Below are 55,344 nucleotides of genomic sequence, written 5' to 3' on the forward strand. Positions count from 1 at the left end.
AGATCCACCACCACCGCGACTGGCCCGACTACCAGGGCACCTACCGGCAGCTCGGTGAGCCGTGGCCGGTGGCGGAGCACCGCCGTCCGTGACCGGGGGTTCCTCGGTGCCGCAGAAACCTGGGGGAGGCGCGATGGAGTTCGGTCTACTGGGCTCGCTGTATGTGCGGGTGAACGGGGAGACGAGCGCCCCGAGCGCCCCGAAGCTGCGGAACGTGCTGGCGATGCTGCTCGTCCACGCGGGGCAGGTGGTGCCCGTGTCCTCGCTGGTGCGGGACCTGTGGGACGACGACCCGCCGGTCAGCGGTCTGACCACGTTGCAGACGTACATTCTGAACCTGCGCAAGATGTTCTCCGCGATCACCGGTGCGCCCACCGGCGAGGTGGCCCGCGACGTCCTGGTGACCAGGGCCGGCGGGTACTCGCTGGTGGCCGAGGCGGGCGCGCTCGACCTGCACCGCTACCGGCGCCTGGTGACCTCCGGGCGCGAGGCCCTGGCCCGCGGCGACGACGCCGCCGGGATGCGGGACCTCAACGAGGCACTTCTGCTCTGGCGGGGTCCCGCCCTGGTCGACGTACCGGCCGGCCGGGTGCTGGAGAGCAGGCGCAGGCAGCTCGAGGAGTCCCGGCTGGCCGCCTTCGAGTACCTCGTCGACGTGGAGCTGCGGCTCGGCATGTACCGGGAGGTGCTCGCCGAGCTGGCCGCCCTCACGGTGGAGAACCCGCTGCACGAGGGGCTGCACGGCCAGTACATGTGGGCCCTTCATCTCAGCGGGCGCAGGGCGCAGGCGTTGCAGGTCTTCCACCGGCTGCGCGGTGCGCTGGTCGCCGGGCTCGGCCTGGAGCCCGGCCCCCAGGTGCAGCGGCTGCACCAGGCGGTGCTCAAGGCGGACACCGACTTCGAGCCGCGCTTCACCGCGGTCCGGGCTCCGGCCGCGGTGCCCGCCACGGCCTTCGGCGGCGGGCGCCTCTACTGACGCCTCGGCAATCAAGTTTGATTGCACCCCCGGCCGCCATGTGACTAGGCTGAGCTGCTAGACAAATTTGATTAGACCGGGAGGTCTCATGCCGGACGAGGCTGGACAGCGGGAGCCGGAGCCGCGGGGCGGGCAGCAGGACGGGCAGGACTGGCGCGAGCAGGCGCCGGTCGACAGTCCGGAGGGCTGGGTCGCGGCGCACATACGCCGCTACGACCGCAGCGGCGGCAAGGAGGGGCAGAAGTGGTACGGGCTCGACACCCTGCTCCTCACCACCCGCGGCCGCACCTCGGGAAAGGCGCGTCGCACCGCGGTGATCTACGGCCGGCACGGTGACCGTGTCATCGTCGTCGGATCGAACGCGGGAAAGCCCGAGCACCCCCTTTGGTATCTCAATCTGGTCGCCTGTCCCGAGGCCCATGTCCAGATCGGGGAGGAGCATCTCGACGTGCGCGCCCGCACGGCGACCCCCGAGGAGAAGCCGGAACTGTGGGCGCTGATGACGGGGATCTTCCCGCAGTACAAGAGTTACCAGAAGAAGACCACCAGGGAAATTCCCGTGGTGATCCTCGAGCCCGTCACGGCCTGAGGAACGACCAGAATTCACGGCAGGGAAAGGGAAGGTGTCTTTCTTGAACGAGTACACGCGCCGCAGATTCCTCGGCAGCGCGGCGGCGGTCGGCTCGGTCACGGCGGTGGCCACGGTCGTCCCGGACGCCCCGACCGCCGGGGCGGCCGTACCTCAGGCGGGGAGAGGCGGCGCGTGCGGCCCCGCGACCGGACTCGTCCAGGTGGGCCGGACGGACCGGCGCTACCGGGACCTGGTCTCCCGGGGCTTCAACGGGCGGTTCCGCGGCGAGCCCGACACGGTCTACGTCGTGCACACCGCGGACCAGGTCGTCGACGCCGTCGACCGGGCCCTGAAGGCGGGGCGGCGGATCGCGGTACGCAGCGGCGGGCACTGCTTCGAGGGCTTCGTCGACGACCCGGCCGTCCAGGCCGTCATCGACATGTCCGAGATGCGCGAGGTCTGCTACGACCCGGCCAGGCGCGCGTTCGCGGTGGAGCCGGGGGCCACCCTGGGAGAGGCCTACCGCACCCTGTACCTCGACTGGGGCGTGACCATTCCGGCGGGCGTCTGCCCCCAGGTGGGCGTCGGCGGCCATGTCCTCGGCGGAGGCTACGGCCCGCTCTCCCGGCGCGACGGAGTGGTCGCCGACCACCTGTACGCGGTCGAGGTCGTCGTGGTGGACGCCTCGGGACGGGCCCGCAAGGTCGTGGCCACCCGGGACGAAGGGGACCCCAACCGCGAACTGTGGTGGGCCCACACCGGTGGCGGCGGGGGCAATTTCGGCATCGTCACCCGGTACTGGTTCCGCACCCCCGGGGCCGGCGGCAAGGACCCGTCCGCGCTGCTGCCCAAGGCCCCCGAATCCACCGTGCGGCACATCGTGACCTGGGACTGGTCCGCCCTCACCGAGGAGGCGTTCACCCGGATCATCGACAACCACGGTGCCTGGCACCAGCGCAACAGCGAGGCGGACACGCCCTACGCCAGTCTGCACAGCGTCTTCTACCTCAACAGCCGGGCGGCCGGGAACATCCTCCTGGACACCCAGATCGACGGCGGACTCGACGGGGCCGAGGACCTGCTGAACGACTTCGTCGCGGCCGTCAACGAGGGCACGGGCGTGGAGCCCGCCGTCCAGCGGAGCACGGAACCGTGGCTGAAGGGCACGCTGGCCAACAAGTTCGACACGGGGGGCTTCGACCGGACCAAGTCGAAGGGCGCGTACCTGCGCAAGCCGTGGACGGCGGACCAGACGGCCACCCTCTACCGCTACCTGAGCGCCGACTCCCAGGTGTGGGGCGAGGTCTCGCTCTACTCCTACGGCGCCAAGGTCAACTCCGTGGCGGAGACGGCCACCGCCACCGCCCAGCGCGACTCCATCATCAAGGTGTGGATGTCCGCGACATGGATGGACCCCGCCCAGGACGACGCCAACGTCGCCTGGATCCGCGAGATCTACCGTGACGTCTTCGCCGGCACCGGAGGCGTTCCCGTGCCCGACGACCGTACCGAGGGCACCTTCATCAACTACCCCGACGTCGATCTGGCCGACCCGGAGTGGAACACCTCCGGCGTGCCCTGGCACACCCTCTACTACAAGGGGAACTACCCCCGCCTGCAACGGGTCAAGGCCCGCTGGGACCCCACCGACGTCTTCCGGCACGCTCTTTCCGTGCGACTGCCCGGCTGACGGCAGCAGACCGGGGGGCGGTGGCCGCGTGGTGCGGGCCCCCCCCCCCCCCGGCCCGCCGGCGAACGCCCCCCCCCCCCCCCTGCCCCCCCCCCCCGTCCGTTCAGCCGCGCCCGGCCGGGAGCCGGTCCGCGAGGAACAGGCCCCGGCCCGACTGGATCTCCCCGACGTAGGTGACCCGCAGGCCGGCCCGTGCGAAGGCCTCCTCGTACTCGGCCCGCGTGAAGAGGGTCAGCGCGTGCCGCTCCGCGAAGTGCTGCACCCCGACGCCCGGTTCGGCGACCACGTAGTGCACGACCATGTGCGAGGTGCTGCCCTCGCGCTCCGTGCAGGAGACGCGGGTCATCGTGCGCCGGCCCACCGTCACCGTGTCCCCGCTCACATGGTGGTCGAGCGATGTCTCCAGGAACCACCAGGGATCGACCGCCACGACACCGCCCGGTGCCAGGTGGTCCGCGAACGAGCGCAGCGTCGACGTCAGTTCCGCGACGTCCTTCAGATAGGCGATCGAGCCGAACATGCAGGTGATCACGTCGTAGGAGCGGTTCAGGGCGAGGTCGCGCATGTCCCCGCCGTGCAGGACGGCGGCCGGCACCGCGGTGCGGGCCATCGCCAGCATGGCCTCGGACAGCTCCAGTCCCTCGACCTTGTCGAAGAGGTCGGCGAAGTGACGCAGGTGCGCGCCGGTGCCGCAGGCGACGTCCAGCAGCGAGGCCGCCTGCGTGTTGCGCGCCCGCACCAGCCCCGCGACGACGGCGGCCTCCGCCCGGTAGTCCTTGCCGCGGGCCTCGTGGAGCAACTGGTAGATCTCTGCCATCCCTGGTCCGTACATGGGCGTGCCTCCCTCAGACGGTGCTGCTGAAATCGCCGGCGTGCTCCGCGGCCCAGCTCGCGAAGGTCCGTGCCGGACGGCCCGTGACCCTGCCTACCGCGTCACTCACCGGGCCCGGCGTGACGGCCGACTCGGCGAGGTAGTCGAGCAGCATCTCGACGACCTCGGGCGGCATGGCGGCGCTCATCGCCGCCCGCCCGGCCTCGCGGTCGAGTTCCTCGAAGCGGATCTCCCGGCCGGTCGCCCGCGCCACCGCGCGCACCTGCTCCACCTGCGTCAGCGCCTGCGGTCCGGTCACCAGGTAACTCTGGCCCGCGTGCCCCTCCTCCAGCAGCGCGGCCACTATCACGGCCGCGATGTCGGCCTCGTGGACGACCGCGCGGGCGGCCTGGCCGTAGGGAGCGCGCACCACGCCCTCCGTACGGATGGAGTCCCCCCACTTCCACAGGGCGTTGCCGGCGAACTCGTCGGGGCGTACGAAGGTCCAGTCCGCGCCGCTGTCCTCGACGGCCCGCTCGACCGCCCGGTGGTGCCGGTGGCTGGGGTTGCTCTCGTCCTCCAGCACCGAGCTGGACGACAGGACGACGATCCGCCCGACCCCCGCCTTCCGGGCCAGCGCGGCCACCTCGTGGGCGGTCCCGGGCACCGGGAAGAGGTACAGCCGGTCGATGCCCTCCAGCGCCGCCTGCACGGTCTGCGGATGCTCCAGGTCGCCGCGGACGACCTCTACGCCGGCCGGCAGCGCGGCGTTCTCCGGGGCCCGGGTCAGCGCCCGCACGTGATGGCCCGAGGCCACCAGGCCCTCCGTGACATGACGGCCCACCTTGCCCGTGGCGCCGGTCAGCAGGATGTTCAAGGCCCCTCCTCGGAGAACGAAGCGGTGCTCCCCGGCCGACTGCCGGAGGCGATCGCGGAACGCGCCCAGCCTGTCCCGCCGGGCTAGAGGACCCGGTGAGCCCCGCTGGATCCGGCGCCGCTCCAGGCGGAGTCGAGCGATCCTGCAGCCGTTCTCATGCGGGACGGGGGCAGTCTGGCGGGACATCGTCCGCGAGACTGCGAGGGGTTCGCCATGTCAATGGCCGAGCGCAAGGCGCTGTGTCTGGAAATGGTCGCCGCCTGGAACCGGTGGGACCTGAACGGCATCATCAAGCACTGGTCGCCGGACATCGTGCACTACTCCGAGGACAACGAGGTCGGTTCGGCCGACATGATCAAGCTCATGGAGGGCGGGCTCCAGGCGTTCCCCGACCTCCAGCTCGAGGTCAAGAGCATCATGGCCGAGGAGGACCGGGTGATCCTGCGGATCACCGTGACCGCCACCCACCAGGCCGAGTTCATGGGAGTGCCGCCCACCGGGAAGCCCGTCAGCTGGCACCTGGTGGAGGAGCTGCGCTTCGCCGACGGCAAGGTCGTCGAGCACTGGGACGTCATCAACATGCGTCCGCTGCTGGTGCAGCTGGGCAAGCTGCCGGACGTGCCCAAGGTCGACATGGAGGGCGCCGGCGCCTGAGCCGCCGCCGCGCTCCGCGCCGGCCGCGTCGCTCCGTCGGCGAAGGCCCGGGGTCCGGGACCGTCCGGCACCCCGGGCCGGCCTTTCCGCGTCCGGTCGCTCTCCGCCGGGCGGGCTGCGGCTCACTATGCTGACGCCCCGGGCGGGTGGCGGGAGGCGCACCGCCGCACGAGACGAACGGGGTGACGATGTCGGCGACGCAGTTGCTGGTCCTCGGAGTGGTACGCGGCTTCGGCAGGACGCACGGCTACCGGGTGCGGGCCGAGCTGCTGTCCTGGGGGATCGACGACTGGGCCAACGTCAAGCCCGGATCCATCTACCACGCGCTGCGGCAGCTGGCGAAGGCCGGGCTGCTGACGGCCAGCGAGATCGGGGACTGGCCGGGGCGGGTGGACTACAGCGTGACCCCCGCCGGGAACGAGGAGTTCTTCCGCCTGCTCGTGGACGCCCTGGAACGCCCCGAGCACCGTGCCGACATGCTCAGCGCCGGCCTCGCCCTGATGCCCGCCCTCTCCCGCGGCCGCGCGGTGGAGGTACTCTCCGCCCGCCTCGAGGCACTGGAGGCCCAGCGCGCGGCGCTGCGGAAGAACTCGGCCGCGTCACAGGCGGCCGGCCTGCCCCCGCACCTCGGCGAGCTGCGGGCGATGCGCACGCGGTACGCGGAACTCGGCGTGGACTGGACCCGGGACCTGCTGGAACGGGTCCGGGCGGGGGAGTACGAGATGGCGGACGAGGGCGCGGAGGGCTTCGGAACGCCGGGGTCCTGGCGCGCTCCGGTCGCCCCGCCCCTGTCCTGACGGCCCCGCGCTCCGCCGGCCGGATCTGGCCGCGGCCCACTGATCGGACCCTGCTATTCAAACTTGCATAGTGGGCCGTCCGTGCTCTAGCTTGGTGGGGTGGTCAAGTTTGAATAGTGACCGGATGCCGTTCTCTCCAGGCCCCGCACCCTCGGGCCCCTCCCGCGTACCGCTCTCACGGCGCACGGCTCCCGTGACGCATCAGGACCAAGGAGTCATAGATTGAGTTCACAATCCACCCCGGCCGTCGAGACGGTGGGTCTCGCCAAGGTCTTCGGTGAAACCCGCGCCGTGGACGGCGTCGACCTGGTCATCCCCCAGGGAGTCGTCTACGGCGTGCTGGGCCCCAACGGCGCGGGCAAGACGACGACGATCCGGATGCTGTCCACCCTGCTCACCCCCGACGGCGGAACGGCCCGGGTACTCGGCCACGACGTGGTCAAGGAGGCCGAGGCGGTGCGCAGCCGCGTCAGCCTCACCGGTCAGTTCGCCTCGGTCGACGAGGACCTCACCGCCGCCGAGAACCTGGAGCTGCTCGCCCGGCTCCTGGGCTTCTCCCGTACCCAGGCCGCCCAACGGGCCGAGGAACTTCTCGCGGCCTTCGACCTGAGCAAGGCGGCCGGCCGGCAGTCCAAGACCTTCTCCGGAGGCATGCGACGCCGCCTCGACATCGCCGCGAGCCTCGTCATCACCCCCGACCTGCTCTTCCTGGACGAGCCCACCACGGGGCTCGACCCGCGCAGCCGCAACCAGGTGTGGGACAGCGTCCGGGCCATGGTCGCCCTGGGCACCACCATCCTGCTCACCACCCAGTACCTGGACGAGGCCGACCAGCTGGCCGACCGGATCGCCGTCATCGACCACGGCAAGGTCATCGCGGAAGGCACCACGGGCGAGCTGAAGTCGTCGGTCGGCACCGGAGCGGTGCACGTGCGGCTCGTCAAGGCCGAGACCCGCCCCGAGGCGTCCCAGCTGCTCACCCGCGTCCTGGCCGCGCCCGTCTTCCAGGAGGCCGACCCCTTCGCGCTCTCCGTACGGACCGACGACAGCGAGCGGATCGCGCGGGCACTGGGCGAACTCGCCCGTGCCGGGATCGCCGTCTCCGACTTCGCCTTCGGCCGCCCCAGCCTCGACGAGGTCTTCCTGGCCCTGACCGGCCGCCCCGCCGACGACACCACCGCAGACCAGGAAGAGGACGCGGCATGACCGTCACCTCCGAGACGACGCCCACCCAGAGTGCGCCGAACGACGCCCTGCGCAAGGCCCTCACCAGTCAGATCCGCCCCTCCCGCCCCAACCCGCTGACGGCCGTGCGGGTCTCGGCCTGGCGGACGATGCGGAAGATGAAGCACTACGGCGTGGCCGTGCTGTTCGACGTCACCCTGATGCCGATCATCTTCCTGCTGACCTTCACCTACCTCTTCGGCGGCGCCTTCGCCGGCTCGACCAAGGAGTACCTCCAGTACTTCCTGCCCGGCGTCCTCGTGCAGACCGTGGTGATGCCCACGGTCTACACCGGGACGGCCCTCAACATGGACATCACCCGGGGCATCTACGACCGCTTCCGCACCCTGCCGTTCTGGCAGCCGGCCACGATCGTGGGAAGTCTCCTCGGCGACCTCGTCCGCTACGTGCTGGCGCTGACCACGACGATGGCGGTCGGACTCGCGCTGGGCTTCCGGCCCGACGGCGGAGTGGGTGGGGTGCTGACCGCGATGCTGCTGCTCCTGGTCTTCGCGGTGAGCGTCAGCTGGATCTTCGCCGCCCTCGGCGTGGTCGCCAAGGCACCGGAGACGGTGTCCGGCACCAGCATGCTGGTGATGTTCCCGCTGGTCTTCACGAGCAACATCTTCGTGAAGCCGGACACGATGCCCGGCTGGATGGAGGCGATCGTGAACGTCAACCCGGTCAGCAACGCCGCCACGGCCGCCCGCGGGCTGATCCACGGGAACGCCGACGGGTCGGACATCGGCTGGGTCCTGCTGGCCTGCGCGATCATCACCGCGATCTTCGCTCCGCTGACCATGTACCTCTACCGAGCGAAGAGCCGGAGCTAGCGGAACCGCCCTGCTCGCCGGGATGCGGGCAGGGCCCCCGAACGCCACGGCAGCCAGGACCGGTTGTTCTCCCCCGTCGGCCGCTCCTGCGCTGTCGTGGCCCCCTTCGTCACCGCGTGCGCGTCACCTCACGCGTCCCCGCCGGCCGCCCCCGGGTCCGCCGCCGTCACGTCGAGCAGCCGGTACCGGTCGATCGCCTGCTTCAGCACCGACCGGTCGACCTTCCCCTCCCGCGCCAGCTCGCTCAGCACGCCCACCACGATCGACTCCGCGTCGATGTGGAAGAAGCGCCGGGCCGCCCCGCGGGTGTCCGCGAAGCCCCAGCCGTCCGCGCCCAGCGACTGGTACGTCCCGGGCACCCACCGCGCGATCTGGTCCGGCACCGACCGCATCCAGTCGGACACCGCCACGAACGGCCCCTGCGCGCCCGCCAGCTTGCGGGTCACGTAGGGCACCTGCTGCTCCTCCTCGGGGTGCAGCAGGTTGTGCTCCTCGCAGGCCACGGCCTCGCGCCGCAGCTCGTTCCAGGACGTCGCCGACCAGACGTCGGCGCGCACGTTCCACTCGTCGGCGAGGATCCGCTGCGCCTCGACCGCCCACGGCACCGCGACGCCCGAGGCCATGATCTGCGCCGGGATGGAGCCGCCGGTTCCCTCGCTGAAGCGGTACACGCCCTTGAGGATGCCCTCGACGTCCACGTTCTCGGGCTCGGCCGGGTGCCGGATGGGCTCGTTGTAGACGGTGAGGTAGTAGAAGACGTCCTCGCCGTGCGGGTGCTGCTCGTCCCCGCCGTACATCCGGCGCAGCCCGTCCTTGACGATGTGCGCGATCTCGAACCCGAAGGCGGGGTCGTACGCCACGCACGCCGGGTTGGTCGAGGCGAGCAACTGCGAGTGGCCGTCCGCGTGCTGGAGCCCCTCGCCGGTCAGTGTCGTACGGCCCGCGGTCGCTCCCAGTACGAAACCGCGCGCCAACTGGTCGCCCATCTGCCAGAACTGGTCGCCGGTGCGCTGGAAACCGAACATCGAGTAGAAGACGTACACGGGGATGAGCGGCTCGCCGTGCGTGGCGTACGCCGATCCCGCCGCGATCAGCGAGGCCGTGCAGCCCGCTTCGGAGATGCCGTCGTGCAGCATCTGCCCGTTCGGCGCCTCCTTGTAGGCGAGCAGCAGATCGCGGTCCACGGACTCGTACTGCTGCCCGAGCGGGTTGTAGATCTTCGCGCTCGGGAAGAACGAGTCCATGCCGAACGTGCGGTACTCGTCCGGCGCGATCAGTACGAACCGCTTGCCGATCTCCTTGTCCCGCATGAGGTCCTTCAGCAGCCGCACAAAGGCCATCGTCGTCGCGATGGACTGCTGGCCGGACCCCTTCTTCACGGTCGCGTACGTCTTGTCGTCCGGCAGTGGGAGCGGCTTCGACCGGACGACCCGGGTCGGCACGTACCCGCCGCAGCCCAGGCGCCGGTCGTGCATGTACTGCATCTCCTCGGTGTCCCGGCCCGGGTGGTAGTACGGCGGCGGGCCGGACTCCAGCTCCTTGTCGGAGATGGGCAGGTGCAGCCGGTCGCGGAAGCGCTTGAGGTCGTCGACCGTCAGCTTCTTCATCTGGTGCGTGGCGTTGCGGCCCTCGAAGTTGGGGCCCAGCGTCCAGCCCTTGATCGTCTTGGCCAGGACGACCGTCGGCTGGCCCTTGTGCTCCAGCGCCGCCTTGTACGCCGCGTAGATCTTGCGGTGGTCGTGCCCGCCGCGGCCCAGGTGCAGGATCTGGTCGTCGGTCATGTTCTCGACCATCGCGCGCAGCCGGTGGTCGTCGCCGAAGAAGTGCTCGCGGATGTAGGCGCCGGACTCGGTGGCGTAGGTCTGGAACTGGCCGTCCGGGGTCGTGTTCATGCGGTTGACCAGGACGCCGTCGCGGTCCTGGGCCAGCAGCGGGTCCCAGGTGCGGTCCCAGACCAGCTTGATCACGTTCCAGCCGGCGCCCCGGAAGATCGACTCCAGCTCCTGGATGATCTTGCCGTTGCCGCGCACCGGGCCGTCCAGGCGCTGGAGGTTGCAGTTGACCACGAAGGTCAGGTTGTCCAGGCCCTCCCGGGCCGCGATGGACAACTGGCCCAGCGACTCCGGCTCGTCCATCTCGCCGTCGCCCAGGAAGGCCCACACGTGCGACTTGGAGGTGTCCGCGATCCCGCGCGCGTGCATGTAGCGGTTCATCCGGGCCTGGAAGATCGCGCCGATCGGGCCGAGGCCCATGGAGACCGTCGGGAACTCCCAGAAGTCCGGCATCGACCGCGGATGGGGGTACGAGGACAGCGCGTGCGGTGCCTTGGACTTCTCCTGGCGGAAGCCGTCGAGGTGCTCCTCGCTGAGCCGGTCCAGCAGGTACGCGCGCGCGTAGATGCCCGGTGAGGCGTGTCCCTGGAAGAAGACCTGGTCGCCGCCGTCGCCCTCGTCCTTGCCCCGGAAGAAGTGGTTGAAGCCCACGTCGTACAGCGAGGCGGAGGAGGCGAAGGTCGCGATGTGGCCGCCGACGCCGATACCGGGCCGCTGCGCGCGCGAGACCATCACCGCCGCGTTCCAGCGGGTGGCGTTGAGGATCTTGCGCTCGATCTCCTCGTTGCCGGGGAAGAACGGCTCGCTCTTGGTCGGGATGGTGTTGACGTAGTCCGTGCTGCGCATCTCGGGCACGGCCACGCGCTTCTCGCGGGCCCGCTCGATCAGCCGCAGCATCAGGTACCGGGCCCGCTCCCGGCCGCGCTCGTCGACGGCGGCGTCCAGCGAGTCGAGCCACTCCTGGGTCTCCTCGGGATCGAAGTCAGGAACCTGACTCGGGAGGCCGCCAATGATGATCGGACTGCGATCACTGCGATCGGATGCGGAAGCCACGCTGTTCCTTCGCTGTCAGAGGGCCGTTTTTCCGGGTTTCTTCCCGTTTGTCTGCGCCGATTCCCCCGCCGGTTCCCCATCGTCTACCTCGCGGGGGCAATCGTCATCTGTACCGTGGGGTAACCGGTCTTCCCATGAGGATCGGGGGCACGTTCATTCGAGTCTCGTACCCACACATGGTTCCCAAATACGCAAACGGGGCAGATAGGTGTGGTGTACGTCACCTTCGGGCTGGACGGCATGGCTGGAGTTGCGGCGACACGGCCGGGATCGTCACCGTTTCGGCGGTCCCAGACGCCGGGTACTTGCGCGATCCGTCCCGCCCGTGTGGACTACGGCCAAGCTTCGCGCACGCGCGTGGCTGAAGACATCTACCGAAACATGATCAGGAGGCAACCCGTGAGCGCGACCGCGGACCACGCGGAGGAGCGGACGAACCCTGCCGCCAGGCTGGGTTTCCAGCCCGGGCAGGTGGTCCAGGAGATCGGCTACGACGACGACGTCGACCAGGAGCTCCGCGAGGCCATTGAGGGCGCCGTCGAGGGCGAGCTGGTGGACGAGGACTACGAGGACGTGGCCGATGCCGTCGTGCTGTGGTTCCGTGACGACGACGGCGACCTGACGGATGCGCTGGTGGATGCCACCACGTACATCGAAGAGGGCGGGTCGATCCTCCTTCTCACGCCGAAGACCGGCCGTGACGGATACGTCGAGGCCAGTGACATCTCGGAAGCCTCGACGACCGCCGGACTGACGGCGTCCAAGAGCGTCAGCGTCGGCAAGGACTGGAGCGGCAGCCGACTGGCGACGCCCAAGGCCGCGAAGTCCAAGCGGTAGCCCGCCGGGCTCCGTGACACCACCCGGGCCCCGGACGGGCCGGCCGCTGTCGGCCCGTCCGCGGGTCCGTGACCTTCCCTGCGTAGGGTGTTTCCAGCGAACCACTCATGGACAACTTCCTGCGGAAGGGACGAACGGGACATGGCGATCCAGGTAGGCGACAAGGCCCCCGACTTCGAGCTGAAGGACAACCACGGCGCGACCGTCCGGCTGTCCGAGTTCCGCGGCCGGAAGAACGTCGTGCTGCTCTTCTACCCCTTCGCCTTCACCGGTGTGTGCACCGGCGAGCTGTGCGAGGTGCGCGACAACCTGCCGCAGTTCTCCGACCGCGACACCCAGGTGCTCGCCGTCTCCAACGACTCCATCCACACCCTGCGCGTCTTCGCCGAGCAGGAGGGCCTGGAGTACCCGCTGCTGTCCGACTTCTGGCCGCACGGCAACGTCTCGCGCGCCTACGGCGTCTTCGACGAGGACAAGGGTTGCGCCGTCCGCGGCACCTTCGTGATCGACCAGGAGGGCGTCGTGCGCTGGACCGTGGTCAACGGTCTGCCCGACGCCCGTGACCTGACCGAGTACGTGAAGGCGCTCGACGCCCTGTGACCGGCGCCCGCCGGGCCGACACCACGTGATTTGTCGGCTCCGGGGACTGCGGGGCGCGGGAACCCGTCACTAGGATCGAGTCGTTGATCCGATATCCACGCACTACGGGGCACCCCGCCCCTGGACACCAATGGAGGACTCGTGGGAGTCAGCCTCAGCAAGGGCGGCAACGTTTCGCTGACCAAGGAGGCCCCCGGGCTGACCGCGGTCATCGTCGGTCTGGGGTGGGACATCCGCACCACGACCGGCACCGACTTCGACCTCGACGCCAGCGCGCTGCTGCTGAACAGTGCCGGCAAGGTCGCCAGCGACGCGCACTTCATCTTCTTCAACAACCTGAAGAGCCCGGACGGCTCGGTCGAGCACACCGGCGACAACATCACCGGTGAGGGCGAGGGCGACGACGAGCAGATCAAGATCAACCTCGCCACGGTCCCCGCGGACATCGAGAAGATCGTCTTCCCGGTCTCGATCTACGACGCCGAGAACCGCCAGCAGTCCTTCGGCCAGGTCCGCAACGCGTTCATCCGCGTCGTCAACCAGGCCGGCGAGGCCGAGATCGCCCGTTACGACCTGAGCGAGGACGCCTCCACGGAGACCGCCATGGTCTTCGGCGAGCTGTACCGCCACGGCGCGGAGTGGAAGTTCCGCGCCATCGGCCAGGGCTACGCCTCCGGCCTGCGCGGCATCGCCCAGGACTTCGGCGTGAACGTCTGAGTCAGCGACCCGCGGAGTCGCTGAGGCACTGAGCGACCGAGTGACTGAACGGCCGGGGCGAGGGCCTCGACCGTCCGGCGAGGCCACGGTCTCGATACGTCCGGCGCCGCACGGTTTACGTGCGGCGCCGGACGCGCAGAAACCCAAGAACCATCACCCGGGGAGGGACCATCACCATGGGCGTCACGCTTGCCAAGGGCGGCAACGTCTCCCTGTCCAAGGCCGCACCGAACCTCACACAGGTACTGGTCGGGCTCGGCTGGGACGCGCGTTCCACCACCGGAGCACCCTTCGACCTCGACGCGAGCGCACTCGTGTGCAGCAGCGGCCGGGTGCTCGGCGACGAGTGGTTCGTCTTCTACAACCAGCTCAAGAGCCCGGACGGCTCGATCGAGCACACCGGCGACAACCTCACCGGCGAGGGCGACGGCGACGACGAGTCGCTGCTGGTCGACCTCTCCCAGGTGCCGGCCCACTGCGACAAGATCGTCTTCCCGGTCTCGATCCACATGGCCGACGAGCGCGGCCAGACCTTCGGCCAGGTCAGCAACGCCTTCATCCGGGTCGTCAACCAGGCCGACGGCCAGGAGCTGGCCCGCTACGACCTGAGCGAGGACGCCTCCACGGAGACCGCGATGATCTTCGGCGAGCTCTACCGCTACCAGGGCGAGTGGAAGTTCCGTGCAGTGGGGCAGGGGTACGCGTCGGGGCTTCGCGGCATCGCTCTAGACTTCGGAGTCAACGTTTCGTAAAGCCGAGTACGGCGCGGGGGAGCCCCGTACACACACGATTGGGTAGCCAGTGCTTCTGAAAACCTTCGGCTGGTCGTTCGCGGTCACCGCGCTCGGCCTGGTCGCGGCGGTCTTCTACGGGGGGTGGACCGCCTTCGGCATCGTCGCGATCCTCTCCATCATGGAGATCTCGCTGTCCTTCGACAACGCGGTGGTCAACGCCGGGATCCTGAAGAAGATGAACGCCTTCTGGCAGAAGATCTTCCTCACCATCGGCATCCTCATCGCCGTGTTCGGCATGCGCCTGGTCTTCCCGGTCGTGATCGTGGCGATCAGCGCCCAGCTCGGACCGATCGAGGCCGTCGACCTCGCGCTCACCGACAAGGACCGCTATCAGGAGCTGGTGACGGACGCCCATCCGTCGATCGCCGCCTTCGGTGGCATGTTCCTTCTGATGATCTTCCTCGACTTCATCTTCGAGGACCGGGACATCAAGTGGCTGGCCTGGCTGGAGCGTCCGCTGGCCAAGCTCGGCAAGGTCGACATGCTGTCGGTCTGCATCGCCCTGATCGTGCTGCTGGTCTCCGCGATCACCTTCGGCGCCCACGCCCACCAGCACGGCGGCGCCCATGCCGACAAGGCGGAGACGGTCCTGCTCGCCGGCATCGCCGGTCTGATCACCTACATGATCGTCGGCGGTCTCTCCGGCTACTTCGAGGACAAACTCGAAGAGGAGGAGGAACGGGAGCACGAGGAGGAAGAGGAAGCCGCGCGCACCGGCAAGCCCAAGTCGGCCGTCAGGCTGGCGGGCAAGGCGGCGTTCTTCATGTTCCTCTACCTGGAGGTCCTGGACGCGTCGTTCTCCTTCGACGGCGTCATCGGCGCCTTCGCCATCACCAACGACATCGTCCTGATGGCCCTGGGCCTCGGTATCGGCGCCATGTACGTGCGGTCCCTGACCGTGTACCTGGTCCGCCAGGGCACCCTCGACGACTACGTCTACCTGGAGCACGGCGCGCACTACGCCATCGGCGCCCTCGCCGTCATCCTGCTGGTCACCATCCAGTACGAGATCCACGAGATCATCACCGGCCTCGTCGGCGTCGCCCTGATCGGCTGGTCCTTCTTCTCCTCGGTGCGCCGCAACCGCGCACTGGCGGCGGCCGGGGGAGACGGCGACCAGGAGAAGGCGGAGGTCTCCTCCGGGGTGTGAAACCCTTGGATCCCGGGCCGCGGCGCGCCCCCGGTGCGTCCGCACCCCTGGTGTGAACCCGGCCCGGACGAGGAACGCTCTGAGCGGGGCGGCCGACGAGGACGACTCCTCGGGGCCGCCCCGTCGGCGGTGAAGCGAAGGTGGGGCGGGAATGGGCTTCTTGGACGGGCTGTGGCGCGGCCGCGAGTCGGAGTTCGACTCGGGCAGCGCGGCGACCAACTCCATCCAGCTGACCAAACGGCACAGCCAGGTCTCCCTGACCAAGCAGGGCGCGGCGACCGGCAATCTCCGCGTCAACCTCTCCTGGCGGATGCGGACCTCCGACATCTCGGGCGTCCAGCGGGAGAGCCTGCTGCGGCACCCCTTCAAGGCGCTCAAGCCCCCCGAGGTCGTCGGCCACAGCCAGAGCATGGTCAACGTCGACCTCGACCTCGGCTGCCTCTACGAACTCCAGGACGGCACCCGCGGGGTGGTCCAGCCGCTCGGCGGCTTCCTGGGCGACGTCAACGCCCCGCCGTACGTCAAGCTCAGCGGCGACGACCGCTTCGGCTCGGCCTCCGGCGAGACGATCTACGTCAACCTCGACCACAAGGACGCCATCAAGCGCCTGCTGCTCTTCGCCTACATCTACGACCAGACCCCCGCCTTCGACCGGACGCACGCCATCGTCACGCTCTACCCGAGCAACGGCCCGCGCATCGAGATAGGCCTCGACGAGCGGCACCCGCAGGCCCGGTCCTGCGCCGTGGTGATGATCGAGAACGTCAAGGACGAGATCCTCGTCCGCCGCGAGGTGAAGTTCGTCTACGGCTTCCAGGGCGAGCTGGACCGGCTGTACGGCTGGGGCCTGCAATGGGGCCGGGGGCACAAGAGCAAGGCGGAGCGCTGAGCACCGGGCCCGGCTCCGAGCGCTGACTCCGCCCGCGGCCGGGCGTGGTCCGCGGCGGCTACCGGCCGATGAACTGCGGTCCCTGCGGGGGCAGCCGGAAGTCCGGATCGGGGGCCCCGGTGACCGGCTGCGGATAGCCGTAGCCGGACTGCGCCCCGGCCGCCGCGGGCGCCTGCGGATACCCGTACCCGGGCCGGCCGGCGGCCGGCTGGGGATAGCCGTAGGCGGGCGGGTCCGCCGGCGGCTGCTGCGGGTAGCCGTAGGCGGGCTGCGCCGGTACGCCTGTGGGCTGCTCCGGCGGCAGCGGCCGCGAGGCCTCCGGAAGGGGCTGCACGGCCGTCGGGTGATCGGGGCCGACGACCTGCGGAGCGGGCATGGACTGGGCGGGCGTGGGCTGGTCCGGCGTGGCCTGGGAAGGGGCGGACGGGGCGGACGGGGCGGCGGGGGCCGTCGGGGCCGGTTCGGGCCGAGGGGCGGAGATGGGATCGTCAGCCCCCTCCGACTCGTCCACCGAGATGCCGAAGTCGGTCGCCAGGCCCTTGAGCCCGTTGGCGTAGCCCTCGCCCAGCGCCCGGAACTTCCAGCCGTCGCCGCGCCGGTACAGCTCGCCGCAGATCAGCGCCGTCTCCTGGCCGGTCTCCGGTGTGACGTCGAAGTACGCCAGCGGCTCCGCGTCGGCCGCGGCGTCGTGCAGCAGGATGCGCAGCGACCGGACGCGGTCGAAGGGCACGCCGTCCGCCGAAGCGACCAGCAGGATCCGGCCCACGGAGGGCTCGACACCGGACAGGTCCGTCTGGATGGTGTCGGTCAGACCCTCGGCGACGCGCTTCTTGCCGAGCCGCCAGACCTGACCGGAGGGGTGTCGTGGCTGGTTGTAGAAGACGAAGTCCTCGTCGGAACGCACACGGTCGTCCGGCCCCAGCAGCAGCGCGGACGCGTCGACGTCGGGGACCCCCTGCCCGGGAGTCCAGCGCAGCACGGCGCGTACCGTGGTGGCTTGCAGCGGGACGTTCGACCCCTTCAGCATCGCGTGCGTCATGCCGTCATCCTGCCCTCTCGGTCCTGGTCACGACAACGCGGGGGCGGGTACTCGGGCCGTGTCCGCCCGCCCCGGGTCGCCGTCGCCGACACGGCCGGGTTACCTGGAATTCATGCCCGGTGGGAACCTCCGACATGGATACCTACGTACTATTACCGGCCACCTTTCGACGATTCCAGGTCGCCCAGACACCACGGGGGAGTTTAAATGCGTCATTTCGGACAGATAGCCCCTGAAGTGCGGAAGCGTCTTTTCCATCAGGAGCCCTGCTCCTTCACGGCGGACTCGCCGGCCAGGCTGCTGTCCGCGGCCCTGGGCGCCACGCTCTACAGCCCGGCCACCCGGCCGAGTCTCGCCGACGACATCCTGAAGCAGGGTGCGCGCGGGGTGGTGTCGATGGTGCTGTGCCTGGAGGACTCGATCGACGACGCCGACGTACCCGTCGGCGAGGCGAACCTCGTCCGTCAGCTCACGGACCTGGAGAAACGTTCCGACGACGACGTCCCCCTGCTGTTCGTCCGGGTCCGCACCCCCGAGCAGATCCCCGACCTCGTACGGCGCCTGGGACCCGCCGTCCGGCTGCTGTCCGGATTCGTGCTGCCGAAGTTCACCGAGGAACGCGGCGTGCCCTTCCTGGAGGCGCTCGCCGCCGCCGAGTCCGCCAGCGGCCGCAGGCTCTTCGCCATGCCCGTGCTCGAGTCCCCGGACCTGCTGTACCGGGAGTCCCGGGTCCAGACGCTGGAGGGCATCTTCCGCGCGGTTGACAAGTACCGGGACCGCGTACTCGCCCTGCGGCTCGGCGTGACCGACTTCTGCTCCTCCTACGGGCTGCGCCGAGGCCCCGACATGACCGCCTACGACGTCCAGATCGTCGCCTCCGTGATCGCCGACGTGGTCAACATGCTCGCCCGCGCCGACGGCACCGGATTCACGGTGACCGGGCCCGTGTGGGAGTACTTCCGCGTCCAGGAGAGGATGTTCAAACCGCAACTGCGGCAGAGCCCCTTCCTCGAAGGGCAGGCCGTCGAGCTGCGCCAGAAGCTCATCGAGCACTCCATGGACGGCCTGCTGCGCGAGATCTCCCTGGACCGGGCCAACGGCCTGCTGGGCAAGACCTGCATCCACCCCTCGCACGTGCTCCCGGTGCACGCGCTGTCCGTGGTCAGCCACGAGGAGTTCAGCGACGCCCAGGACATCCTGCGGCCCGAACGGTGCGGCGGCGGCGTGATGCGGTCGGCCTACACGAACAAGATGAACGAGGTGAAACCCCACCGCGCCTGGGCCGAGCGGACCCTGCTGCGCGCCGAGATCTTCGGGGTGGCGAACGAGGACATCGGCTTCGTGGAACTGCTCGCCGCCGGCCTGTCCGACTGAACGCCGGGCGACCGGACGCAAGCGATCCACGACCGACGCCGGGGCACGTGCCGCGGCGGACGAACGGAGGCACGAGTACATGACGGAGAAGGCGCACGCCGAGGGGCACGCCGCAGAGCGCGCCGGGGCATGGTCCGGCAGCTGGGTCGCCGAGCGGCTCGGCGTCGAACTCGCCGGCGACGAGGCGCTCACCGGCCTGCTGGGGCTCGCCCTGCGCCGCAACCCCAAGCGGGCGCACCTGCTCGTCTCCAACGTGCTCGGCAAACACGTCCCGCAGTCGCCCTCCGTCGTCCACGGCCACGGCGTCGCCCTCGGCCGCCGTGTCCGCGACCTGCTCGGTACCGAGGCGGCCGAAAGCGCGGTCGTCCTCGGTTACGCGGAGACCGCCACCGGACTCGGCCACTTGGTCGCCGACGGCCTGGGCCCCGCCCCCTACCTGCACTCCACCCGCCGTCCGGTCACCGGAGTGGCACGGGCGGGCGGCTTCGAGGAGTCCCACTCGCACGCGACCTCCCACCTCCTGCTGCCGGAGGACCCCGCGCTGCTGGCCGGAGACGGGCCGCTGGTCCTCGTCGACGACGAGTTCTCCACCGGCAACACGGTGCTCAACACCATCCGCGCCCTGCACGAGCGCTACCCCCGCAAGCGGTACGTCGTGGTGGCCCTGGTCGACATGCGCTCACCCGCGGACGCCGGGCGGCTGGACGACTTCGCCCGGGAGATCGGCGCCCGCGTCGACCTGGTGACCACCGCCTCCGGCACCGTCCACCTGCCCCCGGGAGTACTGGAGAAGGGCCAGGAACTGGTCGCCCGCCACGAGACGGCGGCCACGGAGCCGGCCGGCCCCGCTCCGGCCGCCACGCCGTCCGGAGCCGTCGAGCGCGTCGAACTGCACTGGCCCCACGACGTCCCCGACGGCGGACGGCACGGATTCACCGCCGCCCACCGGGCCCGGCTGGAGGCCGCCCTGCCCGCCATGGCGGAACGGATCGCCGAGGCGCTGCCCGCCGGCGCCCGCCGGGTCCTCGTCCTCGGCTTCGAGGAACTCATGTACGCCCCCCTCCGTCTGGCCCACGCCCTGGAGCAGACCCTCGGCGGCGACGTCACCGTGCGCTACTCCACCACCACCCGCTCTCCCGTCCTCGCCGTCGACGACCCCGGCTACGCCATACGCACCCGCCTGGTCTTCCCCGCGCACGACGACCCGGCCGACGGCCCCGGCGAGCGCTACGCCTACAACGTCGCGGGCGCCGGCTTCGACGCCGTCGTCGCCGTCGTCGACTCGGTCGCCGACACCCCGGCGCTGCACGCCCCGGACGGACTGCCGGCCCGGCTCGCCGCCCACGTCCCGCACGTCCTGCTCGCGGTCGTCCCGTCGTACGTCCCGCGTCCCCCGCACGCCCCCGAAAGGCCCTCCTCCATGCTGCCCGAGCCCCTGCGCGGCCCCGACTTCTCCTCGTACGCGCCCGACGAGGTCGGCTGGCTGCTCCAGGACCTCTCGGACGTGACACTGGAGGCGCCGACCGAGGAGCGCGAGGAGGCGATCCAGAGCGGCGGCGCGCACTACGCGGAGTCGCTGCCCGTGGAGTACCAGCCCAGCGAGCAGTACCAGCAGCTGTTCCACGCGGCGCTGGAGACGTCCGCCGCACGGCTGGCGCGCGCCGTCGGCGCCGTCACCGAGATCGTCCTCGCGGAGCGGTCGCCCCGGCCCGTCCTGGTCTCCCTCGCCCGCGCGGGCACCCCCGTCGGCGTTCTGATGCGCCGCTGGGCGCAGTTCCGCCATGGCCTCGACCTCCCCCACTACGCCGTGTCGATCGTCCGGGGCCGCGGCATCGACGCCAACGCGCTGCGCTGGCTGGCCGGTCACCACGACCCCGCCGACGTCGTCTTCGTCGACGGCTGGACCGGCAAGGGCGCCATCACCCGCGAACTGGCCGCCGCCCTGCGCGAGTTCGAGGCGTCCGACGGCATCACCGGCTTCGACCCGGAGATCGCCGTACTGGCCGACCCCGGCTCCTGCGTGCGCACCTACGGCACCCGCGACGACTTCCTCATCCCCTCCGCCTGCCTCAACTCCACCGTCTCCGGACTGATATCCCGCACCGTGCTCCGCGCCGACCTGGTCGGCCCGCACGACTTCCACGGCGCGAAGTTCTACCGCGAACTCGCCGGCGCCGACCTGTCACCGGACTTCCTCGACGCCGTCTCCGCCCGCTTCCCCGACGTCACGGACACGGTCGACGCCCAGGTGAAGGACCTCCTCTCCGCCGACCGCAGCCCCACCTGGGAGGGCTGGGCCGCCGTCGAGCGCATCAGCGAGGAGTACGGCATCCACGACGTGAACCTCGTCAAGCCCGGCGTCGGCGAGACCACGCGGGTGATGCTGCGCCGCGTCCCGTGGAAGGTGCTGGCCCGGGCCGGTGCCGGCGCCGACCTGGACCACGTCCGCCTGCTGGCCGAACAGCGGGGCGTACCGGTGGAGGAGGTCGCCGGCCTCCCGTACACCTGCGTCGGGCTGATCCACCCGCAGTACACGCGGGGCGCCACCGGCGCCGACGGCAAGGCGGTGGCGCTCTGATGCCGGTGCTCGTCGCCAGCGACCTCGACCGCACGCTCATCTACTCCGCGGCCGCGCTCGGACTGACCATGCCCGACCTGAGGGCACCCCGCCTGCTGTGCGTGGAGGTCTACGAGAGCAAGCCCCTCTCCTACCTGACCGAGACGGCCGCCCACCTGCTGACGGACCTCGGCGACTCGGCCCTCTTCGTGCCCACCACCACCCGGACCCGCAAGCAGTACCAGCGGATCAACCTCCCCGGCCCCCCGTCGAAGTACGCGATCTGCGCCAACGGCGGCCACCTGCTGGTGGACGGCGTCTCCGACCCCGGCTGGCACGCCCGGGTGACCGCACGGCTGGCCGACGAGTGCGCCTCGCTGGCCGAGGTCCGCGACCACCTGACGAACACCGCCGACCCGCTGTGGGTGCGCAAGCACCGGGTGGCCGAGGACCTCTTCGCCTACCTGGTCGTCGAACGCGACCTGCTGCCCCAGGACTGGGTGAAGGAACTCGCCGTGTGGGCCGAGAACCGCGGCTGGACCGTGTCCCTCCAGGGCCGCAAGATCTACGCCGTGCCCAAACCGCTCACCAAGAGCGCCGCCGTGCACGAGGTCGCCCGCCGCACCGGCGCCGAACTCACCCTCGCTGCCGGTGACTCGCTCCTCGACGCCGACCTGCTCCTCGCCGCCGACCGGGGCTGGCGGCCGGGCCACGGCGAGCTGGCCGACTCCGGGTGGACGGCTCCGACGGTCAGCGCCTTGCCCGAGCGCGGTGTCCTGGCCGGTGAGCGGATCCTCCGCGAGTTCCTCCGTGCGGCGGGCCCGGCTCGCTGAACCCGCCGTCCGGGTCCCCGGCGCCGCCACCGGTGCCGGGGCGGCCGTCGTCGTCGGCCGGCGGCTGCTCGTCCTGCCCCCCGCCGGGCCCGCGGCCCCGCCGCCGGTGACCGGCGCCCGGCCGCAGCAGACGCATGCCGACGAAGACCACCAGCGCCAGCGCGGCTGCCGCGAGGATCACCTTCGAGTAGGTGGAGGCGATGCCCGAGACCTCCGACCAGTTGTCCCCCAGTGCGTAGCCGGCGAGCACGAACACGGTGTTCCAGATCGCGCTGCCCAGGGTCGTCAGCGCGAGGAAGACGGGCAGCCGCATCCGCTCCACGCCCGCGGGTACCGAGATCAGGCTGCGGAAGATGGGGATCATCCGGCCGAAGAACACCGCCTTGGTTCCGTGCCGCAGGAACCACGCTTCCGTCTTCTCGATGTCGGACACCTTCACCAGCGGCAGCTTCCCCGCTATCGCCACCGTGCGGTCCCGGCCGAGCAGGGCACCGATTCCGTACAGGGCGAGCGCGCCGATCACCGAACCCGCGGTCGTCCACAGCAAGACGGCGATCAGGCTCATCCGGCCGGAGCTCGCCGCGAACCCGGCGAGCGGCAGGATCACCTCGCTCGGCAGGGGAGGAAAGAGGTTCTCCAGAGCGATGGCGAGACCGGCACCGGGGGCGCCGAGGGCGTCCATGAGGTCGTTGATCCACTGCGGGGCCGCACCGCTGTCCGCGGCCGGCTGCGCTGCGATGGCTGTCATGACGACCACGCTAGGAAACCGCGGCTGAAGGGATCCTGAGGAAGACCACGGGAACGGCTGCGTACGCTGTACGGCCGGCTGCTGCTGGACGGCATACGCAACCCCGGTTCACTGGTCCTGGGCGGTCTGTACCTCGGGTTCCTCGCCGGTCGGGGAATATGCGGCGCGACACGGACCCGACAGGAACCGAAGGAGCGCGACCGGAGCGGGGGAGAGGCGGCCTCAGCCGCAGCAGCCCCCGCCGCAGCAACCGCCACCGCCACCGCCGCCACCCGACGACGGCGCCGGGGCGGAGGCCGAGCCGCCGACCGCGACCGTCGACAGCAGCTTCACTGTGTCGTCGTGGCCCGCCGGGCAGGCGGCCGGAGCGGAGGACTCGGCCATGGGACGGCTCAGTTCGAAGGTGTCGCCGCAGCTGCGGCAGCGGTACTCGTAGCGAGGCATGCGCACAGATTAACCGGCACGGTCGTCCGATGGCCCCGGCCGGCCGACCTCGGGGATCAGTGACCGGCCCCGCGCTCCTCGCGGATCCGGGCGACCACGTGGGCCACCGTCTGCCGGACCGCTTCCGTCTCCGTCAGGAAGTGCCAGTAGTCGGGGTGCCGCCCCTCCAGCGTGGTGATCGCCCGCTCCAGCCGGGCCACGGCCTCGTCCAGGGGACGCGCGTGACGGGGCTCGGGGGTGTTGCGCCCGGCCATGGCCAGGCGCTGGGCGTCGCGGATCGCGAAGCGGGTGCGCTCGATCTCCTGCTGCGGGTCCTTCTGCACGGCGTTCAGCTGCCGCAGCCGGTCGCCGGCCGCCGAGACGGCCTCGTCGGTCGAGTTCAGCAGCGCTCGTACCGTCGACAGCAGGGCGGTGGCGTCGGGCCAGCGCTGTTCGTCGCGGGCGGTCCGCGCCTCGGCCAGCTTCCGCTCGGCCTGCCGGACCGATTCGGCAGCCTGGTCAGGCACGTGCTGGAGGTCCTGCCAGCAGGCGGCGGTGAACCGGCGCCGCAGCTCGCTCAGCACCGGCTCGACCTGCTCGGTCCGGGTGGTCAGTGCCTGGGCGCGGGTGCGCAGGGAGACCAGGCGGTGGCCGATCTCGGCGGCGCGCTCGGGCAGCCGCTCCGCCTCGGCGCGGACCGCCTCGGCCTCACGGATGACCCGTTCGGCCCGCTCGAGCGTCTGGGGCACCCCGTGCTGTCCCGCGCCCTGGTTCAGCCGGGTCAGCTCCGGGCCGAGGGTGGCGAGACGGGTGGCCAGGTCGTCCGCCCGCAGACCGGAGCCGCGCGCGGCGTCCAGGGCGTCGGAGGCGGCGAGCAGGGCCTGCCGGGCGCGCTCGACGGCGGGTGCCAGCCGGGCCAGCTGGGTCTCTGCCTTGCCCAGGAGCGGGCCGAGGCCCTCGGCGAAGCGGTCCAGTTCCTGTTTGACCCGGCCCAGTTCGGTCTTGGCGGCGGTCAGTTCGGTGCGGGCGTGGGAGGCGGCCGAGGCCTCCAGGTCGTCCCGGTCCAGGTCGTGGGCGTCGACGGCGCCGATGTACTGGTGGCTGACCTCGTCGATGCGCCGGCCGAGGGCCTCGAAGTCGGAGACCGCGCGCCGGGCGGCGGGGGAGGAGTCGACGGCCGCGATCGTCTCTATGGAGATCCGCAGATCCCGCTGCGCGGTGTCCAGCTCGTAGAAGGCGGCGGCCGCGTCGTCCTTGGCGGTCTGGGCCTCGGCCCGCTGGCTCTCGGCCCGCCCGCCGAACCAGCGCCGGGTACCGCCCCCGGCGAACGCCGCGGGCAGCGCCAACGCGCCGAGCAGGGGCAGGCCCATCAGGGTGAGCGCGTCACGCACCGCGCCCCTCCGGTACCGGCGGGAGCGGTGCGGCAGGCGCTCGGCGCGCGCCACCATCGGCGAGTACGGCTGCGATGGCGTCGCCGTCACATCACTCTCCCGTGTCGTCCGTCCTGCCCGGGTTCATTCTCCCACCCGTTAGGGACGAACACACGGGCCGGTCAGTTCGCGGTTCGGACGGTGATTTTGCCGTCACCGGACCGGGCGTCGACCACGTGTGCGCTGGCGTCGTCGGTGGGCACGGACACGTCGACCGAGCCGTCACCGGTGTCGGTGGACACCTTGTACGTGGCCCGGGGCAGCGAGATCGTCACGGAGCCGTCGCCGCTGCGGGACTCCACCCGGTCCGGGACGGTGCCGAGGTCCAGCCGGACCGAGCCGTCGCCGGTGTGCGCCCGCACCTGGCGGGAGGAGACCGCGGCACGCACGGAACCGTCGCCGGTACGCAGTTCCAGCGGCCCGGAGGAGTCGGTGACGTGCACGGAGCCGTCGCCGGTACGGATGTCCAGCGCGTCCTGGAACCCGCTGGCCCGCACGCTGCCGTCGCCCTCCTTCACCTTGACGGCGACGCCGCGCGGCACCTCGATGCGGTGCTTGGCCGCGCAGTCGGCGACCACACCGGAGCAGTGCATCCGCAGCACCAGCCGGTCGCCGTCCATCCTCCAGGTCACCTCGGGGTCCGAGCCGACCGCGACCGAGCCGGAGAACCACCGCGTGACCTGGATCTTCCCGGAGGCGTGGTCGTCGGAGGCGACGATCTCCAGGGCGGAGTCGTCGGAGTCGACGGTGAGCGTGCGGCCCTGGAGGGCGAACGACCGGTGCTCGGGGTCCTTGTCGTCCGAGGCGGAGGCGCAGGCGCTCAGGCCCGCGACGAGGACGGCGACGGCGCCGACGGCGGTGAGCACGCGGACGGGAACGGTACGGGCGGGCATGGCGGTCTCCCCCTGGGACGGACGACGAGGTGCCGCACCCGGGGCCTTCCGCGGTCCGCGGAGACCTGCTCGATGAGGCTCTTCGACCGTACGGAGCACGGGACCCCGGCTCGATCCGGACCGCTACCGGATCGAGGGTGGGGATAACCCCCGGCCCGCGGGCACGCACGGCGCGAACGCGTTTGCCGGGCAGCGCCCCGGGCCATGTAGGCTGTCGACTCGTCCTGGGTGCGTAGCTCAGGGGTAGAGCGCCTGCCTTACAAGCAGGATGTCGGCGGTTCGAAACCGTCCGCGCCCACCAGGACCGGCGCCGTCGTCGTCGGTGTGAAGGCCCTCGGAGAATCCTCCGGGGGCCTTACGCGTGCGGTCCCTTCCGGGCCTGCCCGGACGAGGCTCCTCAGGTGTCCTCGGGCGGCGGCTCCGGCAGCGGGGCCTCATGGGCGTGTTTCAGCGCCGAGCGGGCGCTCACCTGGTCGGGGCCGGTCGTCTCCGACCAGTAGCGGTGGGTGCTGACGAACACCGCCAGTTCACGCTCGCGCCGGCGGAGCTTCTCGACCTCGGCCTGCTCGTCCGCCGTCCAGCCGGGCGAGGCCGGACGCTCGACCTTCCGCCAGCCGTTGTCGTCGCTGAATCCGTCGAGCGGTTCGACAGACCAGGGAAGTCTCTTCAGCAGGGCCGACAGCTCGGCCCGGACCTGATGCAGTTCCTCCTGACCGGCGAGGAGGTCACTGGGGAAATCATAGGTCGTAGCCACACGCCAATGATACGCCTGTTCGATTTTGAGGCGCGCGTTCCCTTCGGTGGTTCACGCGAACGAGTGCCCCGCGGCCCGGCGCGACTGTCAGACCCCTGCTCTACCGTGAAAGAGATGGACGGCGTGCCGCCGGAGCCGGTCGAACGGCTGGTGGGTGGGCCCGGAGAGGGGAGACCGACGTCATGTGCCGCAGCATCAAGACCCTGCGTCCGCCCGTGCTGGCCGAGGAGGCCACCGAGGACGAGATCAGAGCCGCCGCCCTTCAGTACGTGCGCAAGGTCTCCGGGTTCCGTGCGCCCGCCGCGCACAACCAGGAGGTCTTCGACGAGGCCGTCGAGGCCGTCGCCAAGGCCACGGCCGAGCTGCTCGCGGGCCTGGAGATACGGGGAGGCGCCGGAGCGCGACGGGCCTCCTGACGCCGGGCCGGCTCCGCCGGCGCCGCAAGAGGGCTGCCCGCTGCCACGGGCGGGCCGCGGCTGCCGTCCGGGTCGCCGCTTCGGTCCCGGTGCCCCGCCGACCAGGTGCTCGTCGCTCGGCCGGCCGGCTTCCGCCGCGTCGGGGAGGCTCCGCCGTTACGAGGCCTCGGTCGTCCGGGGCTGACGGCGCATCAGGAACGCCGTCCCCGCCCCCGCGCCGAACAGCGCCACCAGCGACACGCCCGTCGCCAGCCAGGACGCGCCCAGCCACTGGCCGCCGAAGTAGCCGAGGGCGACGCTGTACGCGGCCCAGGCCAGTCCGGCGAGCGCCGACCAGGGGAGGAACTCGCGGATACGGCGATGAGCCGCGCCCGCCACGAGCGAGACGACCGAGCGGCCGGCCGGGGCGAAGCGGGCCAGGACGACGAGGGCACCGCCGCCGCGGGCCAGGGCGCCGCCGAGACGTTCCTGCGCGGTGGTCAGCCGCCGGGAACGGGCGATCGCGCGGTCCAGCCGTGCCCCGCCGCGCCAGGCGAGGCGGTAGACGGCCAGGTCGCCGAGGACGGAGGCGGTCGCCGCGCAGAGCGTGAGGACCAGGATGTCGGGAACGTCCTGCGGCACCCGCCCGGCCGCCGCCGCTCCGGAACCCGCGGCCGCCGCCGTCGCCGCCGTGATCACGAGGACCCCGCTGGGCAGCACCGGCAGGAAGATGTCGAGGAGCACCGAAACGGCCACCAGCGCATAGATCCAAGGGCTGCTGACCAGCGACCCGATACTTCCCAGACCTTCGACCACCACAACTCCCCGATACTCCCCCGCGGGCCGGGCCATGCCGCGAGACGCGGGGACGGCAGGAGCGGCCGATGACAGCCATACAGCGTACGCCCGGGGTGTGACAGAGGGTTCACAGGGGGCTTGTGTGATCGACGCACGGTGTTCACACGCACGACAGCGGTGCCTCCATGTCCGGGCGGGCACCGCTGTCGGGCCGGCGGGGCGGGGAACCGGCGGACGGAAACCCCGTGGCGGTCCGGTCAGGCCGCGACCGGCGTCTGCCGCTCCGGGGCGGACCGCTCCCGCTCGGACGTGCGCCGGGCGAGCAGCCGGTCCAGGCCGAAGGCGCCGGAACCGGTGAAGGCGAGCAGCAGGAAGGCCCAGCAGAACATGACGGAGGCCTCGCCGCCGTTCTCCATCGGCCACAGGGCCTCCGGCTGGTGCACCTTGAAGTACGCGTAGGCCATGGAGCCGGAGCAGATGACCGCCACCGGCCGGGTGCCGAGGCCCAGCAGGACGAGGCCGCCGCCGACGAGCTGGATCACGGCCGCGTACCAGCCGGGCCAGGTGCCCGCGTCGATCGTGCCGCCCGATCCCGCGGCGCCGCCGAGGACGCCGAAGAGGGAGGCGGCGCCGTGGCATGCGAAGAGCAGGCTGACGACCATGCGGAACAAGCCGAGTACGTAGGGCTGGGCGCTGGCGCTGTCGAGGCGTCCGGGCATGGGGGAGTGCTCCTTCGGTCGGCCGGCCGAGGCGGGCCGGTGGGGGACGGAACCGAGTGGGCTGCCCACGTTAGGTGTGCCTAATGAGTGCTTGCAAGTTCAACATTTAGCCATAGCCTGACATGCAGTCACTGGCCCGCCGTTGTTCCCGGACCAGGTGGGAGCGCTCCCACGCTCGCGGTGCGACCCACGGATGTGACTCGATTCATACCCCGCCCCACCCCCGCCCCATGCCGGTGACTCCCGCTCCGGCTACGCCAGCTCCCGTTCGGTGATCGTCCGCAGTGCGGTCGTCCCGTCCCGGTCCGCCCGGGCCTGTTCCAGGCGCAGCCGCGCCGAGCGCCCCCGCAGGGTCAGCGTCATGATCTGGTTGCCGAACCAGGGCCCGCCCGTCCTGCGCCAGCTCACCGCCGGGGGCGCGCAGCGTCCGTGCCGGGCGATGCGCCGCCCCAGGGCACGCGCCGGGGCGCTCCAGCCGAAGCGGAAGCCGAGGCGGATGGAGAGGGGCACGGAGTTGTGGACGGGGGAGCAGGTCAGCTGGGCCACCCGGGCGTCCGGTGCGCGCCCCGGCCACGACGGCTCGGCCACATAGGCGTGGTGGACGTCGCCCGAGAGCACGCTCACCGTCGCGGGCGCCCCAGGCCCGCTACCGGCCTCGGCGATCAGGTCGCCGAGGGCGTCGAACGACGAGGGGAAGGCGGCCCAGTGCTCCAGGTCGGCGCCGCGCCGCACCCGTTCCCCGAGCCGTGCCCAGCGTGCGCCCCGTTCGCCGCCGCACATCGCGGCGTTCCACGCCTCCACGTCGTGCACCAGGTGGGGCAGCAGCCAGGGCAGGGAGGTGCCGATCAGCAGGTGGTCGTAGGCGCCACGGCCCTCGCCGCCCTCGCCCCGGCCGTCCAGGACCTGTTCGCGCAGCCACGCGGCCTCGCCCGGGTCGAGCATCGTGCGGCGGTCCTCCGCCAGGACGCGGGCCGCGCGGGAATCGACCATCAGCAGCCGTATGCGTCCGAAGTCGCGTCGGTAGCTCCAGCGGACGGCGGCCGGATCCGCGTCGGCCCGGGCGGCGAACTGTCGCAGCGCGTCGGTGCCGTCGGGCGCCTCGCGCACGGCCGTGTACAGCGGGTCGGCGGCCAGTTCGTCCGGGGAGAGGTTGCCCAGCTGCTGGTACACCCAGTACGACATCAGCCCGCTCAGCAGCCGCTCCTGCCACCAGTCGGTGGCCCGCATGTCGGCGAGCCAGGCGGCCGAGGTGTTCCAGTCGTCGATGACGTCGTGGTCGTCGAAGATCATGCAGCTGGGCACGGTGGACAGCAGCCAGCGCACCTCGGGGTCGAGCCAGGACTCGTAGTAGAGGTGGGTGTACTCCTCGTAGTCGGCGACCTGGTCGCCGGGACCCGCGGCCACGTCACGCCGGCCGGCGATCCAGTGGCGCGTGGCGTCGGAGATCTCGTCGGCGTAGACCTGGTCGCCGAGCAGCAGCAGCACGTCGGGGCGGGCGCCCCCGGGGTCGGCCGCGAGGCGGGCGGCGAGAGTGTCCAGCGCGTCCGGGCCCACCGGGTCATTGCCCCCGGCCGGTGGCGCGGCCCAGCGGCAGGAGCCGAAGGCGACGCGCAGGCCGTCCCCGTCCGAGGGCGTGGCGATCACCGAGGGCGGGAAGGGGGAGTCCGGCGGCGGCCACACGGGTGTGTCGTCGAGGAGCACCTCGTACTCCGTGGCCGTACCGGGAGTCAGGCCGCCGACCGGGACCAGGGCGTAGTGGTGGCCCGCGATCAGGAAGCTGCGGGCCGTGCCCCGGGCGCCGTCGGCGCAGCGCACCTCGGCCGTGCAGGGGCCGTCCGTCTCCACCCAGACGGTCGCGCGGGAACCGTCGGCGTACCTCAGCAGTGGTCCCAGGCGCAGTTCCGCCATGATGATCCTCTCCTCCGTCGCCCCGTACGGTACGGAACGACGGAGGCCGGCGGGGAGGTTCCGCGCCGAACGGATGGCGGACGGGGCGTCAGCAGTTCGCGAGGTAGCCCTGCAGCGCGGACTTCTCCGCCGAGTCGACCGAGAGGTCGTAGTAGTACTTCACCTGCACCCAGGCCCGCACGTACGTGCAGCGGTAGGCGCTGCGCGAGGGCATCCAGGTGGCCGGGTCCTGGTCGCCCTTGGCCTGGTTGACGTTGTCGGTGACCGCCAGGAGCTGCGGCCGGGTCAGGTCGTTGGCGAAGGACTGCCGGCGCGAGGTGGTCCAGGAGTCGGCACCGGAGTCCCATGCCTCGGCCAGCGGCACGAGGTGGTCGATGTCGACGTCGGACGAGGCGGACCAGGTGGCGCCGTCGTAGGGGGAGTACCAGCTGCCGCTGGTGGCGGCGCAGGAGGAGTCGGTGACGACGTTCGTGCCGTCGCGCTTGAGGATCGTCTCGCGGGTGTTGCAGGTGCCCGACTGCGTGATCCAGTGCGGGAAGAGGTCGCGGTCGTAGCCGGTGCGGTCCTCGCTGGCCACCGTGAGGGAGGCGAGGTAGGTGCGGGCGGTGGCCGCGCTGACCGGGGTGGGGAGGGCGGCGGAGGCGGCCGGGCCGTTGAGGAGCCCGGCGGAGGCTATGAGCCCGGTGAACGCGGCGAGGAAACCGAGGCGTCGACGCGCGTAGAACTTCGGCATGCGAACTCCCTTTGGGTGTGGGGGTGTTGGGACGCGGGCAGGGGAATGCTCGCGACGCCGCATGGCGTACGGATGTGCGGTCGGTAAGAAGTTAGTGACGTGTGCATGGCACGTCTAGAAGCGTGACGAGACTCGTGACGGGAGTCGTGGCGGGACCTTCGGCCCTCGGCGCCGCGCGCGAGGTCGCGTACTATGGACGGCGCAGAAGGGGAGTAGCTCTTCGCCGGACCGTCGACATACTGCTCAGCTCGTCTGAGCCGGCGCCCGGAGGCAGGCCTCGTAGGCGGGGCAGGCCAGCGAGACCTTCGGCAAGCAGTGCACGCCCGTGCCGTACGGCAGGGGTGGATCCGTGTGCTGCCGTGCCGAGGTGTCGTGCGTCGCGGAGGTCCTGAAATCCGCAATCAGCACTCTCGGTGGGGTGGCCCCGACCGATTGAGGAATCTTGATCAGCCTGACCGTGACGGCGCTCGTCTTCGGTGTCGTCTTCCTCGCCGAACTGCCGGACAAGACCGCGCTCGCCGGCCTCGTCCTCGGCACCCGCTACCGCGCCTCGTACGTCTTCGCGGGCGTGGCCGCCGCCTTCCTGCTCCACGTCGTGCTCGCGGTGGCGGCCGGCAGTGTGCTGACCCTGCTGCCCCAGCAGATCGTGCACGCGGTGACCGGGGTGCTGTTCCTGGGTGGCGCCGCCGTGCTGCTGATGAAGAAGGACGACGAGGACGAGGAGGTCCGCAAGCCGCAGGACCAGTCCTTCTGGAAGGTCGCCGGGGCGGGATTCATGCTCATCCTGGTCGCCGAGTTCGGTGACCTGACGCAGATCATGACGGCCAACCTCGCCGCCCGCTACGACGACCCGCTCTCCGTCGGCCTCGGCGCGGTGCTCGCGCTGTGGGCGGTGGCCGGACTCGGCATCGTCGGTGGAAAGGCCCTGATGAAGCGGGTGCCGCTGGGACTGATCACGAAGATCGCGGCGGTGCTCATGCTGGGCCTGGGCGTGTGGAGCCTGTGGGAGGCGATCGCCGGCTGAGCGGCGGGCGCCGCCGGGTTCCGGCGGCTCCGGTGGCGGGTGTCGGTGGCGCGAACCCCGGTGTGTTTTGTACCGTGGGTGAACAAAGTGGCTCCCGCCCGTTCTCCCTGACCGGCGGGCGGGGCCGCCTTGTTTCCTCCCCGCGCCTTGGAGACTGCCGATGACGGCCACCGCCACCACCGTTCTGCCCGCCCGTGCCCTGCTGCTCGACATGGACGGCACCCTCGTCAACTCGGACGCCGCCGTCGAGCGCGTCTGGCGGCGCTGGGCCGACCGGCACGGGCTGGACGGCGACGAGGTCATGAAGGTCGTCCACGGACGGCAGGGCTACGCCTCCATGGCACTGCTGCTGCCGGACCGGCCCATGGAGCAGAACCACGCCGACAACGCGCGCATGCTCGCCGAGGAGACCGCCGACACCGAGGGCGTCGTCGCGATCCCCGGCGCGCCGGACTTCCTCGCCTCGCTGCGCGGCCTGCCGCACGCCCTGGTGACCTCGGCCGACGTGGCCCTGTCCACCGCGCGGATGGCCGCCGCCGGGCTCGCGCAGCCGGACGTCCGGATCACCGCCGAGTCGGTCGGCGCGAGCAAGCCCGACCCGGAGGGCTTCCTCAAGGGCGCCGCCGAACTGGGCGTCGCCCCCGCCGACTGCGTCGCCTTCGAGGACTCCGGCGCCGGCATCGCGGCCGCGCGCGCCGCCGGGATGCGGGTCGTCGGGGTCGGGCCGCGCGCCGGGCTCCACGGGCCGGACGTGGTCGTGGAGGACCTGACGCGGGTCCGGGTCGAGGCCGCCCCGGACGGCACCCTGCGCCTGCACATCGGCTGACCCCACCCGCCGAGGGGGCCGCCGCTCCCTACGGCTTGCGCCGCTGCTACGGCTCGCGTGTCTCCGATTCCAGGCTGCGGCGGGTGTCCGGGCCGTAGACGCCCACTCCGTCGGTGTGTATGCCGCGCTCCCACTGGTACTGGCGGACGGCGTCCTCGACCTGGCGGTTGTAGTTGCCGTTGGAGTCGCCCCAGTACATCCACTTCTGCGCCAGGCGCTGCTGCAGTTCGACGACCTCCGGTCCCTGGTCGCCGCGCCGCAGCGTGGGGCCGCCGCCGGGCTCGCCGTCGTCCTCGGACTCCTGCGGGGCGTCGACGGGCGGCGCGGTCGTGCTCCGGGTCGGTTCCGCCGGCCGGGACGGTGTGGGCGAAGCGCTCGACGCCGACGGGGACGGCGAGGCCGAGGCGCTCGCACTGGCCGACGGGGACGCGGACGCGGACGGGGAGGCGGACGCGGTGGGCGACGGCGGGGCGGACGACGCGCTCGGTTCCGCGCTCGCCCGGACCTCGTCCGGCAGCGCCCCGTCCCGCGACGGGGTGTCGTACGAGAACAGTCCGCTCGCGAATCCCGCCGCGCCGATCACGACCACGACCGCTCCGGCGGCACTCAGCAGGACGCCCTTGCGCCGCCGTGGCGGCCGTCCGTCGCCGCCCGCGCCCCCAGCCCCCGGGTCGGCCTGGGGGAGGGGTGCGGTGGCGGAGGTCTCGAACAGGCGCAGGTCGTGCGCGCTGGGCGAGCCGGCCGAGGGGGCCAGGGGCGTCGGCAGCGCGGAGGTCGCCGCCGTGTCCCCGTCGGGCGTGTCGACCCCGGAGGCGGCCCCGGGTCCCGCGCCGGGTCCGGGGCCCTCGCCGGCTCCGGCCTCGACGGCGCGCAGCGTCATCGTGGCGTCCGGGTCGGGCGCGGGCGTCGCGGGTGACGCGGGTGACGCAAGCTGCTCGCCGCCCGACGTGCCGGGGGCGTCCGTGGGCTCCCCGGCCGTCCCGTCCAGCTCGACGTACGGCCGTATGCGCAGCGGGTCGAAGTCCTCCGCGGCTGCCGCCTGGGCCGTGCGGGCGTCGCGCAGGGCGTCGGACGCCCTCGTGCCGCAGGCGCAGGACGGCGTGTTGTCCGCCGCCCTGGGCGTGCCGCACTCCGGGCACGAGGCCCCCGCGGGCCGCTCCCGCGACGGCTCCTTGTGCTGTTCCACGCGTTCGTCCCTCCCCTCGCGACTCCCCTCGCGAACTCCAGAGATTATGCAGATCTTCTCCACACTTCGGCGCACACGCCCCCGGAATGTCGGCTTCCCGGAGGACTGAAACGGCCATAACTGGTCACACCGACCGGGATGGGCAGTGCGCGTCGACACCCGTGAGGGTCATGACACCTGTGGAGGTCGGGATGGCCGAAGATGTGCGCGAGGCGACGGAGCCGGACCCGGCGCGGGCCGCACCACCGGGGGAGCGGGAGCAGGTCTCCAGCGGCGTGCTCGTCTCCATCGGAGCCCTGCTCCTCGGCATGCTGCTGGCCGCGCTCGACCAGACCATCGTCTCGACGGCGCTGCCCACCATCGTCAGCGATCTCGGCGGACTGGAGCACCTGTCCTGGGTGGTCACCGCCTATCTGCTGGCGGCCACCGCCGCGACCCCGCTGTGGGGCAAGCTCGGCGACCAGTACGGACGCAAGAGGCTGTTCCAGCTGGCGATCGGGATCTTCCTGGTCGGTTCCGCGCTGTGCGGCATCGCGCAGGGCATGGGCCAGCTGATCGTCTTCCGCGCCGTGCAGGGCCTGGGCGGCGGCGGCCTGATGGTGCTGTCGATGGCGATCGTCGGCGACCTCGTCCCGCCCCGTGAACGCGGCCGCTACCAGGGGCTGTTCGGCGCGGTGTTCGGCGCGACCAGCGTGCTCGGACCGCTGCTCGGCGGGGTCTTCACCGAGCACCTCAGCTGGCGCTGGGTCTTCTACATCAACCTGCCGATCGGCGTCGTCGCGCTCGCGGTGATCGCGGCGGTCCTGCACATCCCGCGCCGGGCCACCCGGCACGTCATCGACTACCTCGGCACCCTGCTCATCGCCTCCGTCGCCACCTGCCTGGTCCTGGTGGCCTCGCTCGGCGGCACGACCTGGGCCTGGGACTCCCCGCAGATCATCGGCCTCGCGGTGCTCGCGGTCGTCCTGGCCGCCCTCTTCGTGACCGTGGAACGCCGGGCGGCCGAGCCCGTCCTGCCCCTCAAGCTCTTCCGTGTCCGCACCTTCACGCTCTCCGCCGTCATCAGCTTCGTCATCGGCTTCGCGATGTTCGGCGCGATGACGTACCTGCCGACGTTCTTGCAGGTCGTACGGGGTGTCACGCCCACCATGTCCGGTGTGCACATGCTGCCGATGGTGTTCGGCCTGCTGCTGTCGTCGACCGTCTCCGGGCAGATCGTCAGCCGTACCGGCCGCTGGAAGGTGTTCCCCGTCGCGGGCACCGCCGTCACCACCCTCGGACTGCTCCTGCTGCACCAGCTCGACGAGCACAGCACCACCGCCGAGATGAGTGCCTACTTCTTCGTCTTCGGCCTGGGCCTCGGCCTGGTGATGCAGGTCCTCGTCCTCATCGTGCAGAACGCCGTCGCCTACGAGGACCTGGGCGTCGCCACCTCCGGCGCGACCTTCTTCCGGTCCATCGGGGCGTCGTTCGGCGTGGCCATCTTCGGCACGATCTTCGCGAGCCGCCTCGGCGACCAGCTCACGGACGCCTTCCGGGGCACCGCCCTGCCGCCCGGCGTCTCCGTGGACACCCTCAAGGCCGACCCGCGCGGCATCGGCGCCCTGCCGCCCGCGCTGCGCCCCGAGGCCATCCACGCCTACGCCTCCTCCATCACCGACGTCTTCCTGTACGCCGCCCCCATCGCCCTCGTCGCCTTCCTGCTGGCCTGGTTCCTGAAGGAGGACCGGCTGCGTGGTTCGGTCACCGCCCCGGACGCCACCCAGACCCTCGCCAGCAACCCGGTGGAACGCTCGTCGCACGACGAGGTGTGCCGCGCCCTGTCGGTGCTCGGCACCCGGGAGGGCCGCCGGGAGATCTACCGCAGGATCACCGCGCGGGCGGGCTACGACCTGCTGCCCGCGTCGAGCTGGATGCTGCTGCGGGTCAGGAAGTACGGCCGGGTCGAGCCGGCCCAGCTCGCCGAGCGCAGCCCGGTCCCGCTGGCCACCGTGATGGCGGCCGCCCGGCAGGTGGAGGAGCGGCACCTCGCCGTCCGCGAGGGCCCCGACCTGGTCCTCACCGGCCGGGGCCGCGAGGTCGCCGAACGGCTGGCGCTGGCCCGCGAGGACTCGCTCGCCGAACTGCTCGGCGACTGGTGGGGCCCGGACCGCCCGACCGACCTGGTTCGGCTGGTGCATGAGCTGACCGGTGAACTGTGCGGCTCGGAGCGGGAGCGCCCGCACGAGGGACGCACTCCCGCACGGGCAGGCTGAGCCCTCCCCGGGAACTCCCCTTCTCGAGGCCCCCTCAGAGCTCCTGGCGCAGCGGCTTGTGGAACCAGTGCTCGGCGTCCGGGCTCTCGTTGTACGCCTCGGTCTCCGTGTAGCCGAGGCGCGCGTACAGGGCCCGGGCCTCGACGAGGTCGCCCCGGGTGTCGAGGACCATGCGCCGGGCCCCGAGCGACCGTGCCGCCTCCTCGGCGGCCCGCACCAGCAGCGCGGCGCCGCCCCGGCCGCGCATCGGGGCGTACAGGAACACCCGGGTCAGCTCGGCGGTGGCGTCGTCCAGCAGCCGTACGCCCGAGGTGCCGGCCGGTTCACCGCCGTAGCGGGCGACCAGCAACCGCCCCCGGGGAGGTGCGAGGTCGGCGCCGGGGTACGCGGCGATCTCCCGCTCCAGCTCGGCCGGGTCGGTGGGGTGCCCCTCGTGCAGCTGGTACCAGCGGTCGCTCACCTCCGTGTAGTACGCGCGCCACAGGGCGGCGGCGACGGGGGAGTCGTACGGTTCGGGGGCGACGGTCCAGGTCATGACGGGCATTGTCGGCGGGGGACCGGCACGCCGGGCAAGCGGATTTTCCCACCGATGCGCCCTGCGCGCACGCCGTGCGCCGTTTGAGCGCGGCCTCGGGGGCAACACGAACGGCGAACCGGCCCGCTCGGAGAGCCGGCAGGCCGAAGAACCCGGAAGGCACTCATGTCCACAGGCGTGATCATCGCTTTGATCGTGATCGTGGCGGTCGTCCTCGTCGTCGCGGCCGTCCTTGCCCTGCGCGCACGGGGCCCCCAGCACGGCGGAAGCCTGAAGCGGCGCTTCGGGCCCGAATACGACCTGGCCGTGGCCCGGCACGACGGCGACACCAAGGCCGCGGAACGGGAACTGGCCGAACGGGTGCGGCGGCACGGGTCGCTGCACACCCGGCCCCTGGAGCCCGCCGAGCGGGAGCGCTTCGAGGCGCGTTGGGCCGCGGCCCAGGAGCGCTTCGTCGACTCCCCGCGCGAGGCGGTCGGCGAGGCGGACCGGCTGCTCGCGGAACTCGCCGGCGCGCGGGGCTTCCCGGACGGCGGACAGTACGAGGAGCAGCTCACGGCGCTGTCCGTGCACCACGCCCACCACGTCGAGGGATACCGCCGCGTGCACCGCGTGACGCACGCGCGCGTGGACGACGCGCAGGACGGCGGCGCGGGCACGGAGGAGATGCGCGCGGCCATGGTCGAGGCGCGTGCGCTGTTCGAGGCCCTGGTACGCCCGGGCCGCCATGACGCCGGGCGGCAGCGGACCGGCACGGAAGCCGGCGAACCGGCCCCCGCCGCCCACGCGCCCCACGCGTGGTCGCTCGGCAAGCGCCGACCGAAGGAGAGCTGAGGCAATGCCCGACACGACAGGCACAGCCGGCCGCGACACGGATGTCGAGCCCGGCACCACCGCCGAGCCCAGGCCCGGCACCACCGCCGGGACCAAGCCCGGGATCACCGCCGAGACCGGTACTCCCGCGCGACCCGGCAGCAGCGCCGAGCCCACGTCCGGCATCACCGCCGGGTCACCTCCGGCAGCCGCTCCCGCGGACGCGCCCGCCTCCGCCCCCGCGTCGGCCGTCGGGCCGCTCCTGGCGTCCGGCGAGTCCGACCGGCTGGGTCAGCGGCTGCACCACGCGGTGGCCGGGTTCGTCGACGCCCCCCGAGCTTCCGTCGAGGAGGCCGACCGCGTCCTGGAGGAGATCGCGGCCCGCTTCACGGACGCCGTGGCCCACCGCCGCCGCACCCTGCGCACCTCCTGGCAGGAGGCCGGTCCGGACAGCGGAGCGCCGAGCACGGACACCGAGCAACTCCGCCTGGCACTGCGGGACTACCGCGAACTGGCGGACCGGCTGATGCGCCTGTGAACCACGGGCGTCAGCCCGCCGCCCGGCCCTCCCGCCACCGCCGTACGACCTCTTCGACGTCGTAGGGCTTCAGACCCAGCGGGGGGCCGGGCGGCGGCTTGAACATGACGTCGCGGATCTTGACGTTGATCTCCTCGACGATGCGGCGGACCACCCGCTCCGACGGTGCCTTCGCCGCCGCCTCCAGGGCGTCCTCCGCCTCCTTGCGCAGCGCCAGGGTGGGCGGCAGCACGGAGAAGCCCTCGCGGGCCATCTTCCGCTTCACCCACCACAGTTCGTCGTAGGTGCTGTCCAGCTCGCTGGGCAGGGGCTTGCCCGCGCCGGGCAGCTCGGCGAACTCGCCGCGGGCGTCGGCGTCACGGATCTGTTTGTCGACCCAGGACTCGAAGTCGACGCCGGGTGGCTTTCGCTCGGTCATGACCCCATTGTGCCGGACACCACTCCACCGGTCGATCTATCATGCGGCGGCGACCAGCCGACGGACCGAAGGAGCGCACGTGCTCGAACTCACCATGGCCGCCGTCACCGCGGCGGACACGGGCGCCACGGCCGGCATGCAGATGGCCGACGCGCCCAGCGAACCGGACGCGGTGCTGCGGGTGGGCAGGGACAGGTCCGTGTGCCGGCTGCCGACGCCGGACGACTGGCTGTTCGTCTCCCGGGTCCACCTGGAGTTCCGGTGCGGTCCGGACGGCACCTGGCGGCTGACCTGGCTCCGCGGCTCCCAGCCGGACCCCTCCTGCGAGGTCCGGCTGACCGTCGGCGGACACGCGCAGGCGCAGCCCATGACGTACGGCGGCACCGTGCCGCTGCCCAGGGGCGGCAGCGGCGAGGTGGTGATCCAGGACCGCGCGGAGCCGCGCAGCGTCAACGTGGGCTTCTACCACGAGATGTAGGCCCGGCCCGTGGTCAGGGCAGCACGCGCGCCAGCGCGAACCCGTCGTACCCCTTGGCGCCGACGGTCTGGACCGCGGTGCCGCTGAGCCGGGGGTGACTGCCGATCAGCTCGATGGCGGCGCGGGTGCCGCGCACGTCGCCGGCGGTGTCGTCGGCGTCGGCCACGCGTCCGCCGCGCACCACGTTGTCGAGGACGATCAGGCTGCCGGTGCTGGTGAGTCCGAGGGCCCACTCGAGGTAGTGCGCGTTGTTGCCCTTGTCGGCGTCGATGAAGACCAGGTCGAAGGGCGGCGGGTTCTCGTCGGCGAGCTTCGGCAGGGAGTCCAGGGCGGCGCCCACGCGTACGTCGACGAGGTCTTCGAGGCCGGCGCGGGCGAGGTTGCGGGTGGCGACCTCCGCGTGCCGGGCGTTGTACTCCAGCGTGACCAGACGGCCGTCGGCGGGCAGGGCGCGGGCCAGCCAGATGGTGCTGTAGCCGCCCAGGGTGCCGATCTCCAGGATGGTGCGGGCGCCCTGGACCTGGGCGAGGAGCTGGAGGAGCTTGCCCTGGCCGGCGGTGACGTTCACCGGCGGCAGCCCGGCCGCGTCACTGTCCCTGCGGGCGGCCGCCAGGGCCTCGTCCTCGGGTGCGAGGTGGGTGTCGAAGTAGGTGTCGACGTCGTCCCACAGCCGTGACTCGCTCATGCGGGGCCTCCCGCGGCCACCGTGCGGCGGAAGAGCTGGCGGGAGCCGCCCTCCGGACCGGGTCCGACCGCTTCGGCGGGGGTGAAGCCGAGGCGCCGGTAGAAGGCGCGTGCGCCGCTCGCGGAGGCGCCGGGGTGGTCGGCCCCGAACGTGACCACCTCGATGTCGGCCGGTCCCCGCACCCACCTGCGCATCGCGTCCCGCATCAGCTCACGGCCCACGCCGCCCGCACGGGCCTGCCGCGACACGACCAGCCAGTGGACGTGGTACACCGGCGCGTCCGGCCCGAACAGGAGCCCGCCGAGCAGATCCGGGCCCGTGCCCGGGTCCGGGTCCGGGCCCGTGCCCGAGTCCGGGGCCGGGTCCGGGGGGACGGCGACGAGTGCCGCGTCGCGGCGGATGTGCTCGTGCACCGCGTCATGGAATCCGGCGTCCTCGACCATCGGCCCGAACCAGTGCTCCACCTGGGCCGCCAGGCCGAGGAAGCCGGGGAAGTCCCGCTCCTGCGCAAGTCTGACCATCACCCCGGCAGTCTGGCAGAGCGGCCCGGAGGCCGCAGCGCAGCGCGACGGTGTCGGCCGTTCCGGGCCACCGGCATGGGCCGGTCCGGGCTATCGACGGCCCTCGACCGCCGGTGCCGAGCCCGGCAGCGGGCGTCCCGCCGACTCGGTCATGAACCACACCGCCACGCCTCCGACCACGGCCGCGGCCATCATGTAGTACGCGGGCATCATCATGTTGCCCGTCGCCCCGATCAGCGCCGTCACCACCAGCGGCGTCGTCCCGCCGAACAGGGACACCGAGACGTTGAAGCCGATCGACAGCGAGCCGTACCGCACCCGCGTCGGGAACAGCGCCGGGAGCGCCGACGGCATCGACGCCGTGAAGCAGACCAGCAGCAGACCCAGCGCGCCCATGCCCAGCGCCACCGCGAGCAGGCTCCCCTGGCGGATCAGCAGCAGCGCCGGGACGGACAGCAGCAGGAAGCCCGCGCAGCCCGCGGCGATCACCGGCCGCCGCCCGACCCGGTCGGTCAGCGCGCCCGCGAACGGCTGGACGACCATCATCAGCGCCATCACGCCCAGCACCACGAGCAGCCCGTGCGTCTCGTCGTACCTCAGCTCGCTGGTCAGATAGCTCGGCATGTACGACAGCAGCATGTAGTCGGTGACGTTGAAGACCAGCACCAGGCCGACGCAGAGCAGCAGCGCGCGCCACTGACCGGTGACCATCTCCCGCAGCGGCACCTTCGGCCGCTCCGTCTCCGCCTTCTCCATCTCGGCCGCGAACGCCGGCGTCTCCTCGAGGCGCATCCGCAGATACAGTCCGACGATGCCCATCGGCCCGGCGATCAGGAACGGGACGCGCCAGCCCCAGGACATCAGGTCGCCGTCCGACAGCAGCGCCGTCATCAGCGTCACCAGGCCGGCGCCGCCGATGTACCCGGCGAGCGTGCCGAACTCCAGCCAGCTGCCGAGGAACCCGCGCCGCCGGTCCGGCGCGTACTCGGCGATGAAGGTGGACGCGCCCGCGTACTCGCCGCCGGTGGAGAAGCCCTGCACCAGCCGTGCGGCCAGCAGCAGCACCGGCGCCCAGACGCCGATCGTCGCGTACGACGGGATCAGACCGATGGCGAACGTGCCCGCCGCCATCATGATCATCGTGACGGCGAGCACCTTCTGCCGCCCGATCCGGTCCCCGAGCGGCCCGAAGACCATGCCGCCCAGCGGCCGGACCAGGAACGCCGCCGCGAAGGCGCCGAACGTGGAGAGCAACTGCGCGGTCGGGTTGCCCGACGGGAAGAAGACCTTGCCCAGCGTCACGGCGATGTAGCTGTAGACGCCGAAGTCGAACCACTCCATCGCGTTGCCCAGCGCCGCCGCCTTGACGGCGCGCCTCACCAGCGCGGGATCGGTGGCGGTGGACGCGCCGGCGGCGCGCGGGACGGAAGCGGGGGTGGTACGGGCCTCAGGAGCAGCGGCGACGGGGGCGGCCGACAAAACTACGCTCGCCTACTTTCGACGGGGACAGGGACGGGGGCGGGAACGCCACGACCCGTACGGCGGCGCTGTCGCCGGGCCGGAAGGAGCCCGCGGCACTCGGCCACGGGCAGAAAAGCGACCATAGGCGCTGATGCGCCGCTTACGCCCGGTATGCTTTTCGTTGCACTGTGCACCAAAATGGCGGACACGCAGGGGACATGCGCGCGCCGCGCGCCGTCCCGACACCCGCGGGCTGTGATCCTTCTCGCTCCCCGCAACGAATGGCGCGCGGCTGTCAGGTGGAGTGGGGGGCGCTCGCGTCCTTCTCCGGAGGTGGTGCGAGCCTCATAGGGTTCGCGGGGACGACACACCGCGTACACGAACGCGGCACGTACGGTACGTACGGACGGTACGAACGGGGCGGGAGGCCGACGAGGCGTGGCGAATGCGGAGCACAGTGGGCGACCGGCGGAGTCCTTCGGAGCCTCGGCCGCCGACGCGACCAGAGCACGGCTGCGCGTCGCACGCCTCGGCCTGTGGCTGATCGCCGCCGTCCTGGCCGTACGGCAGGTGGCCGCGGTCCTCGGCACCCCGCGCGGGGAGCGCCTGACGGACCTGGAGACCTGGGTCGGCGAGCACGGCGTCCTGCACGTGGAGGGGTCGCTCTACGACTCCACGCAGTTCACCGGCACGCCCTTCGTCGGCCTCGTCCTCAAACCCTTCACCCGCGCCGCCGAGCAGGCCCTCGGCTGGGGCTGGACCTTCGGCTCGCTGCTGCTGGTCGTCGCCCTCGGCCTGGTCGCCGCCCGCGCCCTGCCCAAGCCCGTCGGACGCCGCACGGCGCTGCTGGCGGCGCCGGTCGCCATCAGCCTGCTGATGCTGTCGCTCCCGGTGCGCAACGCGTTCTGGCTCGGGCAGACCAGCATCATCCCGGTCCTCCTCGTGCTGCTGGGCTGCTTCGCCGTGCGCGGGGCGCAGGGCGACCGCGTGGGCGGGGTGCTGATCGGCGTCGCCGCCGCCTTCCAGCCGACCGTCCTCCTCTTCGTCCCGCTGCTGTGGTTCACCGACCGCAGACGCGCCGCCGTGTCCACCGGGATCACGTTCGTCGTCTGCACGGCCGTCGCCTGGGCGGCCATGGCGCAGGACTCCTACACGTACTGGGTGCACCACATGGCCGGCGTCGGCCTGGGCGGCGAGGCCGACGACCTCGCCAACCAGTCGCTGCACGGCGCCCTGCTCCGCCTCGGCCTGAACGGCCCGCTGGAGATCGCCCTCTTCCTCCTGCTCGGCGCGGCCGTCGCCGTCCTCGCCCTGCGCCGCGCCGTGCGCTACGCCCGCGACGGCCAGCTGCTGCTCGCGGTCGCCGTCACCGGCTGCGCGGCCGTCGTCGTCTCCCCGGCCACCTGGCAGCACCAGCTGCTGTGGGTGCTGCCCGCCGTCGTCGGCCGGGTCGGCAAGCGGGCCTCCGACCGGTACGTGTGGCCGGTCGCCGTCGTCCTGGTGATGACGCTGCCCGCGAAGATGATGCTGCCGAACATGGCGGCCCTGTACCCGCTGCGGGACAACGTCGTCCTGCTCGCCGCGCTGGCCGCCGCCGTCGCCGTGCCCTTCCTGGCGCGCACGTCGCCGTACTTCGAGACACCGGTCCCGACGGCCTACGCGCCGCCGGTCCCGACCCGCTTCAAGCACGTCCCGCTGCTGCCGTTCCTGCGCCGGGTGCTCACCCGGCCCAACCTCCTCCTGGAGCTGCTCCTCATCCGGGTCACCTACGCCGCCTACTCCCAGGTCCGCCTCGCGGCGACCGGCGGCAGCAACTCGGCGGGGCGGGCGCGGGCCGAGGAGCACGGGACGCAGATCCTCGACATCGAGCGCTTCCTGCACATCGACATCGAGCACGCGATCAACCACGCGGTGGTCAAGGTCGGCTGGCTGCGGGACTTCTTCGACTTCTACTACACGTCGTTCCACTTCGTCGTCCCGCTGGCCGTCCTCGGCGTCCTGTACTGGCGCCGCCCGGTCGACTACCGCTGGGCCCGCGCCTCCCTGGGCTTCGCCACGCTGCTGGCCCTGGTCGGCTTCTGGCTCTACCCGCTGGCGCCGCCGCGGCTGATGCCGGGGCTCGGGATCATCGACACCGTGCACGGCGTGCAGGACTTCACGAAGCCGGACTACGGCACGCTGACGCACCTCACCAACCAGTACGCGGCGATGCCGTCGCTGCACTTCGGCTGGTCGCTGTGGTGCGGGGTGGTGATCGCGCTCATCGCGCCGAGGGTGTGGATGAAGGCCCTGGGCCTGCTCCACCCGCTCTTCACCGTCTCGGCGATCGTGGCGACCGGCAACCACTGGGTGCTGGACGCGGTGGGCGGCGCGGCCGTGGTCGCGGCGGGCTTCGGACTGACGTACTGGTTCCAGGGCCCGAGGGCCAGGTCGCTGACGCCGGCCGCCACCGTCCGGACGGAGCCCGCGGCGGGCGTCAGCAGCAGTCCCCCGATCCCGGCGAAGGACCGTACCGGGAGCTGATCCGGTACTCGCCCGGCGCTCCGGCCGTCAGGCGGGTGAACTCGCCGTCCCGCGCCAGGCACCCGCCGTCGCTGCGCAGCCACGGCGACCAGGCGACCCGCACGGTCACCGCACCGGGCCGCTCCACGCGCAGCACCAGGTCGGCGGGGCCGGTGGACACGACGGTGCCGGGCGCGGAGACGAGCGGTACGGCGTCCCGCACCCGGAAGACCTGCCAGTGCGGGTCCCGCCAGACGGGCTCCAGCCACTCGGGCCGCAGCTCCGGGTCCCGCACGAGCGCCGCCTCGGCCTCGGCGGGGCCGTCCGGCCGGCCGGCCGGGAGGACGACGAAGCCGACCGCCCAGCGGTCCAGCCACTCCCGGTAGGCGGCCGCGGAGAAGGAGCCGTCGTAGAAGAGGCGTCCGCGTTCCACGTCGAGCTGCCGGTTCCAGCCGCGGGCCAGGTTGACGTGCGGGGCGAGCAGGGTGGCCTCGCGGTGATTGCGGGCGGGCACCACCTCCACCCGCGTGCGGTCGGCGCCGAGCCCCTTCAGGGCGGCCACGACACCGTCCGGCTCGGCGGCCCAGGCCGGCACGACGGTGGACACCTTCAGGTCGTCGACGGTCTTCTTCCCCACCCAGCCGGTCGAGTAGACGGCGGCGGCGGCCAGCAGGCCCGACACCAGCCGCCGCGACCGGGCCGCGGTCAGCGCGGGAGGTGTGGAGAGCAGCGCCGCCAGCAGCACGGCGGGCGCGAACAGTTCGGCGAACCGCTCCACGTTCGTGCCGACCGGCGAGGCGACGAGATACGTCAGCACGGTCCCGAGCGCGTAGACGGCCCCGCTCCACCGGGCAACCCGCCAGGTACGCGGGGCCAGCACGGTGACGGCGAGGCCGAGCACGACCGGCGGCCATATTCGGGCCGCCGGCATCGGCTGCTCCCCCGTGAAGGGGAAGAACAGCGTCGTCATCCCGACGACGGCGGCCGGGGGTATGAGCAGCACGAGGGCGCGCCCCCAGTCCCGTACGAGCAGGAACGCGGCCCCCACGACGGCCAGGAACAGCCCGGCCACCGGTGATGCCATGGTGGCGAGCGCCGCGTACCCGGCGGCGAGCCACAGCCGCCGCTCCCGCACCAGCGGCACGCAGGCCGCCAGCGCGAGGGCGACGCCGAGCGCGAAGGTGGTCCGGCCCGAGGCGACGTCGCACCACAGCGCGAGGGAGGCGAGCAGCGCGGGCCACACGGGCCGGCGCACCCCGCACCGCACGACCAGCACGGCCGCGAGCCAGGAGGCGGCGAGACCGGACACGACCGTGACGGTGCGCACACCGGCCAGTGCCATCAAGTAGGGCGAGACGACGCTGTAGTTGACGGTGTGCATCCCGCCGTACCAGAACAGGCCGTACGCCGAACTCCCGTGCCGCGACGCGAAGTCCGCCCACGCCTCCTGCGCGGCGAGGTCACCGCCGCCGGTGGCGAGAAACGCCCACCACACCGCGTACAGCGGCAGGGTGGGCAGGGTCGCGAGCAGTGGCACGCGGTGCCGGCGCCCGAAGGCGCGCAGGGCGTCGCTCGGACGTCTGTCCTGTTGCCGGTCGGGCCGGGGGACGGTGAGTTCGGCAGGGGCCACGGTCGGGGGATTCCGTTCGGCGTCGTCGGGGGTGCCCGGCGTGGACACACGTGCGAAGACGATAAATCGAACGGAAACGTTGTCCTGGACCGGGTCCCGAGGGGACCCCGGGGCGCCGCCCTAGCCGAGCGCCTCCTGCGACGGCACGACGACCCCGTACATGTCGGCGATGGTGGCGAGGGCGCCGTAGTGCACCTGGCGGGCGTCGAGTTCGGTGTCCGCGACGGGCAGGGCGCGGGTGGCGCAGGCGTCGGCGACGACCGTGGGGCGGTTGCCGCGCAGGAAGGCGCCCTGGGCGGTGAAGGCCACGCACATGTGCGTCATGAAGCCGACGACGACGAGGTCGCCGTTTCCGGCCGCGTCGACGTGCTCGCCCAGGTCGGTGCCGAAGAAGGAGTCCGGCGCCTTCTTGGTGACGACGGGCTCGCCGTCGACCGGGGCGACGCTCGGGTGGATCTGCCCGATCTCGGCCCGGATGTCGTACGGGCTGCCCTCGCCGCCGTCGTGGACGACGTGGACGACCTTGGCGCCCTCCCGGCGGGCGCGGGCCAGCAGCCGGGCACCGGCGTCGAGCGCGTCCTGCCAGCCGTCGAGTTCCATGACGCCGGTCGTGTAGGTGTTCTGGTAGTCGACGAGGACCAGCGTGGAGTCGGCGAGCTTGGCGGGGGTGTCGTCGAGCCCGCTGAGACGGCGCAAGGTGGTTCTGGGCATGGGAACTCCTCGGTTCACGTGTGGGTGGCGGCCTTCGGCCTGCTCCTACGACGCTAGGGCCACCCCGCGATGTCGGCAATGTCGTCTAACCTGCAGATACCGACATGGCCGTGCGGCAGCGGGAGGAACCGTGGACTCCGTGGGACGACTGATCGTCGTCGTGCTCTTCGAGGGCGTCGACCTGCTCGACGTCACCGGACCGCCGGAGGTGTTCTCCCTCGCACGGCGCGAGACGGAGGACGCGGCGGGCTACGAGGTGGTCCTCGCCGCCGGGGCCATGGACCCGGTCACCACCGGCGCCGGTGTCCGCGTCCTGCCCGACGCCACCTTCGAGGACGTGTCCGCGTGGCGCATCGACACCCTGATCGTGCCCGGCGCGGTCGAGGTCGACGGCCGGCGCCGGGTCAGGGCGCGCACCGACCCGGCCGTGGTCGAGTGGGTGCGGCGGCTCGCGGAGCGGACCCGGCGGGTCACGTCCGTCTGCGTCGGGGCGCACGTCCTGGCCGCCGCCGGGCTGCTCGACGGCAAGCGGGCCACCACGCACTGGTCGACCGCGCGGCAGCTCGCCGACGAGCATCCCGAGGTCGAGGTCGACGCCGACCCGATCTTCATCCGCGAGGGCGACGTGTGGACCGGCGCGGGCATCAGCTCCTGCCTCGACCTCTCCCTCGCCCTCGTCGCCGACGACCTCGGCGAGGCGGTGGCGCTCCGGGTGGCCCGGCAGCTCGTGATGTACCTGAAACGGCCCAGCGGGCAGAGCCAGTTCAGCGTGCCGTTGGAGCAGGTCTCCACGACCCGGCGCGTCGAGGACCTGCGGCACCACATCCTGAGCAACATCGCCGCACCGCTCACCGTCGCCGACCTCGCGGCCCACGCCCACGTCAGCGACCGGCAGCTCACCCGCATCTTCAAGACGGAACTCGGCACGACCCCCTACGCGTACGTCGAGTCGGCGCGCGTGGAAGTGGCACGTCACCAGCTCGAATCCACCGACGCGACCCTGGAACGGGTCGCCACCGCCTGCGGCTTCGGCACCGTCGACACCCTGGTCAGAGCCTTCCGCCGCAGACTCGGCACCACCCCGACCGAGTACCGGCGCCGCTTCCGTACCGTCGTGGGGGCCGAGGGCCCGTAGCGCTCAGGGCGCGCGGGCGGCACTCTCCGCGGGCCGCACGGCGGGGTGGTGCTGGGTCCACCCCGGTGGGGGTGCTGGACCGCTGGTGGGCCGAACGTGCCGTTCATAGCGTTGAGTTCATGAGGGATCACACGAACGATGGACGAGAAGGTGCCACCCGGCGGACGGCGCTGCGTGGCCTGGGACTCGCGGTGGGGGGCATGTCGCTGGCCACCGGGCTCGGGACCTCGCCGGCCGCGGCGGCCCCGCGCCGCGGGCCCACCACCTACGTGCTGGTGCACGGTACCCACAGCGCCGGCGCGTTCTGGATGCCGATCGCGCGGGAACTGGTGCTGCGCGGCCACCGCGTCGTCATGGTGGACCAGCCGCGGCACGGCGCGGAGGTCTTCGTGCCGGAGTCGTACCAGCGGCAGGACCTCACGGCGATGGCGGTCGAGCCCTCCCCGCTGAAGGGCCTCGGGCTGGACGACTACGAGGCGCGCGTGACGGACATCGTGCGGCGGGCCGCACGCAACGGCCCGGTGGTGCTGGTCGGGCACAGCCTGGGCGGCGTGTCGGTCAGCCGGGTCGGCGACGCCGTCCCGCACCTGCTTCACCACATCTGCTACATGGCGGCCTTCTGCCCCAGCCGCGTCCTGCCCACGGCGGACGCCTGCACGGCGGCCCCCGAGAACGCGAACGCCGTCAGCCCGGTGGAGCTGACGGTGGGTGACCCGGACCGGCTCGGGGTGCTGCGGCTGAACTTCCGTACGGGTGTCGGGAGTGAGCTGGCCCTCCTGAAGGAGATGATCTGCGCGGACTACCCCGACGCCGACTTCCGCCGGACACTGGCCGGCATGCAGACCGACGAGCCCGTCGCCGCCTATGCGGGCCGGGCGGTCGGCCGGGCGGGCACCTGGGGGCGCGTTCCCCGCACGTACCTGCGTTTCGGCAGGGACCGTACGATCGCCACCGCGCTCCAGGACCGCATGATCGCGGAAGCCGACGCGGCCACGCCCGGCAACCGCTTCCGCGTGCACGACTTCCCCGACGCGTCACACGTCGGGCCGCTGGATCCCACCCCGGTCGCGGACGTCCTGGACACGCTCGCGGGGCAGCGGGGGTAGGCACGAAGACGGCGCCCCCGGGGATCAGGGGGCGCCGCCTTCGGTATGGGGGGTGGGGTGCGGGTCAGTACCAGCCGTTGGACTGCCAGAAGCTCCAGGCGTCGCAGACGCTGCCGTAGCGGTCCTTCATGTAGTCCAGGCCCCACTCGATCTGGGTGGCCGCGTTGGTCTTCCAGTCCGAGCCCGCCGAGGCCATCTTCGAGCCCGGCAGGGCCTGGACCAGGCCGTAGGCGCCGCTGGAGGCGTTGGTGGCGTGGATGTTCCAGCCGCTCTCGCGGTCGACGATCTTCGAGAAGCACTGGAACTCGGCCGGGTCGCCGATCATCTTCTTCGCGGTCGCCTGTGCCGAGGAGGCCGGCGTCGCGGCCTCGGCGGGCGCGGCGGCGATCAGCGAGCCGCAGGTGGCCGCGGCCAGGGCGGCACCCGCGAGGGCCTTCTTCGGGGTGGCGACGGAACGGAGGAGGGAAGCGGCGGTCAACGGAGGGCCTTTCTTCGGGGACAGGGACGTCGGCGCACACCGGCCCGGCATGCGTCGGCGCCGCTGCCCGGGAGGGCGTCGGCGCCTGGCGACCGGTTCAGGGAAACAGGCGAGCCGGTCGTCCGCAATCGTCCCTTTTGCTAACCGGGGTCGTAGGTGAGGCCTGACGCCTCACCCGCGGCGCCGTGTGGCCCCTCCGCCGACCCGCGCTCGGCTACGAAGCCGCTTCGTAGGTGAAGCGGGTCACGTGGGGGGCCTCACCCGTCGGCCTTCTCGAAGGTGACCGGCGTCTCGAAGGCCGCCCTGCGGGTCGCGCGGCGCAGCGCCTTCAGGACCGGGGTGCCGAGGGCCAGGGTCAGGACGACCGTCATGGCGGCGCGGCCGCCGTCCCAGCCCAGCGACGTCGCCAGGCAGTAGGCGAGGAAGCGGGCCAGGTTGTCCGCGACCGACGCGTCCGGGTCGAAGGCGATGTTCGAGGCGAGGGTGTTCATGAAGGTCCAGCCCGCGAGGTTCATCACCGTGCCGTACGCGAAGGCCGCCAGGAAGCCGTACGCGGCCAGCATCAGCAGCTCCGCGCGGCCGCGCAGGCGGTCGGGGCCCGGCAGCAGCCCCGCGCCCATCGTGAACCAGCCCATCGCCAGCATCTGGAACGGCATCCACGGCCCCACCCCGCCCGTGAGCAGCGCGGACGCGAACATCGTGACCGAGCCCAGCACGAAGCCGAAGCCGGGGCCGAGGACCCGGCCGCTGAGCACCATCAGGAAGAACATCGGCTCCAGGCCCGCCGTCCCCGCGCCGATGGGACGCAGGGCCGCGCCCGCCGCCGCCAGCACACCGAGCATCGCCACGGCCTTCGGGCCCAGACCCGACTCGGAGATCGTCGCCGCCACCACCGCCACCAGCAGCACCAGCACGCCCGCGAACAGCCACGGCGCGTCCTGCGCGTGCGCGTTCAGCGAGGCGTTGGGCGGGGCCAGGAAGGGCCACCCGAAACCCGCCACGCCCACCGCGCTGACCAGGACCAGCGCGGCGACCGAACGCGGGCCCAGGCGGACCGCGCGGGCCCGGCGGTCGCGGGGCGCGGCGGCGACACGGCGCCCGGTCATGACAGGGCCTCCCGTACCTGGGCCACCGTCAGCCACTTCCTCGGCGCCAGCACCTTCGCGACCTGCGGGGCGAAGGACGGGGAGGCGACCACCACGTCCGCCGCCGGACCGTCGGCGATCACCTCGCCGTCGGCGAGCAGCACGACCCGGTGGGCCAGCTCGGCGGCCAGTTCCACGTCGTGCGTGGCCAGCACGATCGCGTGGCCCTCGGCGGCCAGAGCGCGCAGGATGCCGGCCAGCCGGGCCTTCGCCGCGTAGTCCAGGCCGCGCGTCGGCTCGTCCAGCAGGAGGAGGGGAGGGCGGGCGGTCAGGACGACGGACAGGGCCAGGGTGAGGCGCTGGCCCTCCGACAGGTCCCGGGGGTGCGTGTCGTCCGTGACGCCGGGGAGCAGCTCGGTGAGCAGGGCGCGGCAGGTTCCCGGCGTCGCGTCCGCGTCCCGGTCGGCGGCCGCGCACTCGGCGGCGACCGTGTCGGCGTACAGCAGGTCGCGCGGCTCCTGCGGGACCAGGCCGACGCGCCGTACGAGGTCGCGCGGCGCCGTGCGGTGCGGCACGGCGTCCCCCGCCCGGACCGAACCCGCCGACGGCTCGACCAGGCCGACGAGCGCCGAGAGCAGGGTCGACTTGCCGGCGCCGTTGCGGCCCATCAGGGCGACCGTCTCGCCGGGGGAGACCGTCAGATCGACGTGGCGCAGCGCCTGGACGCGGTCGCGGCGCACGGCGAGCGAACGGACCTCGGCGGCGTACGGGGCGGGGGCGGCGGCCGTCTCCGGGCGCCTACCGCGGCGGCGCAGACGGGAGGTGACGGCGGGCCGGAGGGCGGGTGGCGCCGGGAGCGGCGCGGACGGCGGCGGGGTGTGGTCCGGGATCTCCCGGTCGGCCAGGCGGACCCGCAGGCCGGCCGCCCGGCGGCGGGCGTCCCGGATCGTCAGCGGCAGCGGGGACCAGCCCGCCAGCCTGCCCAGGCCCACCACCGGCGGGTACACCGGGGACACCGCCATCACGTCCGCCGGAGCGCCGATGAGCGGCGCCTCGCCGGGGGCCGGGAGCAGGACGACCTGGTCGGCGTACTGGATGACCCGCTCCAGGCGGTGCTCGGCCATCAGGACCGTCGTACCGAGGTCGTGGACCAGTCGCTGGAGGACGGCCAGGACCTCCTCGGCCGCGGCGGGGTCCAGGGCGGAGGTCGGCTCGTCCAGGACCAGGACGTCCGGGTGCGGGGTGAGGACCGAGCCGATGGCGACCCGCTGCTGCTGGCCCCCGGAGAGCGTGGCGATGGGCCGGGACCGGAGGCCGGACAGGCCCAGCAGGTCGAGGGTCTCCTCGACGCGGCGGCGCATCACGTCCGGGGCGAGGCCCAGGGACTCCATGCCGTAGGCCAGTTCGTCCTCGACGGTGTCCGTCACGAAGTGGGACAGCGGGTCCTGGCCGACCGTGCCCACCACGTCGGCGAGTTCGCGCGGCTTGTGGGTGCGGGTGTCGCGGCCGGCCACGGTGACCCGGCCGCTCAGCGTGCCGCCGGTGAAGTGCGGGACGAGGCCGCCGACCGCGCCGAGGACGGTGGACTTGCCGACCCCGGAGGGACCGGCGAGCAGGACCAGTTCGCCCTCGGGGACCTCGAAGTCCACGGCCCGGACGGTGGGTTCGGCCGCACCGTCGTAGGTGACCGACACGTCCTCGAAGCGGATCACGACGGCTCCTTCACGGCGGCGGTCTCGGGTGCGGGGGTGATGAACGCCGGGAGCAGACCGACGAGTACGGCCGCCGCGGGCCACAGCGGGAGGGACGGCGCGACCAGGGGGACCACGCCCGGGTGCAGCGCCGCCGGGTCGCGGGCGGCGGCGAGGAACAGGAGCGCGGCGACCGTCGCGCCGGAGGCGGTGACCAGCCAGGCGCGGGCGTCCCAGCGGTCGGGGCGGTAGCGGGTGCGGACCGTGCGCCGGCCGCCGAGCCACAGGCCCCCCAGCGCGGCGGCGGCACCGGCCAGCAGCACGGGGATGCCGTACGTGCCGCCCGCGGCGGTCAGCAGCCCGTACGTCCCCGCGCAGACGCCGAGCAGTCCGCCCAGGGTGAGGGCGGCGGTGGTACGGCGCACGGCGGCCGGGACCTGGGCGGCACGGCCGTAGCCGCGGGCGTCCATCGCGGCGGCGAGGGCGACGGAGCGTTCCAGGGCGCCCTCCAGGACGGGCAGCCCCACCTGGAGCAGGCCCCGTACGCCGTGGTCCGGGCGGCCGCGCAGGCGGCGGGCGGCGCGCAGGCGCTGGACGTCCGCGATGAGGTTCGGCGCGAAGGTGAGGGCGACGACGACGGCGACGCCCATCTCGTACAGGGCGCCGGGGAGGGACTTGAGCAGGCGGGCGGGGTTGGCCAGGGCGTTCGCCGCGCCGACGCAGATGAGGAGGGTGGCCAGCTTCATCGCGTCGTACAGCGCGAAGGTGAGGCCCTCCGCGGTGACCCGGCCGCCGAGGCGGATGCCCCGCGCCCAGTCGGGCAGGGGGACTTCGGGGAGCGTGAGGAGGGTGTGCGTGCCGGGGACGGGGGAGCCGAGGACGGTGGTGAACAGGAGGCGGATGACGAGGACGGCGAGGGCGAGTTTGAGGAAGGCGCCGTAGGAGCGGGACCAAGGGGCGTGGGGGCGGCGGGTGATCACGACGTAGGCGGAGACGGTGATGAGGAGGGCGAGGAGCAGGGGGTTGGTGGTGCGGGTGGCGGCGGTGCCGAGGGCCAGCGCCCAGAGCCACCAGGCCCCGGGGTGGAGGGACTCGGTGCGCTGGTGGCGGGCGGCGGTGGGGGCGCCCGCCCGTGCCGACGGGGCGCCTCCCCCGGAGGGGGCACCCCCAGCGCCTGCCCTCCCCCGCGCGCGGCTGTGCTCGCGCGGGGGGACCCCGATCGCCCCGGCGGCTCGACTGCCCGCAGGGGCAGGGTCAGTCGGTGGCATTTCTGCGCCGCCTTGCCTGCCAGGCCGCCGCGCCGGCCAGGGCCGCCACGGCGGCGATGCCCGCGTAGAGGCCGACCGACGGGCCGTCGTCGTCCTTCGCGGCCTCCGTGTGCTCTGGGGCCTTCGGCGCGGCCGTGGCCGTCGAGTCCTGCCTCTGCGACACCTGCTCCCCGCAGCCCGACTTCGGGTAGCCCGCGATCGCGCACAGCAGGGCGTTGGTGTCGTAGCGCAGGGGACCGGCGACGGCGGCCAGGGCGTCGGCCGTCGTCGCGTCGGGGGAGACCCGCGCGCAGGCCGTGCGCGGGGCGGGCGGAGTCTCGCCGGACGGGGCGTCGGGTGCCGTACCGAAGTCGAGGACCAGCGCCACCCGCTTGCTGCCGTCCTCGGCCGGGGTGTGCGCGCAGATCGACGCGAAGTCCGCCGTGCCGCGCGGCTGGGCCGCGTCGCCCGAGTCCTCGCTCACCGCGAAGCGGAAGCCCTGCACGTCGCCGTCGGAGGGGCGGGCCAGGGACGGGCCCTGGGTGGCGTAGACCCAGGCCCCGCCGTCGCGGTCCCAGAAGGACCAGTAGCGGTACCCGGCGGCCTGCGCCTGGCCCGCGGTCCCGATCAGCAGGAACGCGGCCAGGAAGAGGAGGACGACGCGGCGGGTCACGGCTGCTGCTTCTTGTTGCGGTTGCTGAGCAGGAAGCCGATGCCGACGCCGAAGACGAGGCAGACGCCGACGAACCACCAGACGCCGAAGGGGGAGTCGTCGTCCTTCTTCTCGTCCCCGGCCTGCTCGCTCGTGGTCGCGCTGTCGCTCGCCGCCGTCCCCTGCGGGGCGGGGCCCGTCGCGTTCAGCTTCTCCACCAGGTCGGTGCCGCCGAAGTCACGCGGGTCGGTGCCCGTGGCGTGGGCGGCGAGGATCAGCTGGGCGTAGGCGGCCGGTCCGCTCTCCGCGGCCCACTTCGCGGCGTTCTTCTCCAGCCAGGCCAGCGGCTCGGCCGCCCGCTCCGCGCCGCCCTGTGCCGCGAGGGCGACCACGGCGTCGGCGGTGTTGCCGTAGTCGGGCTGGTCGGCGGAGCCGCCGAGGGCGGAGACGAGGTGGCCCTCCTTGGCGAGCGTGTCGGTGAGATACGCGGCGGCGTTGGCGGCGGCGCGCTCGCGGGAGGGCTTGTCCGCGTCGGCGCACGAGGCGGCGTCGGACTTCCCGGCGGCCTCGGCGACCAGGCCCTTGCCGAGCGAGCCGAGGACACCGGCGGCGGTCGCGTCCGCGTTGGCGAGCAGCTTGCCGTCCTTGTCGGGCTGGAAGGCGAAGGCGCCCGAGCCCTTGTCCTCGGCACAGGGCAGGGCGAACGTCAGCAGGGCGTCGTACGGGGACTTGCCGCCCTTCTCGACGTCCTCGGGGTTCGTCTCGGTGGCGGTCAGGGCGCCGATGACGACGGAGGTGGAGTTGGCGTCGCTGGGCGTGCCGGGGCTGTAGCCCCAGCCGCCGTCCTTGTTCTGCACGGACTTCAGCCAGCCGAGGGCGTCCTCGATCACGTCGCCGTGCCCGCCGACCGCCCACAGCGCCTGGACGGCGGCGGCCGTGCTGTTGGTGTCGACCATGGTCTTGGCGTCGCAGGGGACCGCCGGGTCGGCGCGGAAGGGGGCGAAGGCGCCGTTCGCGCACTGCTGGTCCGTGAGCCACTTCACGGCCGTCGAGGACGGGACCACGCCCGCCGTGTCCTGCGCGAGCAGGGCGAGGGACTGGCGCCAGACACCGTCGTATTGGGGGTCGGTGGTCCCGTACAGCCCGGACGGCGCGGACGAGGACGGGGAGGCGGACGGTGACGGATCGGCGGCGGCCGCGGGCGCGGTGGCGGCGCCGATCACGGCTATGGCGGCCAGAGCCGCGGCGCTGCTGCGACGGCGGACGTTCATGATCGGCGGGTGCCTTTCCCTGTGCGGGCCCGGCAGCACGGGGCACCCCCGGCGGCTCGGCCCGTATGCCTCGACGGTGCCCGTGCGCCGGCGGGCGCCGGGCACGTGAGCCGGTCACATCCGCGCGGGGCAGTCCGGCTCACCGTCCGGGAGCCCTGAGGGACTCGGCGGGCGGTTCACGGTTGCG

Annotated in this window: 54 protein-coding genes and 1 tRNA gene (1 of these 55 only partly in view); 28 read left to right on the forward strand and 27 right to left on the reverse strand. The window is 72.5% G+C overall.

Going from position 1 to position 55,344, the window contains the following annotated elements; translation table 11 throughout:
- The 4 genes from ACZ6IM_RS03755 to ACZ6IM_RS03770 form a co-directional block, all read left to right on the forward strand.
- Positions 1-92: the 3' end of an ester cyclase gene (locus ACZ6IM_RS03755; protein WP_030181370.1), read on the forward strand. Its footprint begins 343 nt before the window's first position; the window shows 92 of its 435 coding nt (coding positions 344-435); the start codon falls outside the window, past its left edge; it ends in the stop codon at positions 90-92.
- Positions 93-133: 41 nt separating this feature from the next.
- On the forward strand, positions 134-976 hold the full coding sequence (locus tag ACZ6IM_RS03760) for an AfsR/SARP family transcriptional regulator (RefSeq protein ID WP_469554080.1): 843 nt from the start codon (positions 134-136) through the stop codon (positions 974-976).
- 88 nt (positions 977-1,064) lie between these two features.
- Positions 1,065-1,565 (forward strand): nitroreductase family deazaflavin-dependent oxidoreductase, encoded by a 501-nt coding sequence (locus ACZ6IM_RS03765; RefSeq protein WP_469554082.1) that lies wholly within the window; start codon positions 1,065-1,067, stop codon positions 1,563-1,565.
- 43 nt (positions 1,566-1,608) lie between these two features.
- Positions 1,609-3,237: an FAD-binding oxidoreductase gene (locus ACZ6IM_RS03770; protein ID WP_469554083.1), complete on the forward strand. Its 1,629-nt coding sequence runs from the start codon at positions 1,609-1,611 to the stop codon at positions 3,235-3,237.
- A 103-nt stretch (positions 3,238-3,340) separates the two neighbouring features.
- On the opposite strand, the gene ACZ6IM_RS03775 is transcribed toward ACZ6IM_RS03770, so the two are convergent.
- Entirely contained in the window at positions 3,341-4,054 is a 714-nt protein-coding gene (locus ACZ6IM_RS03775; protein WP_469554084.1) for a class I SAM-dependent DNA methyltransferase, read from the reverse strand.
- A 28-nt stretch (positions 4,055-4,082) separates the two neighbouring features.
- On the reverse strand, positions 4,083-4,925 hold the full coding sequence (locus ACZ6IM_RS03780; RefSeq protein ID WP_469554086.1) for an NAD(P)H-binding protein: 843 nt from the start codon (positions 4,923-4,925) through the stop codon (positions 4,083-4,085).
- Between the two features lie 213 nt (positions 4,926-5,138).
- On the opposite strand from ACZ6IM_RS03780, the gene ACZ6IM_RS03785 reads away from it, so the two are divergent.
- The 4 genes from ACZ6IM_RS03785 to ACZ6IM_RS03800 all read left to right on the forward strand — a co-directional run bounded on the left by ACZ6IM_RS03785 (position 5,139) and on the right by ACZ6IM_RS03800 (position 8,433).
- Positions 5,139-5,579 carry an ester cyclase gene (locus ACZ6IM_RS03785; protein WP_052842821.1) on the forward strand — a complete coding sequence of 147 codons (441 nt, stop codon included), beginning with the start codon at positions 5,139-5,141 and terminating at the stop codon, positions 5,577-5,579.
- A gap of 146 nt (positions 5,580-5,725) precedes the next feature.
- Complete coding sequence (locus tag ACZ6IM_RS03790) at positions 5,726-6,376, forward strand: helix-turn-helix transcriptional regulator (protein WP_469554088.1); 651 nt, start codon at positions 5,726-5,728, stop codon at positions 6,374-6,376.
- A 222-nt stretch (positions 6,377-6,598) separates the two neighbouring features.
- Positions 6,599-7,582, forward strand: coding sequence for an ATP-binding cassette domain-containing protein (locus ACZ6IM_RS03795; protein ID WP_052842819.1), 984 nt, complete (start codon positions 6,599-6,601; stop codon positions 7,580-7,582).
- Positions 7,579-8,433, forward strand: a complete 855-nt coding sequence (locus ACZ6IM_RS03800; RefSeq protein WP_052842818.1) for an ABC transporter permease — start codon at positions 7,579-7,581, stop codon at positions 8,431-8,433. The genes ACZ6IM_RS03795 and ACZ6IM_RS03800 overlap by 4 nt, the downstream gene beginning before the upstream one ends.
- Positions 8,434-8,561: 128 nt before the next feature.
- On the opposite strand, the gene aceE is transcribed toward ACZ6IM_RS03800, so the two are convergent.
- Positions 8,562-11,318: a pyruvate dehydrogenase (acetyl-transferring), homodimeric type gene (gene aceE / locus ACZ6IM_RS03805; protein ID WP_469554090.1), complete on the reverse strand. Its 2,757-nt coding sequence runs from the start codon at positions 11,316-11,318 to the stop codon at positions 8,562-8,564.
- A 399-nt stretch (positions 11,319-11,717) separates the two neighbouring features.
- Between aceE and ACZ6IM_RS03810 the strand changes: the two genes are divergently transcribed.
- The 6 genes from ACZ6IM_RS03810 (at position 11,718) to ACZ6IM_RS03835 (ending at position 16,305) form a co-directional block, all read left to right on the forward strand.
- Complete coding sequence (locus ACZ6IM_RS03810; RefSeq protein WP_007449195.1) at positions 11,718-12,155, forward strand: DUF3052 domain-containing protein; 438 nt, start codon at positions 11,718-11,720, stop codon at positions 12,153-12,155.
- Between the two features lie 141 nt (positions 12,156-12,296).
- On the forward strand, positions 12,297-12,755 hold the full coding sequence (locus ACZ6IM_RS03815) for a peroxiredoxin (RefSeq protein ID WP_052842816.1): 459 nt from the start codon (positions 12,297-12,299) through the stop codon (positions 12,753-12,755).
- 141 nt (positions 12,756-12,896) lie between these two features.
- Positions 12,897-13,472 (forward strand): calcium homeostasis/redox stress adaptation protein, encoded by a 576-nt coding sequence (locus ACZ6IM_RS03820; RefSeq protein WP_052842815.1) that lies wholly within the window; start codon positions 12,897-12,899, stop codon positions 13,470-13,472.
- Positions 13,473-13,648: 176 nt separating this feature from the next.
- Entirely contained in the window at positions 13,649-14,224 is a 576-nt protein-coding gene (locus tag ACZ6IM_RS03825) for a TerD family protein (protein WP_052842814.1), read from the forward strand.
- A 49-nt stretch (positions 14,225-14,273) separates the two neighbouring features.
- Complete coding sequence (locus tag ACZ6IM_RS03830; protein WP_109031612.1) at positions 14,274-15,416, forward strand: DUF475 domain-containing protein; 1,143 nt, start codon at positions 14,274-14,276, stop codon at positions 15,414-15,416.
- A gap of 151 nt (positions 15,417-15,567) precedes the next feature.
- A complete protein-coding gene (locus ACZ6IM_RS03835) occupies positions 15,568-16,305 on the forward strand; it encodes a TerD family protein (RefSeq protein ID WP_052842813.1) in 738 nt (245 codons plus the stop codon).
- A gap of 58 nt (positions 16,306-16,363) precedes the next feature.
- On the opposite strand, the gene ACZ6IM_RS03840 is transcribed toward ACZ6IM_RS03835, so the two are convergent.
- A complete protein-coding gene (locus ACZ6IM_RS03840) occupies positions 16,364-17,344 on the reverse strand; it encodes a TerD family protein (RefSeq protein ID WP_469554093.1) in 981 nt (326 codons plus the stop codon).
- A 207-nt stretch (positions 17,345-17,551) separates the two neighbouring features.
- Here ACZ6IM_RS03840 and ACZ6IM_RS03845 point away from each other — a divergent pair, with 207 nt between their 5' ends.
- From ACZ6IM_RS03845 to ACZ6IM_RS03855, 3 genes are all read left to right on the forward strand, one after another.
- Positions 17,552-18,718, forward strand: coding sequence for an HpcH/HpaI aldolase/citrate lyase family protein (locus ACZ6IM_RS03845; RefSeq protein WP_052842811.1), 1,167 nt, complete (start codon positions 17,552-17,554; stop codon positions 18,716-18,718).
- Between the two features lie 79 nt (positions 18,719-18,797).
- Positions 18,798-21,296, forward strand: coding sequence for a phosphoribosyltransferase (locus ACZ6IM_RS03850; RefSeq protein ID WP_469554094.1), 2,499 nt, complete (start codon positions 18,798-18,800; stop codon positions 21,294-21,296).
- Positions 21,296-22,108 (forward strand): HAD family hydrolase, encoded by an 813-nt coding sequence (locus ACZ6IM_RS03855; protein WP_052842809.1) that lies wholly within the window; start codon positions 21,296-21,298, stop codon positions 22,106-22,108. Before ACZ6IM_RS03850 ends, ACZ6IM_RS03855 begins: the two co-directional genes overlap by 1 nt.
- On the opposite strand, the gene ACZ6IM_RS03860 is transcribed toward ACZ6IM_RS03855, so the two are convergent.
- The 4 genes from ACZ6IM_RS03860 to ACZ6IM_RS03875 form a co-directional block, all read right to left on the reverse strand.
- A complete protein-coding gene (locus ACZ6IM_RS03860; RefSeq protein WP_052842876.1) occupies positions 22,026-22,856 on the reverse strand; it encodes a DedA family protein in 831 nt (276 codons plus the stop codon). The two genes, ACZ6IM_RS03855 and ACZ6IM_RS03860, sit on opposite strands and share 83 nt — an antisense overlap.
- A 222-nt stretch (positions 22,857-23,078) precedes the next feature.
- Positions 23,079-23,300: an FmdB family zinc ribbon protein gene (locus tag ACZ6IM_RS03865; RefSeq protein ID WP_052842808.1), complete on the reverse strand. Its 222-nt coding sequence runs from the start codon at positions 23,298-23,300 to the stop codon at positions 23,079-23,081.
- 56 nt (positions 23,301-23,356) lie between these two features.
- Positions 23,357-24,760, reverse strand: coding sequence for a hypothetical protein (locus tag ACZ6IM_RS03870; RefSeq protein WP_469554096.1), 1,404 nt, complete (start codon positions 24,758-24,760; stop codon positions 23,357-23,359).
- Between the two features lie 71 nt (positions 24,761-24,831).
- Complete coding sequence (locus ACZ6IM_RS03875) at positions 24,832-25,602, reverse strand: DUF4097 family beta strand repeat-containing protein (protein ID WP_052842806.1); 771 nt, start codon at positions 25,600-25,602, stop codon at positions 24,832-24,834.
- A gap of 226 nt (positions 25,603-25,828) precedes the next feature.
- Here ACZ6IM_RS03875 and ACZ6IM_RS03880 point away from each other — a divergent pair.
- A tRNA-Val gene (locus ACZ6IM_RS03880) sits at positions 25,829-25,903 on the forward strand.
- Between the two features lie 96 nt (positions 25,904-25,999).
- Here ACZ6IM_RS03880 and ACZ6IM_RS03885 read toward each other — a convergent pair.
- A complete protein-coding gene (locus ACZ6IM_RS03885) occupies positions 26,000-26,356 on the reverse strand; it encodes a hypothetical protein (protein ID WP_052842805.1) in 357 nt (118 codons plus the stop codon).
- A 182-nt stretch (positions 26,357-26,538) separates the two neighbouring features.
- Between ACZ6IM_RS03885 and ACZ6IM_RS03890 the strand changes: the two genes are divergently transcribed.
- On the forward strand, positions 26,539-26,772 hold the full coding sequence (locus ACZ6IM_RS03890) for a DUF2277 domain-containing protein (protein ID WP_030181446.1): 234 nt from the start codon (positions 26,539-26,541) through the stop codon (positions 26,770-26,772).
- Positions 26,773-26,928: 156 nt separating this feature from the next.
- Here the strand turns inward: ACZ6IM_RS03890 and ACZ6IM_RS03895 are convergent, their stop codons facing one another.
- The 4 genes from ACZ6IM_RS03895 to ACZ6IM_RS03910 all read right to left on the reverse strand — a co-directional run bounded on the left by ACZ6IM_RS03895 (position 26,929) and on the right by ACZ6IM_RS03910 (position 30,909).
- Positions 26,929-27,603 carry a DedA family protein gene (locus ACZ6IM_RS03895; protein WP_469554098.1) on the reverse strand — a complete coding sequence of 225 codons (675 nt, stop codon included), beginning with the start codon at positions 27,601-27,603 and terminating at the stop codon, positions 26,929-26,931.
- 203 nt (positions 27,604-27,806) lie between these two features.
- The gene (locus ACZ6IM_RS03900; RefSeq protein WP_052842803.1) at positions 27,807-28,268 is read right to left on the reverse strand and encodes a DoxX family protein; all 462 of its coding nucleotides are present in this window, start codon (positions 28,266-28,268) and stop codon (positions 27,807-27,809) included.
- A 252-nt stretch (positions 28,269-28,520) separates the two neighbouring features.
- Positions 28,521-30,176 carry an alkaline phosphatase D family protein gene (locus ACZ6IM_RS03905; protein WP_469554100.1) on the reverse strand — a complete coding sequence of 552 codons (1,656 nt, stop codon included), beginning with the start codon at positions 30,174-30,176 and terminating at the stop codon, positions 28,521-28,523.
- A gap of 88 nt (positions 30,177-30,264) precedes the next feature.
- The gene (locus ACZ6IM_RS03910; protein ID WP_052842801.1) at positions 30,265-30,909 is read right to left on the reverse strand and encodes an HNH endonuclease family protein; all 645 of its coding nucleotides are present in this window, start codon (positions 30,907-30,909) and stop codon (positions 30,265-30,267) included.
- A gap of 442 nt (positions 30,910-31,351) precedes the next feature.
- Between ACZ6IM_RS03910 and ACZ6IM_RS03915 the strand changes: the two genes are divergently transcribed.
- Both ACZ6IM_RS03915 and ACZ6IM_RS03920 read left to right on the forward strand, forming a co-directional pair.
- Positions 31,352-31,933, forward strand: a complete 582-nt coding sequence (locus ACZ6IM_RS03915) for a TMEM165/GDT1 family protein (RefSeq protein WP_052842800.1) — start codon at positions 31,352-31,354, stop codon at positions 31,931-31,933.
- Positions 31,934-32,093: 160 nt separating this feature from the next.
- A complete protein-coding gene (locus ACZ6IM_RS03920; RefSeq protein WP_052842799.1) occupies positions 32,094-32,759 on the forward strand; it encodes an HAD-IA family hydrolase in 666 nt (221 codons plus the stop codon).
- A 46-nt stretch (positions 32,760-32,805) separates the two neighbouring features.
- On the opposite strand, the gene ACZ6IM_RS03925 is transcribed toward ACZ6IM_RS03920, so the two are convergent.
- Positions 32,806-33,945: a peptidoglycan-binding domain-containing protein gene (locus ACZ6IM_RS03925; protein ID WP_469554103.1), complete on the reverse strand. Its 1,140-nt coding sequence runs from the start codon at positions 33,943-33,945 to the stop codon at positions 32,806-32,808.
- 191 nt (positions 33,946-34,136) lie between these two features.
- Here ACZ6IM_RS03925 and ACZ6IM_RS03930 point away from each other — a divergent pair, with 191 nt between their 5' ends.
- Positions 34,137-36,200, forward strand: coding sequence for an MDR family MFS transporter (locus ACZ6IM_RS03930; RefSeq protein WP_052842797.1), 2,064 nt, complete (start codon positions 34,137-34,139; stop codon positions 36,198-36,200).
- Between the two features lie 34 nt (positions 36,201-36,234).
- On the opposite strand, the gene ACZ6IM_RS03935 is transcribed toward ACZ6IM_RS03930, so the two are convergent.
- Entirely contained in the window at positions 36,235-36,735 is a 501-nt protein-coding gene (locus ACZ6IM_RS03935; protein ID WP_469554104.1) for a GNAT family N-acetyltransferase, read from the reverse strand.
- A gap of 165 nt (positions 36,736-36,900) precedes the next feature.
- Here ACZ6IM_RS03935 and ACZ6IM_RS03940 point away from each other — a divergent pair, with 165 nt between their 5' ends.
- A complete protein-coding gene (locus ACZ6IM_RS03940) occupies positions 36,901-37,569 on the forward strand; it encodes a hypothetical protein (RefSeq protein ID WP_052842795.1) in 669 nt (222 codons plus the stop codon).
- 4 nt (positions 37,570-37,573) lie between these two features.
- Positions 37,574-38,086, forward strand: coding sequence for a hypothetical protein (locus ACZ6IM_RS03945; RefSeq protein ID WP_469554106.1), 513 nt, complete (start codon positions 37,574-37,576; stop codon positions 38,084-38,086).
- 10 nt (positions 38,087-38,096) lie between these two features.
- Here ACZ6IM_RS03945 and ACZ6IM_RS03950 read toward each other — a convergent pair whose 3' ends face one another.
- Positions 38,097-38,504, reverse strand: a complete 408-nt coding sequence (locus tag ACZ6IM_RS03950) for a DnaJ family domain-containing protein (protein ID WP_052842793.1) — start codon at positions 38,502-38,504, stop codon at positions 38,097-38,099.
- Positions 38,505-38,583: 79 nt separating this feature from the next.
- On the opposite strand from ACZ6IM_RS03950, the gene ACZ6IM_RS03955 reads away from it, so the two are divergent.
- Entirely contained in the window at positions 38,584-38,982 is a 399-nt protein-coding gene (locus ACZ6IM_RS03955) for an FHA domain-containing protein (protein ID WP_469554108.1), read from the forward strand.
- 13 nt (positions 38,983-38,995) lie between these two features.
- Here ACZ6IM_RS03955 and ACZ6IM_RS03960 read toward each other — a convergent pair whose 3' ends face one another.
- The 3 genes from ACZ6IM_RS03960 to proP all read right to left on the reverse strand — a co-directional run bounded on the left by ACZ6IM_RS03960 (position 38,996) and on the right by proP (position 41,667).
- Positions 38,996-39,667 (reverse strand): O-methyltransferase, encoded by a 672-nt coding sequence (locus tag ACZ6IM_RS03960; protein ID WP_052842791.1) that lies wholly within the window; start codon positions 39,665-39,667, stop codon positions 38,996-38,998.
- Positions 39,664-40,191: a GNAT family N-acetyltransferase gene (locus tag ACZ6IM_RS03965; RefSeq protein WP_052842790.1), complete on the reverse strand. Its 528-nt coding sequence runs from the start codon at positions 40,189-40,191 to the stop codon at positions 39,664-39,666. Before ACZ6IM_RS03965 ends, ACZ6IM_RS03960 begins: the two co-directional genes overlap by 4 nt.
- Before the next feature lie 87 nt (positions 40,192-40,278).
- The gene (proP, locus tag ACZ6IM_RS03970; protein ID WP_052842789.1) at positions 40,279-41,667 is read right to left on the reverse strand and encodes a glycine betaine/L-proline transporter ProP; all 1,389 of its coding nucleotides are present in this window, start codon (positions 41,665-41,667) and stop codon (positions 40,279-40,281) included.
- A 420-nt stretch (positions 41,668-42,087) separates the two neighbouring features.
- Between proP and ACZ6IM_RS03975 the strand changes: the two genes are divergently transcribed.
- Complete coding sequence (locus tag ACZ6IM_RS03975; RefSeq protein WP_469554110.1) at positions 42,088-44,172, forward strand: bifunctional glycosyltransferase 87/phosphatase PAP2 family protein; 2,085 nt, start codon at positions 42,088-42,090, stop codon at positions 44,170-44,172.
- Here the strand turns inward: ACZ6IM_RS03975 and ACZ6IM_RS03980 are convergent.
- A complete protein-coding gene (locus ACZ6IM_RS03980) occupies positions 44,126-45,781 on the reverse strand; it encodes a hypothetical protein (protein WP_469554253.1) in 1,656 nt (551 codons plus the stop codon). The two genes, ACZ6IM_RS03975 and ACZ6IM_RS03980, sit on opposite strands and share 47 nt — an antisense overlap.
- A gap of 120 nt (positions 45,782-45,901) precedes the next feature.
- Positions 45,902-46,492: a cysteine hydrolase family protein gene (locus ACZ6IM_RS03985; protein WP_469554112.1), complete on the reverse strand. Its 591-nt coding sequence runs from the start codon at positions 46,490-46,492 to the stop codon at positions 45,902-45,904.
- Positions 46,493-46,622: 130 nt separating this feature from the next.
- On the opposite strand from ACZ6IM_RS03985, the gene ACZ6IM_RS03990 reads away from it, so the two are divergent.
- Positions 46,623-47,627 (forward strand): GlxA family transcriptional regulator, encoded by a 1,005-nt coding sequence (locus ACZ6IM_RS03990; protein ID WP_469554114.1) that lies wholly within the window; start codon positions 46,623-46,625, stop codon positions 47,625-47,627.
- Positions 47,628-47,827: 200 nt separating this feature from the next.
- Positions 47,828-48,733 (forward strand): alpha/beta hydrolase, encoded by a 906-nt coding sequence (locus ACZ6IM_RS03995; RefSeq protein WP_469554254.1) that lies wholly within the window; start codon positions 47,828-47,830, stop codon positions 48,731-48,733.
- 64 nt (positions 48,734-48,797) lie between these two features.
- Here ACZ6IM_RS03995 and ACZ6IM_RS04000 read toward each other — a convergent pair whose 3' ends face one another.
- From ACZ6IM_RS04000 to ACZ6IM_RS04025, 6 genes are all read right to left on the reverse strand, one after another.
- Positions 48,798-49,211 (reverse strand): aggregation-promoting factor C-terminal-like domain-containing protein, encoded by a 414-nt coding sequence (locus tag ACZ6IM_RS04000; RefSeq protein WP_052842785.1) that lies wholly within the window; start codon positions 49,209-49,211, stop codon positions 48,798-48,800.
- 257 nt (positions 49,212-49,468) lie between these two features.
- Entirely contained in the window at positions 49,469-50,317 is an 849-nt protein-coding gene (locus ACZ6IM_RS04005; protein WP_052842784.1) for an ECF transporter S component, read from the reverse strand.
- Complete coding sequence (locus ACZ6IM_RS04010; protein ID WP_469554117.1) at positions 50,314-52,008, reverse strand: ABC transporter ATP-binding protein; 1,695 nt, start codon at positions 52,006-52,008, stop codon at positions 50,314-50,316. Before ACZ6IM_RS04010 ends, ACZ6IM_RS04005 begins: the two co-directional genes overlap by 4 nt.
- A complete protein-coding gene (locus ACZ6IM_RS04015) occupies positions 52,005-53,255 on the reverse strand; it encodes an energy-coupling factor transporter transmembrane component T (protein WP_469554118.1) in 1,251 nt (416 codons plus the stop codon). Before ACZ6IM_RS04015 ends, ACZ6IM_RS04010 begins: the two co-directional genes overlap by 4 nt.
- Positions 53,242-53,907, reverse strand: a complete 666-nt coding sequence (locus ACZ6IM_RS04020; protein WP_052842782.1) for an SCO2322 family protein — start codon at positions 53,905-53,907, stop codon at positions 53,242-53,244. Before ACZ6IM_RS04020 ends, ACZ6IM_RS04015 begins: the two co-directional genes overlap by 14 nt.
- Positions 53,904-55,157, reverse strand: a complete 1,254-nt coding sequence (locus ACZ6IM_RS04025) for a prenyltransferase/squalene oxidase repeat-containing protein (protein ID WP_469554120.1) — start codon at positions 55,155-55,157, stop codon at positions 53,904-53,906. Before ACZ6IM_RS04025 ends, ACZ6IM_RS04020 begins: the two co-directional genes overlap by 4 nt.
- Positions 55,158-55,344: the final 187 nt, after the last annotated feature.

This window comes from Streptomyces sp. NPDC042336 (genome assembly GCF_055581985.1).

Excerpts from the sequence above, each read along its gene's own strand:
- ACZ6IM_RS03760 (WP_469554080.1), top strand. The coding sequence starts at position 134 with ATGGAGTTCGGTCTACTGGGCTCGCTGTATGTGCGGGTGAACGGGGAG.
- ACZ6IM_RS03765 (WP_469554082.1), top strand. The coding sequence starts at position 1,065 with ATGCCGGACGAGGCTGGACAGCGGGAGCCGGAGCCGCGGGGCGGGCAG.
- ACZ6IM_RS03775 (WP_469554084.1), bottom strand. The coding sequence starts at position 4,054 with ATGGCAGAGATCTACCAGTTGCTCCACGAGGCCCGCGGCAAGGACTAC.
- ACZ6IM_RS03785 (WP_052842821.1), top strand. The coding sequence starts at position 5,139 with ATGTCAATGGCCGAGCGCAAGGCGCTGTGTCTGGAAATGGTCGCCGCC.
- ACZ6IM_RS03800 (WP_052842818.1), top strand. The coding sequence starts at position 7,579 with ATGACCGTCACCTCCGAGACGACGCCCACCCAGAGTGCGCCGAACGAC.
- ACZ6IM_RS03815 (WP_052842816.1), top strand. The coding sequence starts at position 12,297 with ATGGCGATCCAGGTAGGCGACAAGGCCCCCGACTTCGAGCTGAAGGAC.
- ACZ6IM_RS03825 (WP_052842814.1), top strand. The coding sequence starts at position 13,649 with ATGGGCGTCACGCTTGCCAAGGGCGGCAACGTCTCCCTGTCCAAGGCC.
- ACZ6IM_RS03835 (WP_052842813.1), top strand. The coding sequence starts at position 15,568 with ATGGGCTTCTTGGACGGGCTGTGGCGCGGCCGCGAGTCGGAGTTCGAC.
- ACZ6IM_RS03840 (WP_469554093.1), bottom strand. The coding sequence starts at position 17,344 with ATGACGCACGCGATGCTGAAGGGGTCGAACGTCCCGCTGCAAGCCACC.
- ACZ6IM_RS03845 (WP_052842811.1), top strand. The coding sequence starts at position 17,552 with ATGCGTCATTTCGGACAGATAGCCCCTGAAGTGCGGAAGCGTCTTTTC.
- ACZ6IM_RS03850 (WP_469554094.1), top strand. The coding sequence starts at position 18,798 with ATGACGGAGAAGGCGCACGCCGAGGGGCACGCCGCAGAGCGCGCCGGG.
- ACZ6IM_RS03855 (WP_052842809.1), top strand. The coding sequence starts at position 21,296 with ATGCCGGTGCTCGTCGCCAGCGACCTCGACCGCACGCTCATCTACTCC.
- ACZ6IM_RS03860 (WP_052842876.1), bottom strand. The coding sequence starts at position 22,856 with ATGACAGCCATCGCAGCGCAGCCGGCCGCGGACAGCGGTGCGGCCCCG.
- ACZ6IM_RS03865 (WP_052842808.1), bottom strand. The coding sequence starts at position 23,300 with ATGCCTCGCTACGAGTACCGCTGCCGCAGCTGCGGCGACACCTTCGAA.
- ACZ6IM_RS03875 (WP_052842806.1), bottom strand. The coding sequence starts at position 25,602 with ATGCCCGCCCGTACCGTTCCCGTCCGCGTGCTCACCGCCGTCGGCGCC.
- ACZ6IM_RS03890 (WP_030181446.1), top strand. The coding sequence starts at position 26,539 with ATGTGCCGCAGCATCAAGACCCTGCGTCCGCCCGTGCTGGCCGAGGAG.
- ACZ6IM_RS03895 (WP_469554098.1), bottom strand. The coding sequence starts at position 27,603 with ATGGCCCGGCCCGCGGGGGAGTATCGGGGAGTTGTGGTGGTCGAAGGT.
- ACZ6IM_RS03900 (WP_052842803.1), bottom strand. The coding sequence starts at position 28,268 with ATGCCCGGACGCCTCGACAGCGCCAGCGCCCAGCCCTACGTACTCGGC.
- ACZ6IM_RS03905 (WP_469554100.1), bottom strand. The coding sequence starts at position 30,176 with ATGGCGGAACTGCGCCTGGGACCACTGCTGAGGTACGCCGACGGTTCC.
- ACZ6IM_RS03910 (WP_052842801.1), bottom strand. The coding sequence starts at position 30,909 with ATGCCGAAGTTCTACGCGCGTCGACGCCTCGGTTTCCTCGCCGCGTTC.
- ACZ6IM_RS03920 (WP_052842799.1), top strand. The coding sequence starts at position 32,094 with ATGACGGCCACCGCCACCACCGTTCTGCCCGCCCGTGCCCTGCTGCTC.
- ACZ6IM_RS03930 (WP_052842797.1), top strand. The coding sequence starts at position 34,137 with ATGGCCGAAGATGTGCGCGAGGCGACGGAGCCGGACCCGGCGCGGGCC.
- ACZ6IM_RS03935 (WP_469554104.1), bottom strand. The coding sequence starts at position 36,735 with ATGACCTGGACCGTCGCCCCCGAACCGTACGACTCCCCCGTCGCCGCC.
- ACZ6IM_RS03940 (WP_052842795.1), top strand. The coding sequence starts at position 36,901 with ATGTCCACAGGCGTGATCATCGCTTTGATCGTGATCGTGGCGGTCGTC.
- ACZ6IM_RS03945 (WP_469554106.1), top strand. The coding sequence starts at position 37,574 with ATGCCCGACACGACAGGCACAGCCGGCCGCGACACGGATGTCGAGCCC.
- ACZ6IM_RS03950 (WP_052842793.1), bottom strand. The coding sequence starts at position 38,504 with ATGACCGAGCGAAAGCCACCCGGCGTCGACTTCGAGTCCTGGGTCGAC.
- ACZ6IM_RS03960 (WP_052842791.1), bottom strand. The coding sequence starts at position 39,667 with ATGAGCGAGTCACGGCTGTGGGACGACGTCGACACCTACTTCGACACC.
- ACZ6IM_RS03985 (WP_469554112.1), bottom strand. The coding sequence starts at position 46,492 with ATGCCCAGAACCACCTTGCGCCGTCTCAGCGGGCTCGACGACACCCCC.
- ACZ6IM_RS03995 (WP_469554254.1), top strand. The coding sequence starts at position 47,828 with ATGTCGCTGGCCACCGGGCTCGGGACCTCGCCGGCCGCGGCGGCCCCG.
- ACZ6IM_RS04005 (WP_052842784.1), bottom strand. The coding sequence starts at position 50,317 with ATGACCGGGCGCCGTGTCGCCGCCGCGCCCCGCGACCGCCGGGCCCGC.
- ACZ6IM_RS04015 (WP_469554118.1), bottom strand. The coding sequence starts at position 53,255 with ATGCCACCGACTGACCCTGCCCCTGCGGGCAGTCGAGCCGCCGGGGCG.
- ACZ6IM_RS04025 (WP_469554120.1), bottom strand. The coding sequence starts at position 55,157 with ATGAACGTCCGCCGTCGCAGCAGCGCCGCGGCTCTGGCCGCCATAGCC.